The following is a 46,567-nucleotide window of genomic DNA, read 5'->3' on the forward strand; positions in this document are numbered from 1 at the left end:
GGGCGGCCCCTAAAACTCCCCCGACTCATCTGTATGTTCTTGAGGCCCGTCTACAAAAAAACAACTGCCGCCACCACCGGGGGGGCGCGCCCCCCGCCCCCGCCCCCCCCGACTGCACAAGTACTACGGGTTCAGCGCTCAGCCCTTGTCGGAGTTGAGAGCCTCCATCGCGCGCTCGGTCACATCGGTGACCTTGCCGAGCGCGGAGATGGTGACCACCAGGTTCTGGGCCCGGTAGTAGTCGATGATCGGCTCGGTCTGCGTGTGGTAGACCTCCAGCCGGGTGCGCACCGTGTCCTCGGTGTCGTCGTCACGCTGGAACAGCTCGCCGCCGCAGACGTCGCAGACGCCCTCGGTCTTCGGCGGGTTGTACGTCACGTGGAAGACGTGCGAGCCGTCGTTCCGGCAGATCCGGCGGCCGGCGATGCGCTTGACCACCTCGTCCTCGGGGACTTCCAGGTCCAGGACCGCGTCGAGCTTGGTGCCCTCGTCCTTCAGCATGGCGTCAAGAGCCTCGGCCTGACCCACGTTGCGCGGGAAGCCGTCCAGCAGGAAGCCGTTCTCGGCGTCCGGCTGGGACATGCGGTCCTTGGCCATCCCGATGGTGACCTCGTCCGGCACCAACTGACCTGCGTCCATGAAGGCGCGGGCCTGCTTGCCAAGGTCGGTGCCCTGGCTGATGTTGGCGCGGAAGAGATCGCCCGTGGAGATCTGCGGAATCGACAGGTTCTTGGCAAGGTACGCAGCCTGCGTTCCCTTGCCGGCACCGGGCGGCCCGACGAGGACGATTCGCATCAGCGGAGGAACCCTTCGTAATTGCGCTGCTGGAGCTGGCTCTCGATCTGCTTCACGGTCTCCAGCCCCACACCCACGATGATCAGGATGCTCGTCCCGCCGAACGGGAAGTTGGCGTTCGCACCACCGAAGCCTGCCAACGCCATCGTCGGCACAAGAGCGATCAGACCCAAGTACAGCGAGCCCGGCCAAGTGATCCTGTTGAGCACGTAGCTCAGATACTCGGCAGTAGGTCGACCAGCCCGGATACCCGGGATGAACCCACCATACTTCTTCATGTTGTCGGCGACTTCCTCGGGGTTGAACGAAATCGCCACATAGAAGAAGGCGAAGAAGACGATCAACAGGAAGTACGCCGTGATGTAGTACGGGTGGTCGCCCTTGACGAAGTTGTCCTTGATCCAGGTCGCCCAGCCCGCGGTCGAGTTGGAGAACTGGACGATCAGAGCGGGGATGTAGAGCAGCGAAGAAGCGAAGATGACGGGAATCACACCCGCCTGATTGACCTTCAGCGGAATGTACGTCGAGGTACCGCCGTACGACCTGCGGCCGATCATGCGCTTCGCGTACTGCACCGGGATACGGCGCTGGGCCTGCTCGACGAAGACGACGAGGCCCACCATCACGAAGCCGATCAGGATGACGGTGCCGAACTCGATCCAGCCGTCGGCCAGCTTGCCGCTGGTCTTGATGGCCCACAGGGCGCCGGGGAAGCTGGCGGCGATCGAGATGAACATCAGGATCGACATGCCGTTGCCGATGCCGCGGTCGGTGATGAGCTCACCGAGCCACATGACGGCCGCGGTGCCCGCGGTCATCGTGATGACCATCACGATGGTCGTGAAGATCGACTGGTTCGGCACGATCTGGTCGGCGACCGGGCAGCCGCTGAACAGTGCGCCACTGGTGGCGGTGGCCACCAGGCCGGTGCCCTGGAGGATGGCGAGCGCGACGGTCAGATAACGCGTGTACTGCGTGATCTTCGCCTGGCCGGACTGCCCCTCCTTCTTGAGCGCCTCTAGTCGGGGAATCACCACGGTCAGCAGCTGAAGAATGATGCTGGCCGTGATGTACGGCATGATGCCGAGCGCGAAGATCGTGATCTGCAGCAGTGCACCACCGCTGAACATGTTCACCAGGCCGAAGAGGCTGTTGTTGCCCTTGCTGGCCTGATCAACACAGGTCTGGACGTTCTCGTAGCTCACTCCCGGTACCGGGATGTGTGCCCCGAGCCGGTAGAGCACGATGATGCCGAGCGTGAAGAGCAGCTTCTTGCGCAGGTCGGGCGTCTTGAACGCCCGGGCGAACGCGGTGAGCACGGTGCCTCCTGCGACCCCCGCGCAATGCGTAGAGGTGACGGTCTTGAGGATCGACGAATACGTAAAAGTCAAAGTCCCCGGGGCGGGTGCCCAGAGGGGTACCACACAACAACGCACGCCACCTTACCGGCGACCATGCCCCCCTAGGAACGACCAACCGGGGATGCCCCATATGAGAGGCATCCCCGGTCGGATGTTCAGGCCATCGAGTTGTCTCAGACGAGCTCGGTGACGGTGCCGCCGGCGGCGGCAATCTTCTCCTTGGCGGAGCCGGAGACGGCGTCAACCGAAACCTGCAGTGCCACGGAGATCTCGCCCTGTCCGAGGACCTTGACGAGGTGGTTGTTGCGCACCGCACCCTTGGCGACCAGGTCGGCCACGGTGACCTCTCCACCCTCGGGGTAGAGCGTCGCGAGCTTGTCCAGGTTCACGACCTGGTACTCGGTGCGGAACGGGTTCTTGAAGCCCTTGAGCTTCGGGAGACGCATGTGGAGGGGCATCTGCCCACCCTCGAAGCGCTCCGGAACCTGGTAACGGGCCTTGGTGCCCTTGGTGCCACGACCGGCGGTCTTACCCTTGGACGCCTCACCACGACCCACACGGGTCTTGGCGGTCTTGGCGCCCGGGGCGGGCCGGAGGTCATGGGCCTTCAGCGGCTTGTTCTCCGCCATGTCAGTCGACCTCCTCGACCGTCACGAGGTGGCGGACGGTGTGCACCATTCCGCGGAACTCGGGGCGGTCCTCCTTGACAACCACGTCGTGCAGGCGCTTGAGCCCGAGCGAACGCAGGGTGTCGCGGTGGTTCTGCTTGCTGCCGATGTACGACTTCGTCTGCGTGATCTTGAGGCGAGCCATTACGCACCCGCTCCCGCACGCGCACGAAGCAGAGCCGCGGGGGCGACGTCCTCGAGCGGCAGACCGCGGCGGGCCGCGATCTCCTCGGGACGCTGCAGGCCCTTGAGGGCCTCCACGGTCGCGTGCACGATGTTGATCGCGTTGTCGGAGCCGAGCGACTTCGACAGGATGTCGTGAACGCCGGCGCACTCCAGAACGGCGCGCACCGGGCCACCGGCGATAACACCGGTACCGGGGGAAGCAGGCTTCAGCAGGACGACGCCCGCAGCCTTCTCGCCCTGGATCGGGTGAGGAATGGTGCCCTGGATGCGCGGAACCTTGAAGAAGTTCTTCTTGGCTTCCTCGACACCCTTGGCGATGGCCGCGGGAACTTCCTTGGCCTTGCCGTAACCGACACCGACGGTGCCGTCACCATCGCCCACCACGACCAGCGCGGTGAAGCTGAAGCGACGACCACCCTTCACAACCTTGGCGACGCGGTTGATCGCGACAACGCGCTCAACGTACGCGGTCTTCTCGGCGGCAGCTGCGCCGCCGTCACGGCCCTTCCGGTCCCGCCGCTCGCCGCCACCGGCACCGCTTCCGCGGCGCTGGGGTCCAGCCATTGGATTTACCTCTCTCTGTTACGTCCGCTGTGCGTAGGAACCGGGCTCAGAACTTCAGACCGGCTTCACGGGCGGCGTCAGCCAGAGCGGCAATCCGCCCGGCGTACTGGTTACCACCGCGGTCAAACACGACGGCCTCGACGCCTGCGGCCTTGGCGCGCTCAGCGACCAGGGCGCCGACCTGCTTGGCCTGGGTGCTCTTGTCGCCCTCGCCACCACGGATGGAAGCGTCCAGGGTCGACGCCGACGCGAGCGTGTGGCCCGCGATGTCGTCGATGACCTGAGCCACCATGTGGCGGTTGGACCGCGTCACGACCAAGCGCGGACGCTCCGGCGAACCGGAGATGTGCTTGCGGACGCGGATGTGGCGACGCTTGAGGGCGGCACGCTTGTAGGCGTCGCCCTTGGCGATCTTCACGCCGTATGCCATGGCTACTTACCAGCCTTTCCGACCTTGCGGCGGATGACCTCGCCGGCGTACTTGACGCCCTTGGCCTTGTACGGGTCAGGCTTCCGCAGCTTGCGGATCTTGGCCGCGGTCTCGCCGACCTTCTGCTTGTCGATGCCCTCGACGGAGAACTTCGTGGGGGACTCCACCTTGAAGGTGATGCCCTCCGGGGCCTCGATCAGGATCGGGTGGCTGTAGCCCAGGGCGAACTCCAGGTTGGAGCCCTTCGCCTGGACGCGGTAACCGACACCACTGATCTCGAGCGCCTTGGTGTATCCCTGGGTCACACCGGTGATCATGTTCGCCACCAGCGTGCGGGACAGGCCGTGAAGGGCCTTGTTCTGACGCTCGTCGTTCGGGCGGGTGACGCTGAGGAAGCCGTCCTCACCCTTGGTGACCTCGATCGGCGACGCGACGGTGTGCGTGAGGGTGCCCTTGGGCCCCTTCACCGCGACCGTGCGGCCATCGATGGTGACGTCCACACCGGCGGGAACCTGGATGGGGAGCTTGCCGATTCGCGACATGAGCTATTCCTCCGTTCCCGACTACCAGACGTAGGCGAGGACTTCCCCACCTACGCCCTTCTTGCTGGCCTGCTGGCCGGTCAGGAGACCGTGGGACGTGGAGATGATCGCCACGCCCAGGCCGCCGAGGACCTTCGGCAGGTTGGTGGACTTTGCGTATACACGCAGACCCGGCTTCGAGATTCGCTTGATGCCGGCGATCGAGCGCTCGCGGTTCGGGCCGAACTTCAGCTCGAGGACGAGGTTCTTGCCGACCTCGGCGTCCTCGACCTTCCAGCCGGTGATGAAGCCCTCCTGCTGGAGGATCTCCGCGATGTGCGACTTGATCTTGCTGTGCGGCATCACGACGGAGTCGTGGTACGCCGAGTTCGCGTTACGCAGACGCGTGAGCATGTCTGCGATGGGATCAGTCATGGTCATGAATTGGCCTTCGGCCTCTCTCGCCGGGGTTTCCTGTATGCGCCATCCCTCTCCCCACTCAGAGGCAGGACGGGTGCGGTGCGGGGACCTACGGCGTAGTAAGTCGGTCTTGGGCGGCAGGCGCCCAACCCCACAAGCCTACGGCATGTGAGGGTGGGCTCCTGCCGACCAGATGCTTACCGAGAGCTTCCGTCAATTCCCAACGCCCAGAGGGCGAAGGAGAATTACCAGGAGCTCTTGGTCACGCCCGGCAGCTCGCCACGGTGAGCCATCTCACGAAGGCACACGCGGCACAGGCCGAACTTGCGGTAGACGGAGTGGGGCCGGCCGCAGCGCTGGCAGCGGGTGTACCCGCGAACGCCGAACTTCGGCTTACGGGCGGCCTTAGCGATCAGAGCCTTCTTCGCCACGGTCAGTTCTCCTTGAACGGGAAGCCGAGGTGACGAAGGAGGGCACGACCCTCGTCGTCATTGGTCGCCGTGGTGACCACGGTGATGTCCATGCCCCGGACCCGGTCGATCTTGTCCTGGTCGATCTCGTGGAACATGACCTGCTCCGTGAGACCGAAGGTGTAGTTGCCACGGCCGTCGAACTGCTTCGGCGACAGACCACGGAAGTCACGGATACGCGGCAGCGCGAGCGACAGCGTACGGTCCAGGAACTCCCACATGCGGTCACCGCGGAGGGTGACGTGGCAGCCGATCGGCTGACCCTCGCGCAGCTTGAACTGCGCGATGGACTTGCGGGCCTTGGTGACGGCCGGCTTCTGACCGGTGATCGTGGTGAGGTCGCGCACGGCGCCGTCGATCAGCTTGGAGTCGCGGGCGGCGTCGCCCACACCCATGTTGACCACGATCTTGACCAGACCGGGGATCTGCATGACGTTCTCGTACGAGAACTCCTCACGCAGCTTGCCGGCGATTTCCTCGCGGTACTTCGTCTTCAGACGCGGAGTGGTGGTGGTAGCCATCAGATGTCCTCACCCGTCCGCTTGGCAACGCGGATCTTGTTGCCTTCGTCGTCGAAGCGGTAACCGACGCGCGTGACGACCTTGTTGCCGTCCTTCTCCACGACGAGCTGAACGTTGCTCACGTGGATGGGGGCCTCGGTCGTGACGATGCCACCGGTCTGCGAACCGCGAGCGGTCTGACCGGCCTTGGTGTGCTTCTTGACCCGGTTGACACCCTCGACGAGGACGCGGTCCTGAGCGGGGTAGGCCACGATGACCTTGCCCTGCTTGCCCTTGTCCTTACCGGTGATGACCTGAACCAGGTCGCCCTTCTTGATCTTCATGCTTACAGCACCTCCGGCGCGAGCGAGATGATCTTCATGAACTTCTTCTCGCGCAGTTCCCGGCCCACCGGGCCGAAGATGCGGGTGCCGCGGGGGTCACCGTCGTTCTTCAGAATGACGGCGGCGTTCTCGTCGAAGCGGATGTACGAGCCATCCTGACGGCGACGCTCCTTGACGGTGCGAACGATGACGGCCTTGACGACGTCACCCTTCTTCACGTTGCCACCGGGGATCGCGTCCTTGACGGTGGCGACGATGACGTCACCGATGCCCGCGTAGCGGCGACCCGAACCACCGAGAACACGGATGGTGAGGATTTCCTTCGCACCCGTGTTGTCGGCGACGCGAAGTCGCGACTCCTGCTGGATCACGTCTATCTCCTGATCGTCTGCCGGTTCCCGGCGGGGGCCGCTCCGTCACCGGAGCGGGCCCCCGCCGAGCCTGGCGGAACTTGCCTGAGGGGAATGCCCCTCAGGAATTACTTGGCCTTCTCGAGGATCTCGACGACGCGCCACCGCTTCGTGGCGGACAGCGGCCGGGTCTCCATCAGGAGGACGCGGTCGCCGACGCCGGCGGCGTTCTGCTCGTCGTGCGCCTTGAGCTTGTTCGTACGGCGGATGACCTTGCCGTACAGCGCGTGCTTGACACGGTCCTCGACAGCGACGACGACGGTCTTGTCCATCTTGTCGCTGACGACCAGACCCTCACGGGTCTTGCGGAAACCGCGGTCGGTGTTCGTCTCAGTCACAGTCTTCTCGCTCATCAGGCGCTCTCCACCGTCTCGATGCCCAGCTCGCGCTCGCGCATCAGGGTGTAGATCCGGGCGATGTCCTTACGGACGGACTTGAGCCGGCCGTGGTTCTCGAGCTGCCCGGTCGCCGCCTGGAAGCGGAGGTTGAACAGCTCTTCCTTGGCCTCGCGGAGCTTGTTGAGGAGCTCCTCGTTGCCCAGCTCGCGCAGCTCGGACGCCTTGGTACCGGCCGACATCACGACTCACCTGCCTCGCGCCGAACGATCCGGCACTTCATCGGAAGCTTGTGAGCAGCGCGGGTGAGCGCCTCACGAGCAATCTTCTCGTTCGGGTAGGACAGCTCGAACATCACCCGACCGGGCTTGACGTTCGCGATCCACCACTCGGGAGAACCCTTACCGGAACCCATGCGGGTCTCGGCAGGCTTCTTCGTCAGGGGGCGGTCCGGGTAGATGTTGATCCAGACCTTGCCGCCACGCTTGATGTGGCGGGTCATCGCGATACGAGCTGCCTCGATCTGGCGGTTCGTCACGTACGCCGGGGTCAGCGCCTGGATGCCGTACTCGCCGAACGCAACCTGCGTGCCACCCTTGGACATACCGCTGCGCTTCGGGTGGTGCTGCTTGCGGTGCTTGACCCTACGGGGGATCAGCATTTCGGTCAGGCCTCCGTTCCGGTGCTCTCGGCAGCCGGAGCGGCAGCGGCGGGAGCCTCGGCCTTGGGGGCCTCGGCAGCCGGAGCCGACTGCTGCTGCGGCTTGCGACCGCGGCCGCCACGCTCGCCACCGCGGCCACCACGGCCGGCCGGGCGGTCAGCGCCGCCACGGGCCGGGCGGTTGCCTGCGCGGGCAGCGGCGTTCTCGGCGCGGACCTCGGCGATGTTCTTGACGTCGCCCTTGTAGATCCAGACCTTCACGCCGATGCGGCCGAAGGTCGTCTTGGCCTCGAAGAAGCCGTAGTCGACGTTCGCGCGGAGCGTGTGCAGGGGCACACGGCCCTCGCGGTAGAACTCCGAGCGGGACATCTCGGCGCCGCCGAGGCGGCCACCGCACTGGATCTTGATGCCCTTGGCGCCGGCCTTCATCGAGCTCTGCATGCTCTTGCGCATGGCCCGACGGAAGGAGACGCGGGAGGAGAGCTGCTCGGCGACGGCCTGGGCCACCAGCTGAGCGTCCACCTCGGGGTTCTTGACCTCAAGGATGTTCAGCTGGACCTGCTTGCCGGTCAGCTTCTCCAGCTCGCCACGGATGCGGTCGGCCTCGGCGCCGCGGCGGCCGATGACGATGCCCGGGCGGGCGGTGTGGATGTCAACGCGGACGCGGTCGCGGGTGCGCTCGATCTCGACCTTCGAGATGCCGGCCCGCTCCATGCCCTTCGTCATCATGCGACGAATGGCGACGTCTTCCTTGACGTAGTCCTTGTACAGCTTGTCGGCGTACCAACGGGACTTGAAGTCCGTGGTAATGCCGAGCCGGAACCCGTGCGGGTTTACCTTCTGGCCCATTACCGGGTTCCTTCCTTGCTGCTGACGACCACGGTGATGTGGCTGGTCCGCTTACGGATCCGGTAGGCACGGCCCTGAGCACGCGGACGGAACCGCTTCAGGGTCGGGCCCTCGTCCACGTACGCCTCGCTGATGACCAGCGAAGAGGCGTCGGTGTGGTCGTAGTTGTGTGCAGCGTTGGCGATGGCGCTGTCCAGCACCTTGCCAACCGGCACGCTCGCGGCCTGCGGGGCGAAACGCAGGACCGCCTGAGCCTCCGTGGCATCCATGCCACGGATGAGGTCCACCACGCGGCGGGCCTTCATGGGCGTGACGCGGATGTACCGCGCCTGGGCCCTGGCTTCCATGGTTGTCCCTTCGGTGTAAGTCATAGTCAGTCACCCCGCGTTAGCGGCGCTTCGACTTCCGGTCGTCCTTGACGTGGCCGCGGAAGGTGCGAGTCGGCGAGAACTCGCCGAGCTTGTGGCCGACCATCGACTCGGTGACGAACACCGGGACGTGGATCTTGCCGTTGTGCACCGCGATGGTGTGACCCAGCATGGCCGGGACGATCATCGAGCGACGGGACCAGGTCTTGATGACGTTCTTGGTGCCTGCCTCGTTCTGTGCGTCCACCTTCTTGATGAGGTGGCCGTCGACGAAGGGCCCCTTCTTGAGACTGCGCGGCATCTAAACCCGCTCCTAGCGCTTCTTGTTCGTCTTGCGGCGGCGGACGATGTACTTGTTCGATGCCTTCTTCGGCGAACGAGTACGACCCTCCTTCTGACCCCACGGCGAGACCGGGTGGCGACCACCGGAGGTCTTGCCTTCACCACCACCGTGCGGGTGGTCAACCGGGTTCATCGCGACACCGCGGACGGTCGGGCGGACGCCCTTCCAGCGCATGCGGCCGGCCTTGCCCCAGTTGATGTTCGACTGCTCGGCGTTGCCGACCTCGCCGATGGTGGCGCGGCAGCGGGCGTCGACCAGGCGGATCTCACCCGACGGCATACGAAGGTGGGCCATGGTGCCCTCCTTCGCCAGCAGCTGCACGGAGGCACCCGCGGAGCGGGCGAACTTCGCGCCGCCGCCGGGCCGCAGCTCGATGGCGTGGATGGTCGTACCGACCGGGATGTTGCGCAGCGCCAGGTTGTTGCCGGGCTTGATGTCGGCGGCCGGGCCGTTCTCGACACGGTCGCCCTGCGTCAGGCCACGCGGCGCGATGATGTAGCGCTTCTCGCCGTCCGCGTAGTGCAGGAGCGCGATGCGCGCGGTGCGGTTGGGGTCGTACTCGATGTGCGCGACCTTGGCCGGCACGCCGTCCTTGTCGTGACGACGGAAGTCGATCACTCGGTAGGCGCGCTTGTGGCCACCGCCCTGGTGGCGAACGGTCACACGACCGGCGTTGTTACGGCCGCCCTTGCTGTGCAGGGGGCGGACCAGCGACTTCTCCGGCGTGGACCGCGTGATCTCGACAAAGTCGGCGACGCTGGAGCCACGACGGCCCGGGGTCGTCGGCTTGTACTTGCGGATACCCATTTCTCAGTCCTCGTCCGATTCCGGACGACTCGACCTCCGTCAGGAGGTCGGGCCGCCGAAGATGTCGATACGGTCGCCCTCGGCGAGGGTCACGATGGCGCGCTTCGTGTCGGCGCGCTTGCCGAAACCGGTGCGGGTGCGCTTGCGCTTGCCCTGCCGGTTGATCGTGTTGACCCCGGTGACCTTGACCGAGAAGACCGCTTCCACGGCCTGCTTGATCTGGGTCTTGTTGGAGCCGGGCGCGACGATGAACGTGTACTTGTTCTCGTCGAGCAGCGCGTAGCTCTTCTCGGAAACGACCGGCTTGACGAGAACGTCGCGCGGGTCCGAGTAGGTCTTGCTGGTAACGGTCGCCTCGCTCATCAGGCGTCGCTCCCTTCGGTCTCAGCGGTCTGGGGGCCAGACACGAAGGACTCGAGGGCGGCCTGGGTGAAGACCACGTCGTCAGAGACGATCACGTCGTACGTGTTCAGCTGGCCCGGCTCCAGGATGTGCACCTGGGGCAGGTTGCGGGCGGACAGCCACGCGGCCTCGTCGGCACGGTCGACGACCAGGAGCAGGTTCTTGCGCTCCGAGATCTTGCCGAACAGCGTCTTGGCGGCCTTCGTGGAGACAGCTCCGTCGACCACGCCGGTGACGACGTGGATGCGGGAGTGACGGGCCCGGTCGGAGAGGGCACCGCGCAGGGCGGCGGCCTTCATCTTCTTCGGGGTCCGCTGCGAGTAGTCACGCGGCTGCGGGCCGTGGACGACGCCACCGCCGGCGAACTGCGGCGCACGGGTCGAACCCTGGCGCGCGCGGCCGGTGCCCTTCTGGCGGTACGGCTTGCGGCCACCACCACGGACTTCGCCGCGGGTCTTGGTCTTGTGCGTGCCCTGACGGGCAGCTGCCAGCTGTGCGACGACGACCTGGTGGATCAGCGGAACGCTGGTCTTCGCGTCGAAGATCTCCGCGGGGAGCTCGACGGTACCGGCCTTGTCGCCTGCCGGCGAAAGGATGTCAATGGTGCTCATTACCTCAAGCCCCCTTGGCCGCGGTACGGACCAGGACGAGGCCGCCGTTCGGACCGGGGACTGCGCCCTTGATGAGGAGCAGACCCTTCTCCGCGTCAACCGCGTGGATGGTCAGGTTCTGGGTGGTGACACGCTCGTTGCCCATGCGACCCGCCATGCGCATGCCCTTGAAGACACGGCCGGGGGTGGCACAGCCACCGATGGAGCCGGGCATACGGTGCACACGGTGGGCACCGTGGGACGCCTTGCCACCCTTGAAGTTGTGACGCTTCATCACACCGGCGAAGCCCTTGCCCTTGCTCTTGCCCGTGACGTCAACCTTGACGCCGGACTCGAACACCTCGGCAGTGACCTCCTGGCCCAGCGTGTACTCGCTGGCGTCAGGGGTGCGGAGCTCCACCAGGTGGCGGCGCGGGGTCACGTCGGCCTTGGCGAAGTGGCCCTTGAGGGGCTTGTTCACCTTGCGGGGGTCGATCTCGCCGAAGGCGATCTGGACTGCCTCGTAGCCGTCGTTGTCGTTGGTGCGGACCTGGGTGACGACGCAGGGCCCGGCCTTGACGACGGTCACCGGGACGACCCGGTTGTTCTCGTCCCAGACCTGGGTCATGCCGAGCTTCTCGCCCAGGACGCCCTTAATGTTCTTAGCCATCTCGCGCGTCACCTCAGAGCTTGATCTCGATGTCGACGCCAGCCGGCAGGTCGAGACGCATCAGCGAGTCAACCGTCTTCGGCGTGGGGTCGAGGATGTCGATGAGGCGCTTGTGCGTGCGCATCTCGAAGTGCTCGCGCGAGTCCTTGTACTTGTGCGGCGACTTGATGACGCAGTACACGTTCTTCTCAGTGGGCAGCGGCACCGGGCCCGCGACCGACGCACCAGTGCGGGTCACCGTCTCGACGATCTTCTTCGCCGAGGAGTCGATGACCTCGTGGTCGTAGGCCTTGAGCCGGATGCGGATCTTCTGTCCCGCCATGGCTACTAGTAGTCCTGTCTCTCGCTAACGCTCTGGAACCCGGGAGTTCTAATGACTCCACCTCCGACCCACGCGGTCGGGCGTGTCGCATCCCCTCTACGCAGATCTCCCGAAGGATTTCCCAACCAAGGGGGTGCGGGCCCGAGGACCGCAGGACCGGGGGCGAAACACCCACCGGGTGCCTGGCCGGTGCCCCACTGACGCTTCCCGGAAGATTCCCGTACGTCCGACCCGCAAGGGGTCGACGAGTACTGTGGGACTCGCTTCCGGTCCTCCCGGCGGGAGGCGCGCAGCATTGACACTCAACCGAGCAACCTGGTCAGTGTGCCATACGGGGCCTGAGCCTGGCCAATCGGGCCGAGGATCTTACCCCGCGTGGTCGCTCGGTCAAACGCGGGCGCGCGGCGGGGGGCCGTGCCGGGCACCGCACATCTTAATTGGGTCGAGCGCGGCAGCCCCGCGCCCCTACAGTGACCGGCCGGGCAAACCGTCGTCACCAGGGGCATCGATCATGCGTACGCACTATCCGCGCACCGCCCATCTGCCCTGGTCCCCCGGGGCCACCTCGGACGACGTGCGGATCGCGGACCTCTCCGGGCTGACCGGCCGCGAGGTCGTCGTCACCGAGAAGCTGGACGGCGAGAACACCACGCTCTACGCCGACGGGCTCCACGCCCGCTCCCTGGACTCCGCGCATCACCCCTCGCGGGGCTGGGTGAAGGCGCTGCAGGGCCGGGTCGGGGCGCGGATCCCGGACGGGTGGCGGGTCTGCGGCGAGAACATGTTCGCGCGCCACTCCATCCCGTACGAGGACCTGGAGTCCTTCTTCTACGGCTTCTCCGTCTGGGACGGGGAGCACTGCCTGGACTGGGACCGGACCGTGGCGTTCCTGCGGGATCTCGGGATACCGGTGCCGACGGTGCTGTGGCGCGGAGTGTTCGACGCCCGCGCCGAGAAGGCGCTGCGGGCGCTGAAGCCGGACACCGGGCGTCAGGAGGGGTACGTCGTACGGCCCGCCGACGGGTTCGGTGCGGCGGACTTCCGGCGTCTGGTGGCCAAGTGGGTGCGGCCCGGACACGTACAGACCGATACGCACTGGATGCACGCCGCCGTCGTGGCGAACGGGCTCGGCCCGGCCGCCGCCCTGTGGGCCGTACGGTCCGGGGCCCCGGTCGACGCGGCGGCGCTGGCCGCCGCCACCGGGACGGACGCGGGGGACGCCGGGGCCGCCGCCGCGATGGGCGACGCCCTCGACGCGGCCGGCCGGACGGGCGAGGAGCGGCTGACCGGGGTGCTGGCCGCCCTGCTGCACCGGTCCCGGCGCGCCGGGCTCGCGCCCGCTCTGGCCCCGGCGCTGGGGATGCCGCTCGCCCGCCGTGTCGCGGACCTCGTCGGGCTGCACCCCGGGCTGCACCGCCCGTACCCGGACGAGGAGCGGCGCACCGGACTGGCCCGGATGTCGTTCGCCGCCGATCTGCCGCTGCTGCACACGCTGGCCGCCACGGTGGCGGACACCGCCGAGGCGCGCGAGCAGGTGGAGTGGTCGGCGCTGCACGCGGAGAGCGTGCGCGAACCCGCCGGGCTGCGCGAGGCGTTCGCGGATCTGGAGCCGGATGCCACCGCCCGCTGCCTGGCGCAGGCCCGTGAGGCGTACGCGGTGGGCCGGGTCACCACCGCCGAGGAGGCGGTCGCCGCGACCTGGCGCTGGCGGTCCGGGGACTTCCCGCGCCTGGTCCAGCTGGTCGGCCCGTCCGGCAGCGGCAAGAGCACCTTCGGGCGCGCCCTGCCCGGCGTCGACACGTATCTCTCGCTCGACGATCTGCGCTCCGCCCGGGGTTCGCGCGCCGGCCAGAAGGCCAACGGGGACGTGCTGCGCGAGGGGCTGGACCGGCTGGACGCCGCGCTCGCGACGGGCTCCACGGTCGTCTGGGACGCCACCTCGCTCAACGCCCACCAGCGCTCCCTGGTGCACTCGGTGGCCCGGCGCAGGGACGCGCTGCTCACCCACGCCGTGGCGCTGGTCGACGAGGCGGAGCTGATCCGCCGCAACGGGCGGCGCAGTCACCCCGTACCGCCCGGGGTACTGACCGCACAGCTGCACAGATTCGTGCCCCCGTACCCCGGCCAGGCGCACCGCACCTGGTACATCGGCGTGAGCGGAACCGTGGAGGACAGGGCGTAGGGCCCTCCGCCCGGATCGGGCCGGACCTGGGAGTGGGGTCCGGTGCCGTGGATCGCGGGGCGGAGGAGGGAGTCATGGCTGAGCCATGGCGGGTGACGACAACGCCGCGAGGCGCGGCACCGGGACACGCGAGCCCGGCATGATCCGGACGGAAGGCCCCTGAATGCGTACCAGCGAGGAGATCTACCACCGGGTCCGCTGGGACGCCCGGTTCGACCCGGCGCGCTTCGTGATGGGCGTGGCGCAGCGCGGGACCGTGCCCAAACGGGTGCCGCTGCCCCGTTTCACGCCCGGCGGGGACATCCCCTGGCACCGGGTGCTGTTCTTCGAGGCGGACGGCGAGGTGGTGTGGGACCGGTCCTCGGGCGTGGACCGGATCGACGCGACGGACGCCGGGCGGATACGCGCTCCGCGCCGGCTGCCGTCCCCGTACTTCATCTCCCGTACGCCGCACGCGTTCTCCGCGCCGGAGGCCGCCTGGACGCCGGTGCCCGAGGACGCGCCGGCGCCCGCGCCGGTCGCCCCGCTGACGCTGCTGACCTGGAACACCCTCTGGGACCGCTACGACAGCGACCGCATCGACACCGCCCGGCGCCGGCCGCTCCTGCTCGACGCGCTGCGGGCCGCGGACGCCGATGTGATCGCCCTCCAGGAGGCCGAACCGGCCCTGCTCACCCTGCTGTTGGCCGCGCCCTGGGTCCGCGCGGGCTACACGTTCTGGGCCGACCCGGCGGGCCGGGACGTCGCCGACTGCGGTCTGCTGCTGCTCAGCCGGGTGCCGGTGCACGAGGCGGGTCTGCATGCGCTCGGCCCCCACAAGGCGGTCGCGGCGGTCGTCGTGGACGGGCCGGACGGACCGCTCACGGTCGCGGCGACCCATCTCAGCAGCGACCACTCGGCCGACGGGGCCGCCCGGCGCGATGCCGAACTGGCCGATCTGGCAACGGGGCTGGCGGCGGTCGAGGGCGATGTGACGCTGCTCGGCGACTTCAACGACGGCGGGGACACCCCGCAGGACCGGCTGGGGATGGCGGACGCCTGGAGCCGGGTGCACGGCGCGGGCGACCGGACGCCCACCTTCGACCCGTCGGTCAATCCGCTGGCCGCGGTCTCGTCCCTGACCGGGCGGGTGTCCCGGCTGGACCGGGTGCTGGTCCGCCCGGCGCGGCTGCGGCCCGTCTCGGCGGTACTGCTGGGCGACGTGCCGACGGCGGACGGGCTGTACGTCTCGGACCACTTCGGGGTACGCGTGGAGCTGGCCGCCGGGTCGGCGGAAGAGGTCCGTACGGACGCCGCGGAGGAGGCGTGCGCGGCCGATGCCGTGCGCCGGGTGGCCGCCGCCCTGCCCGAAGGCCGTGTCCACGTGGCCGGCTCCCGGCGGATGGGCTGTGCGCTGCCCGGCGCGGACGTGGACCTGGTCGCGGCGCTGCCCGGCGAGGTGAATCCGCCGGGGGTACGGGAGCGGCTGGCCGCGGCCCTGCCGGACGCCGTGGACCTGCGCGAGGTGACCGGCGCCCGCGTACCGGGGCTGCGCTTCGCCCTCGGCGGCCTGAAGGTGGACCTGGTGACCGTGGCGACGGGAACGCTCGACCCGGGCCAGGCGGTGGCCGGGCGCGCCGGGCTGGGCGAGGCGGCGGCCACGGCGCTCAGCGCGGTGAGCGACGCGGACGCCGTGCTCGCGGCGGCGGACCCGCACCGGGCGGCGTTCGTGGGCCTCGCCCGAGAGGTGAAGGGCTGGGCACGGGCGCGCGGCCTGGACTCAGCGCCGTGCGGCGGACTGCCGGGCGTCGCCTGGTCGGTGCTCGCGGCCCGTACCGCCCACGAGTCCGGCGACCTGCCTCCCCTCCCCCTGCTCAGACACTTCTTCGCGACCTGGGCCACCTGGGACTGGGACCGCCCGGTCGGCCTCGGTGGGGGCGACGGCTCGGACGGAGCCGACAGCCTCGACGACACGGGCGGCTCCTGCGGAACTGGCGGCTCCGACGGGACCGGCAGGACCGGCAGGGCCAGCGGTCCCGGCAGCCTCGGTGGGACCAGCGGCTCGGAGGGAACCAGCGACCCCAGCAGCCCCAACCACCCCTGCGGAACTGGCGGCTCCGACGGGACCGGCAGGACCGGCAGGGCCAGCGGTCCCGGCAGCCTCGGCGGCGCCAGCAGCCTCGGTGGGACCAACGGCTCGGACGGGACCAGCGACCCCAGTCGCCCCAGCAGCCCCAACCACCCCTGCGGAACTGGCGGCTCCAGCGACACCAGCCACCCCGGTGACCCCAGCGGCCCCAGCAGCCTCCCCCTCACCGTCCTCACCCCCACCGCCCCCGTCCGCTCCTGCACCACGCAGGTCTCCCCGGCCGGCCGCGACCTGATCGCCGAGGAGCTGTTCCGCGCCTGGGAGATCCTGGAATCCGCCGACGACGCCGGCCCCGTACCGCACGCCCTGCTCCGCACCCCGCCGCCGCTGCGCCTGCGCCACGCCGCCTGGGCGATCGTCTCCGTGCGGCAGGGCGCCGACGAGGGCCGCTTCCGAGGCCGCCTCCTGGCCCTGCTCGCCGCCCTGGCGGACGCCGGTTCGCCGGACGCGCACGCCTGGCCCCGCCCGTGCGGCTCCGACACGACCCATGTCCAGTACGCCATCGGCCTGGGCCGCACCCCGCCCGACGAGATCCGGCTCGCCGAGATCGGCACGGAACTGCTGCGCGGCATCCCACAGGCGGCGCTGCGCCGGGCGGACCGCGCCGAGGCGCCGGACCTGCGGTGAGGGCGGCCGGAGGAGGCCCGCCCCACCCGGCCTGCGAGGATCCGCCCATGAACACGAGCACCACCACCTGGGCCCTGCGCCCGGCCCGCCCCGAGGACGTCGAGGCCCTGGCCGAACTCAGGGCCACCGCGATGCGCCCCGACCTGGAGCGGCTCGGGCGCTACGACGAGCACCGCGTACGCCAGCGGCTGCGGGACGGTTACGTACCCGAGCACACCTCGGTCGTGGTCGTGGACGGCGAGCTCGCCGGATCCGTCACCCTGCGCCCGGCCGACGACGGGCTGCGGCTGGAGAACTTCTACCTCTCCCCCGCCCTCCACGGGCGCGGCACAGGCACCGCGGTGCTCCGTTCGCTGCTCGCGCGGGCCGACGAGCAGGGCGCGACCGTGCGGCTGGACGTGCTCCAGGGCAGCGCCGCCCGCGCACTCTACGAACGGCACGGGTTCACCGAGGAACGGCAGGACCCGATCGATGTGTTCATGGTGCGTACACCCATGAGTTGAGCCGAGCGGGTCACACCCGTCGATACCCAGGCAACCCGCCTCCGGAAATCTCCGTCTATCCCCCCGCAGCAGCGGCTCGCCACCCGCCGCGACCTGCATGGATTCGGTACGCAGCACAGGGCCGCCCGGCCGCCCGCTGCGGGGGAAGTGGACGGAGCACGGTGTGACGGACAGACCCGCCCTGCGCGCAGCCCGCCCGGGAATGCCGCGGCGCACCCTGCTGGCGGCGGCCGGCGCGACCGGTCTGGCGGCCCTCACCGCCTGCACGGCGCCCTCGCCGCCCCGCCGCCGCGATCCGGCCGCCGACCCGACGCCCGGACTGCCGATCAGCACCTCGCACCCGGCCCTGATGATGCAGGTCCTCGCCCATCCGGACGACGACCTCTACTTCATGAACCCGGACACCCAGCAGGCGCTGGACGCCGGAACCCCGCTGGTCTGCGTCTATCTGACCGGCGGTGAGGCCACCGGCATCAACCGCATGCCGGGCCGCCCGCTGCCCGTGCCCGACAAGGCCGCGTACTCCTCCTCGCGCCACCAGGGGCTCCGCCAGGCGTACGCGACCCTGCTCGGCCTCGGCAGGTTCACCCCGTGGCGGAAGTCGGTCATCGAGCTGCACGGCGGTCACCGTGCCGAGCTCAACACCCTCGCCGACAGCGGCCGCCGGGTCGAGCTGATCTTCATCAACACCGCCATGCACACCACGTACGGGCGTCTCGGGCTGCCCAGTCTCTGGCAGGACCGGCGGCTGGTGCTGCCGACCGTCGTCGCCGACGGCTCCCCGCTCAGGAAGGCGGGTTCGTACACGTACGACGGGCTGATCGACGTCCTGGCCGGGCTGTTCGAGCGGTACCGGCCGAGCGCCCTGCACACCATGGACCCGGACCCCGACATCCAGCACAGCAGCGAGGCGGTCCGGCGCCGGGACAGCGAACAGCAGGGCTACTCCGACCACCCCGACCACACGGCCGCCGCGCTGTTCACCTGGGCGTCGCTGATCCGGTGGGTGGCCCGGGCCACCCAAGACGGGGGCAAGGTGCCGAGCTTCGCCACCACCGCGTTCCGGGCCTACTACAACCGGCACTGGCCGAAGAACCTGCCGCCCGCCGTGCTGGCCGAGAAGGCGTCGCACCTGGTGCCGTACGGCGGCTCCGCGGACTGGCGGTGCGGCAATCCGGCGGGCTGCGGGGACTACAACGTGGGCGGCAACCGGCCGCTGACCAACCGGAAGGGCTGGGTGCGCTCCACCCACTACCGCTATCCGGGCCCGCGCCCCGCCGTCGCCGCCGAACCGGACGGCCGGCTCGTCGCCTACGGAGTGCTGGGCCTGCGGGCGGTGCGGCGGCGCGAGAGCGCGCCGGGCAGCGGAGTGTGGGACGCGCCTGACGACCTCGGCGGCGGACCGCTCGCCCCGGTGCTCGGCAGCGCGACGCTGCCGGACGGCCGCCATCTGCTCTTCGGGCTGCGGTTCTCGGCGATCAGCGGGCACGGCGCGGACAACGAGCGCGAGATCGTCGCGCTGGAGCAGCGCTCCCCCGGCGGCCCCTTCCGCGCCTGGCAGGGGCTGGGGAACCCGGTGCACGACCACGACGGTGGGCGCCGGATCGGCGTCCCGGTCGCCGTCGCCGCGCCCGACGGGCGGGTGCACCTCTTCGTACGGAACGCGGAGAAGGGCGTCAGCACCCGGGTACGGGACACGACCGGCCGGTGGAGCGGGTGGCAGGACATGGGCGGCGGCGAGATCCAGGACGGGCTGAGTGCCGTGGTGGACTCCGAGGGGTGTGTCCATCTCTACGCGGCGGGCCGGTTCGCGGTGCACCACTGGACGCAGGACGCGCCCGGCGAGGCGCTGACCGCGCGCACCCAGATCACCGGGGTGCCGGTGCCCGGGGACGGACCGGCCGCGCTGCCGGGGACGGACGGCACCATCGAGCTGTTCTACCGGGCGGCGGCGAAGGCGGCCCTGACGACCGTACGGACCGGGGAGACGGCCGACGAGACCGGGATCGACGGATACGGGCGGCTGGTCGAGGGCCGGGCGGGCCTGGACGGGTACGGGCCGGTGGCCGCCGCCGGATCGCCTGGCGACCCGGTGCTGCTCGGCCGCACCGCCTCGGGCCTCCTCCAGCTCCGTACACCCGCAGGGCACTTCGTACGGCGGCGCGGGCAGGTGGCGCTGGACGGGCCGGCCCTGCACGTCGGGGAGGACGGACGGCCGACGGTGGTGGCGACGGGCCCGGACGCCCTGCCCTGGATCTGGCGCCCCTGAGCCGAGCGTCCGCCCCCGGGCACGAACTCGGGCGTCCGCCCCCGGGTTCGAACCCAGGCATGAAGCGCGTCCGGACATGAAGAAGGGCCCCGGTCCACCGCTCGCGCGGCGGGCCGGGGCCCTTCTCGGTGCTCTGTGCGGAGCAACCAGGTCAGACAGTCAGGTAATTACTTGACGATCTTGGTGACCTGGCCGGCGCCCACGGTCCGGCCACCCTCACGGATGGCGAACTTCAGGCCCTCCTCCATGGCGACCGGCTGGATCAGCGCGACGCTCATGACGGTGTTGTCGCCCGGCATGACCATCTCGGTGCCCTCGGGGAGGGTCACGACGCCGGTCACGTCCGTGGTACGGAAGTAGAACTGCGGGCGGTAGTTGTTGAAGAACGGGGTGTGACGGCCACCCTCGTCCTTCGACAGGATGTAGGCCTGGGCCTCGAACTCGGTGTGCGGCGTGACCGAACCGGGCTTGATGATGACCTGGCCGCGCTCGACGTCCTCGCGCTTGATGCCACGGAGGAGCAGACCGACGTTCTCACCGGCCTGGCCCTCGTCGAGCAGCTTGCGGAACATCTCGATGCCGGTGACCGTGGTGGTGGTCTTCTCGGTCTTGATACCGACGATGTCGACGGTCTCGTTGACCTTGAGGATACCGCGCTCGATACGACCGGTGACGACGGTGCCACGACCGGTGATCGTGAAGACGTCCTCGATCGGCATCAGGAACGGCTTGTCGACGTCACGCTCGGGCTGCGGGATGTTCTCGTCGACGGCCTTCATCAGGTCGAGGACGGTCTGGCCCCACTCCTTGTCGCCCTCGAGCGCCTTGAGCGCCGAGACCTTGACGACCGGCAGGTCGTCGCCCGGGAACTCGTACTCGGAGAGGAGCTCACGGACCTCGAGCTCGACGAGCTCCAGGATCTCCTCGTCGTCCACCATGTCGGCCTTGTTCAGGGCGACGACGATGTACGGAACGCCGACCTGGCGGGCCAGGAGCACGTGCTCCTTGGTCTGCGGCATCGGGCCGTCGGTGGCGGCGACCACGAGGATGGCGCCGTCCATCTGCGCGGCACCCGTGATCATGTTCTTGATGTAGTCCGCGTGACCCGGGCAGTCGACGTGCGCGTAGTGACGCGACTCCGTCTGGTACTCGACGTGCGCGATCGAGATCGTGATACCGCGCTGGCGCTCCTCGGGAGCCTTGTCGATCTGGTCGAAGGCCGAGGCCTCGTTCAGGTCCGGGTACGCGTCGTGCAGCACCTTGGTAATGGCGGCCGTGAGGGTCGTCTTACCGTGGTCAATGTGACCGATGGTGCCGATGTTGACGTGCGGCTTAGTCCGCTCGAACTTCGCCTTCGCCACTGGGTCCTCCTGTGGAGTGGTTCTGTACGCCTTGCTTCATCGGCGCCAGGTGATCTTTGCTGGGATGCCGGGGCCGGGGGCATTCACCGCATTGCTTGCGCTCTGCGACGAATGCCCCACCAGGCTCCGGTGACAAGCCTAAAGCGTGAGCTCGGGAGAGTTACTCGCCCTTGGCCTTCGCGATGATCTCCTCGGCGACGTTCCGCGGAACCTCGGCGTAGGAGTCGAACTGCATCGAGTAGCTTGCGCGACCCGAGGTCTTGCTGCGGAGGTCTCCGACGTAGCCGAACATCTCCGAGAGGGGCACGAGGCCCTTCACGACGCGAGCGCCGCTGCGCTCCTCCATGGCCTGGATCTGGCCACGGCGGGAGTTGATGTCACCGATGACATCGCCCATGTAGTCCTCGGGCGTGGTCACCTCGATGGCCATCATCGGCTCGAGGAGCACGGGGGACGCCTTGCGGGCACCCTCCTTGAACGCCTGCGAACCGGCGATCTTGAATGCCAGCTCGGAGGAGTCGACCTCGTGGTAGCCACCGTCGAGAAGGATGACGCGGACGCCGACCATCTCGTAACCGGCCAGGATGCCGAACTGCATGGCTTCCTGAGCACCCGCGTCCACCGAGGGGATGTACTCACGGGGGATGCGGCCACCGGTGACCTTGTTGACGAACTCGTACGAGGCCTCGCCGCCCTCGATGGGCTCGATCGCGATCTGCACCTTGGCGAACTGACCGGTACCACCGGTCTGCTTCTTGTGGGTGTAGTCGATGCGCTCGACGGCCTTGCGGATCGTCTCGCGGTACGCGACCTGGGGCTTGCCGACGTTCGCCTCGACGCGGAACTCGCGCTTCATGCGGTCGACGAGCACCTCGAGGTGAAGCTCGCCCATACCACCGATGATGGTCTGGCCGGTCTCCTCGTCGGAGTGCACCTGGAAGGACGGGTCCTCCTCGGAGAGGCGCTGGATGGCGACACCCAGCTTCTCCTGGTCACCCTTGGACTTGGGCTCGATGGCGACCTGAATGACCGGCGCCGGGAAGTCCATGGACTCCAGGATGACCGGGTTCTTGTCGTCACACAGCGTCTCACCGGTGGTGGTCTGCTTCAGGCCCATGACGGCGATGATGTCGCCGGCGCCCACCGACTCGATCTCCTCACGCTTGTTCGCGTGCATGCGGTAGATCTTGCCGATGCGCTCCTTCTTGCCCTTGACGGAGTTCAGCACCGAGGTGCCGGACTCCAGGCGGCCCGAGTAGACCCGGACGAAGGTGAGCTTGCCGAGGTGCGGGTCGCTCATGATCTTGAACGCGAGGGCCGCGAGCGGCTCGTCGTCGGACGGCTTGCGCTTGACGACCTCCTCCGGGTCCTTGACGCTGTGGCCCTCGATGGCCTCGACGTCCAGGGGGGAGGGGAGGTAGCGCACGACGGCGTCGAGCAGGGGCTGGACGCCCTTGTTCTTGAACGCGGTGCCGCAGAACACGGGGGTGACGGTCGTCTCGCCGCCCTTGCCCGAGTTGATGGTGATGCGACGGATGCCCTCGTAGAGCTGCTCCACGGAAGGCTCTTCGCCCTCCAGGTAGAGCTCCATGAGCGCCTCGTCGTTCTCCGCGGCGGCCTCAAGGAGCTTGCCGCGGTACTCCTCGGCCTTCTCCGCGAGCTCGGCGGGGATGTCGACGATGTCGTACGCCTCGCCCTTGGTCGCTTCGACGGGGTAGACGAACGCCTTCATCGTCACGAGGTCGACGACACCCGTGAAGTCGGCCTCGGCACCGATCGGGAGCTGCATGACGATCGGGGTCGCGCCGAGGCGGTCCGTGATCATCTGGACGCAGCGGAAGAAGTCGGCACCGGTGCGGTCGAGCTTGTTGACGAAGCAGATACGCGGCACGCCGTAGCGGTCCGCCTGACGCCAGACGGTCTCGGACTGCGGCTCGACGCCGGCGACACCGTCGAACACGGTGACCGCGCCGTCGAGGACGCGGAGCGAACGCTCCACCTCGACGGTGAAGTCGACGTGACCCGGGGTGTCGATGATGTTGATGGTGTGGTCAACATCATTGAGCGGCCAGTGGCAGGTCGTCGCGGCGGACGTGATCGTGATGCCGCGCTCCTGCTCCTGCTCCATCCAGTCCATCGTGGCAGCGCCGTCGTGGACTTCACCGATCTTGTACGAGACGCCGGTGTAGAACAGGATCCGCTCAGTGGTGGTCGTCTTGCCCGCGTCGATGTGGGCCATGATCCCGATGTTGCGGACCTTGGCCAGGTCAAGCGAAGTGGTGGCCATAAGGCTCAATCTTCTCTCGGTCTCGATGTGGGTAGCGACTACCAGCGGTAGTGCGCGAAGGCCTTGTTGGACTCGGCCATCTTGTGGGTGTCCTCGCGCTTCTTGACGGCAGCGCCAAGACCGTTGGAGGCGTCGAGCAGCTCGTTCATGAGGCGCTCGGTCATGGTCTTCTCACGGCGGGCGCGGGAGTAACCCACGAGCCAGCGCAGTGCGAGGGTGGAGGCGCGACCGGGCTTGACCTCGATCGGCACCTGGTAGGTGGCGCCACCGACACGGCGGGACTTGACCTCGAGCGAGGGCTTGACGTTCTCAAGCGCGCGCTTCAGCGTGATGACCGGGTCGTTGCCGGTCTTCTCGCGGAGGCCCTCCATGGCGCCGTACACGATCCGCTCGGCGGTGGAACGCTTGCCGTCCAGCAGGATCTTGTTGATCAGCGAGGTGACAAGAGGAGAGTTGTAGACCGGGTCGATGATGACCGGGCGCTTCGGGGCGGGGCCCTTACGAGGCATTCTTACTTCTCCTTCTTGGCGCCGTAGCGGCTGCGGGCCTGCTTGCGGTTCTTGACACCCTGGGTGTCGAGCGAGCCGCGGATGATCTTGTAACGAACACCCGGCAGGTCCTTCACACGGCCACCACGCACGAGCACGATGGAGTGCTCCTGCAGGTTGTGTCCCTCACCCGGGATGTAGGCCGTGACCTCGATACCGGAGGTCAGACGCACACGCGCGACCTTACGGAGGGCCGAGTTCGGCTTCTTCGGGGTGGTCGTGAACACACGCGTGCAGACGCCGCGGCGCTGGGGCGAACCCTCGAGCGCGGGCGTCTTGTTCTTCTCGACCTTGTCCTGCCGGCCCTTCCGGACCAGCTGCTGGATCGTAGGCACTACTTCTCCGGTTTCTGTGTGCCGTTCGTGAAACTAACCTGGAACGTCACCGACCCACGCGGTCGGGTGTGTCGAATACTGCAGGCTTCTGCCGCAAGGCAGAAGGAGCGCAGATTGCGGTAGCCACTGACGGACTCGCCATGCGGTTGAGGACACGCACACGAGCCCAGGCACACCCCAGGCACAAGGTCTGAGCGTACCTACCTCACGGACCTGGGTCAAAACAAATGCTGTCCGCCGCGACGCGCCGGACTTCCGCAGCTCACGGCCAACGGAATCGAGACAGCCGTCCACGGACGCGCGGCAGGAAAACAACCTTGTCGGTCCGGTAATACGCGTTCTCAGTACATTGAACCGCGCGGTGGACGATCGGGGGGGGGCGGGATGGCGGCGTACGTACCCGATGGCGAGGGGCTCGACGACCGGGTGCCCTTCCTGGCCCGGCTGGAGCGCGAGGACCGGGTGTCCCTGCTCGGACTGGGCCGCGAGCTGAGTTTCGCCTCCCGGGCCCCTCTGCTCAGGCAGGACGAGCCGTCCGCGTACGTTCTGCTGATCGTCAACGGCTGGACGAAGGTCACCACATCCGCGCCGAACGGTTACGAGGCGTTGCATGCGCTGCGCGGCCCCGGCGACATCGTGGGCGAATCGGCCGCGTTGACCGGCCGGCCACGCTCGGCGACGGTGACCGCGCTCTCCCCCGTGCGGGCCGTGGTCGTGGCGCACGAGAAGTTCCGCGCGTTCGTGGCGGGCTCCGCCAGGGTCTCGCTCACGCTCCTGGCGTTGACCGCCGACCGTACGCGCGCTGCGGACCGGCGCAGCCTGGAGTTCGCGGCGATGACAGTACGGGAGCGCTTCGCCGTTCTGCTGCTGGATCTGGCACACACCCACGGCTGCCGTACGGACGAAGGCATCGAACTCGACATACCGCTCAGCAAACAGGAACTGGCCGGGGCGGTCGGTGCCTCCAGGGAAATGGTCCAGCGGCTGCTGAAGGACCTGCGTGAACGGGGCATCGTGCTGACGGGGCGGCGGGCGATGGTGATCGTGCGGCCGGACGCGCTCCGCCGGATCGCGCGGGCGCAGGACTCCGCCCGACCGGTCGTCCGCCACGAAGCCCCGTTCTCTCCGTAGAGAGGCTCCGTGCGCTCCGCGGAGGGAACGCGGTCGCAGATGACTCTGTGCACACGGTCACACTCGAAGTGAGTCATCCGCCCTCACCACCACAGTCCCATCAGCCTCACGCTCGTGCCTTCGGCCCACGGAGACCCGAGCGAGAGGCACCCCATGAACGATCCCGTGAACAGCACGATCCTGCTGCTCGACATCGAGAAGTACAGCGAGCGGGACGATGTCGAGCAGGCGTATCTGCGCCGCATGCTCTACGACCTCACCGACCGGGCACTGCTCGCCGCCGGGATCGACGAGACCCGGCGCAGGCGGGCGGACCGCGGCGACTCCGTGATGGAGCTGATCGACGCCAACTGCTCGGTGATCGCCCTGCTGCGGGCGCTGCTGACCGAGGTGCCGGCCCAGTTGCGCAGCCAGAACCGGCGTGCCTCCGCCTCGGCTCAGATGCGGCTTCGTGGAGTGGTCGCTTCGGGGTACGTCGCCGTGGATGGGCTCGACGGATGGGTCGGCAGCGATCTGAACCACGCGTGCAGGCTGCTGGACGCGGAGTTGCTGAGGACGGCACTGCGGGAACGCCCGGACGACTTCGCGCTGTGCGTGTCCGATCCGGTCTATCGGGGCGTCGTGCGGCACAGCCACACCGGCGTACCGGCCGAGGAGTTCCGCTCCCTCACGGTGGACAGCAAGAACGGTCCGCTCGCCGCGTGGCTGCACGGCCCGCTTCCGAGTGAGCGTCCGCACCCCGCGAGCGGGAAGGCTGACGCCCCCTCGGCCTCCGGCATCGCCCCGGCCACGCCGCAGCAACCGGCCCGGGCCTTCGACTTCGGCGGTGCCACGGTCAACGGAGGTGTCTTCGGCGGGACCAACCACGGCATCGGCGGGGGCACCTTCTCCGGGGACATCCACCTCGGCGGCGGAGGCCGGGGGGAGAGCCGTTGAGCGCCGAGGAACAGCCGCACGGCTCCCAGCCCCCGGCGGGCGGGGATCAGTCCTCCGAGGCGCCGGACGGCCGCCAGGCCGACGGTGAGGCGGCCGAGGAGACCGACCAGCCGCAGCCCGCCTGGGCGGCCCGGCGGGACCTGGAGAACCACACCCCGCGGACCATCGGATTCGGGGACGGAGCCCAGGTCGGCGGGGGCGTCTTCGGCGGGACCAACCACGGCATCGGCGGCGGCACCTTCTACGGGGACATCCTGCTCGACAGGACCGAGATCATCTACCAGTTCGGCGCGTCCTCCTCACTCCACACCTCGGGCGAGATCTCGCAGTCCACCCTGGAGGAGCTGTCGGCGTGTTTCGTGCCCGCGTGCGCGGACTTCGAGGAGTTGGTCGACCGGCTGCGCGAGGAGCATGTCCTGGTGGTCTCGGGCCCGTACTTCGCGGGTCGGCGGACCGCCGCACTCATGCTGCTGCACCGGCTGAGCGCAGATCCGGTCCAGGCGATCGGCCGGGACACCACCCCCGGGCAGCTCACGGCCGGTCTCGGTGGCGGCGAGACGCGCGACGGCCGGCCCACCGGCCATGTCCTGTGCGATCTGATCACCGAGCCGGGCCGGCCACTGCGGGAGGCGGATCTGCTGGCCGCCCGCAAGGAGCTGAGCGAGGACGCGTATCTGGTGATCACCGTGGGGCCGACGGCCCTGCTGGAGGACGTAGCGGTGGTGAGCTGGCAGGCTCCCCCGCCGGGTGATGTCCTCGCCGCGCACCTGGGGGTGCTGGTGGGCGAGGGCCGCGTGTCGGAGCTGCTGGCCCTGCCCGCCGTGACCGCGTTCCTCGAACGCAGCCATCAGCCGCGCGAGGCCGCCGAGTTCGCCCGGCTCCTGGCGAGGTACGAGACCGGGGAGACCGATGCCGCGAAGCTCGGAGCCTTCTCCCTGGTCGCGTTGGAGAACCAGGTCCAGGAGTGGTTCGAGGACGACGGGACGGTACTGCACCTGCGGGACAAGGCGTTCCTCGTCGCCCTGGCCGCCTTCGACGAGGGCCCGTACGCCCTGACAGCGGAGCTGAGCGATCTGCTCTACGTCTTCCTCCACGAAATCGAGAGCGGGATGCGGTCCGCCACCGTCCCGGTCTTCGGCACACACATCGGCAAGCGGCTCCAGCTCGCCCGTGCCCGGCGGTTCGAGGCCGAGGAGCCCACCGAGTGGGGTCCGGTCCGACAGGTGAAGGCCGCCTACCTGGACGAGCGGGCCCCACTCGTTCTGCTGCGCGAGATATGGACCGGGCACCCCTCGGCACGGCCCGCACTCGTGCACTGGCTGCAGCGGCTGGCCGGGGATGGACGGCCGTTCGTACGGACCCGCGCCGCCTCCACCGTCGCCGTGCTCGCCCATACCGATCTGCCGTCCGCCATGGCACTGGTCATCGAGCCGTGGGCCTCCTCGCACCTCTACCGGCACCGCCTCGTCGCCGTCAACGCGCTCACGCTCACCCACGTGCTGGGCACTCCCAACGTGCCGCGCATCCTCGACGCCTGGTGCGAGAGCGACAAGTCGCCGCTGCGCTGGGTGGCCATCCGCGCCCATGGACTGATCGGGCCGGAACGCCCCTTCGAGACCCTGGCGGCGCTTCGCGCGGCAGCCCGGCACCAGGCAGGGCAGCCGGAGCCCGACGCGGATCTCTCGGGGCAACTGGCCGAGTCGGTGGAACTGTTGCTGCTGTCATCAGCGGGCGACGACGTGCTCGCGGGGCTGCTCAAGACGCTGCACGACGACCGTCCGGCGACCGAACTCGCACTCGGTGGCTTCATCAGCGCCTGCCGTCGGAGCGAGCAGGACGAACGCCACGGACAGCCGCGGGTTCTGTCCTGGTACGCACGGGCGTCGGAGGCACGGACACCGGCCGCCACCGCCATCGTCGAACTGTGGCGCACCGCTCTGGGAAGCCGCGGCCACACCCGGGACGCCCTGGACGTACTGCGCCGCTGGGTGCTGTCGGCGGAACACGACCCCGGCACGGAATGGGCGCTCGCCGCCCTGCTGCCCTCGCTCGCCACCACGTCGTCGGAGCACCGGCGGCTGAGCCATCTCCTGCGGACGATGCCCGGCGAGGACGGCACCGATCCACCGCCCGTGGCAGGCCGGCTACTGGCCGTCCTGCCTCATCCCTGACCTGCGATCCCACACACAGCAACAGGAGAGTGCCCATGCCCGAATTCCGCCGAGCACCCGACTGGGACCAACGGGCCGACCGCGCAACGCGGTTGACCGACCCGGTGGTCACGGTCCGGCAGCTGTCCCGGTTCGGATTCGCCCGCCGCCCGCTCACCCGCATCGACCACGCCCTGGTCTTCTCGGCCCCGGACGGCTCGTACGACACCTACCTCCCGCCGCTCCGCCCCACCCGGGCCGGAGCCGCCGCGAAGCGATACACCTCGGTGTACGAGGTCGACATGGGTGTCCATCCCGTGCGCGAGGTGATCGGCCTGCCGAGCGACGACGACGCCTTCGAGTTCGCAGTGGTCGTCGAGCTGTCGTGGCAGGTCGTCGATCCCGCGCTGTTCGTGGCGAGCCGGCACCGTGACGTACCACGGCTGCTGATCGGCGAACTGGAGCAGTCGGCCCGGTCCGTCACCCGCCGCTACCCCGCCTCCCGGAGCGCGGAGGCCGAAGAAGCACTGCTGAGGGAAGTGCGCGCACAGGGCGCACTCGGCACCCGGGCGGGACTCGCGGTGACCTGGACCGTACGGCTGAGCGGGGATCAGGGGGTCATCGACCATGTGCGGCGCATGAGGGCCATCGACCATGCGGCCACCGAGCAGGTCCACACCGAGCGACGCGGCCGGGAGCACGATGCCGCGATCGACCGGCGCGTCAGGGAGCAGGACGCGCTGCAGTGGGGCCGCGCGACCGAATTCGAGGAGCTTCAGCACGAGCTGAGGCTGCAACAGCAGAAGCGGCAGCACACGGAGGCGGTCGACCGGGCCCGCCGCCAGATGGAGCTGCAGCAGGTGAACGCGGAGAAGATCTCCTTCTACGAAAAGCACTTGGAACAGGGCGGGGTCCGGGCCTGGGCGCTGCACCTGGCCGACCATCCCGAAGACACCAAGACCGTGGTGGCCAGCCTGCGCCAGGACCAACTGCACATGATCAAGGCGCAGATGGAGCTGGCGGGCGAGCTGCTGAAGGGCGACAGCGCGGAGAACCACGAACTGGAGGCGCCGAAGAAGAGGGCCCTCCAGGCATTGATCGACGTACTGAACCAGCACCTTCCCGGGGTCACCGCGCAGAGCACGGCCGAAGGCCGGCTGACCGTGTCGATGCCGCAGGACGCGTCGAGAGCGGTACCGGAAGCGGTCGTCCGGGGCACGTCCCGGCCGGGCTTCGATCCGGCCGACGGCGTGCGGGAGCACCGGCTCGGCGGGACGCCCGTCCGCGGGGCGGATCCGGAGACGGCCGCTCCGTCGATTCCCTTCCAGGGCTGGCAGCCGCCGCCTGGCTATGGCAACTCGCCTCTGAGACCGGCGGGCGCCGCCACGCCGTCGGCCGGTGCGAAGGACGTGTGCGCGGACACGGCGGCGGAGGCCATCGGAACAGCTGACCGGGACGGGACGACCGACGTGGCCGAGGCTGCGAATCCGCCGAGCACATCGGACACGCCCCGGGCCACGGACGTGGCAGGAGCGCCGGGCCAGGAGGACCACGTCACATGACGGACGGATCACCGGTCCGGAACACCGATGCCGGGACGCGGCTCCTCCTCGATCTGCGGTCCGAGATCGCACGGGCCGACAGCAAGGCGTCCGTACTGGTCGCCGCGCTCGGCATGACCGCAGGCGTGATCAGCGGCTGGCTGGCGGGCAGCGAGTGGCGACCGAGCGCGCTCTCCGCCTCCGGCACGGCCCTGTGGTGGACAGGCACCGGCGGGCTGGCGACCGCGCTGCTCTCCATGCTGATGGCCGTACTCCCGCGCTACCGCGGCAGTACCTGGGTTCCCGGGGCCCCGCTCACCTACTTCGGGGACATCCGGCGCGCCGCCCGGCAGAACCAATTACCGGAAGCGCTCGACGCCACCGAGAGCGCCCGGACCACGGCACTCGTCACGGCCCTGACCGAAACCAGCCGGATCGCCGTCTGCAAACACCAGTGGATACGTGCGGGGGTTCTCGCCTACTCCATCGGCACCTTCCTGCTCCCCGCCTCGCTGCTCCTCGGCTGACACTCCTCCTGCCAAAGGATGATCATGACTCCACCGCCGGCTCACCCCCAGGACCCGGGCGACGGGCCCGTTCAGCCCCCGGGCCCACACCTGAACGCCGCGGCACCACACCCACCTGATGACTTGGTCTACGAGCACGGGCCGGGCCGACGTGTGTACTACACGGCGCGCCAGCGGAGTGTCGACATCACCGCACTCGGACAACTGGCGCTGGCCCTGCCCGCCTTCCTGACGAGCGCGCTCGTGGTGCTGCTCGTGAGCACGATCCTGGACGCCTGCCTCGGCTTGCCGTTCTGGATACCGGCCGTGCTCTGGCTTGCGTCCGGCGCCCTGGTCTTCCACCGGCCCACGGAGGATCTCCTCGCCCGCTACCTGCTCGGGCTCCGCCGCCCGATGCCCCAGGAGGCCGCCCGGCTGGAGCCGGTCTGGCGGGAGGTGACGGCCATCGCCGGGATCGACGGAGCGCCGTATCAGCTCTGGGTCGAGGAGAGCGACGACCTCAACGCGTACGCCGCCGCGGGCCACATCGTGGGGGTCACCCGGTTCGCACTGGAGCAGCTGCCGAGCGGCCAACTGGCCGCCGTACTCGCCCATGAACTGGGTCACCACACCGGCGGTCATGCGTGGTCGTCGCTGCTGAGCCAGTGGTACGGGCTGCCGGGCCGGGCTCTCCGGCGCGCCCTGGGCGCGATGGCCCGCTCCGTCGTCACGCCTGCCCGGTGTGCCGTCTACCTGGCCGTCGGCGTCCTGCTCCTTGCGATCGGCGGGCTCGCCTCCACCGCGGCCGCCTTTCTGTACGGGTTTCCGTTGCTTCTGGTGCTCCCGTATCTGTCGGCAGCGGTGGGACGCCGTGCCGAACTGCGGGCCGACCGCCACGCCGCCGCACTCGGATTCGCGCCGGAACTGGCCGAGGTGCTGGAGATGATGCACACGGGCGAGACCCGGGCGCGGCAGATGACGCTCGCCGCCGCGGAAGAGCGGGCGGAGCGCGCTTCGACACCTGCCCGGCTGCTCTCCGCCCACCCCGATTACCCGACCCGGCTGCACCACCTGCGGCACTACCTGTAGCCGCGCCCCGCCCCCGCACACCGGAAAACGCCGGAGGGCGGCCACCCCGTACGAAACGGGGTGACCGCCCTCCGGTCGGTCAAGCGACTCGCTTACTGGTTGTACGGACCGTAGTCGTAGTCCTCCAGCGGAACGGCCTGGCCGGAGCCCGTGCCGAACGGCGAGTAGTCGATGTCGTCGTAGCCGACGGCCGAGTACATCGCGGCCTTGGCCTCCTCGGTCGGCTCGACCCGGATGTTGCGGTAGCGGGACAGGCCCGTACCGGCCGGGATGAGCTTACCGATGATGACGTTCTCCTTGAGGCCGATGAGGCTGTCGGACTTGGCGTTGATCGCCGCATCCGTCAGGACTCGGGTCGTCTCCTGGAAGGAGGCGGCCGACAGCCAGGATTCCGTCGCCAGCGAGGCCTTGGTGATACCCATCAGCTGCGGACGGCCGGAGGCGGGGTGACCGCCCTCGGTGACCACACGACGGTTCTCGGTCTCGAACTTCGAGCGCTCGACGAGCTCGCCCGGCAGCAGCTCCGCGTCGCCGGACTCGATGATCGTCACCCGGCGCAGCATCTGCCGGATGATGATCTCGATGTGCTTGTCGTGGATCGACACACCCTGCGAGTTGTAGACCTTCTGGACCTCGCCGACCAGGTGGACCTGGACCGCGCGCTGACCGAGGATCCGCAGCACGTCGTGCGGGTTGGTGGCACCCACGGTGAGCTTCTGGCCCACCTCGACGTGGTCGCCCTCGCCCACCAGCAGACGGGCACGCTTCGAGATCGGGAAGGGGATCTCGTCGCTGCCGTCGTCCGGCGTGACCACGATCTTCTTGGTCTTCTCGGTCTCCTCGATCCGGACCCGGCCCGCGGACTCCGAGATCGGGGCGACACCCTTGGGCGTACGGGCTTCGAAGAGCTCGACGACACGGGGCAGACCCTGGGTGATGTCGTCACCGGCCACACCACCGGTGTGGAAGGTACGCATCGTCAGCTGGGTACCGGGCTCACCGATGGACTGGGCGGCGATGATGCCGACCGCCTCACCGATGTCGACCAGCTTGCCGGTGGCGAGCGAGCGCCCGTAGCAGAAGGCACAGGTGCCGACCGCGGACTCACAGGTCAGGACCGAGCGGGTCTTGACCTCCTCGACGCCGGCGCCCACCAGGGCGTCGATCAGGACGTCACCGAGGTCGACGTTGGCAGGCGCGATGACCTTGCCGTCGACGACGACGTCCTCGGCGAGCATGCGGGCGTAGACCGAGGTCTCGACGTCCTCCGTCTTGCGGAGCACACCGTCCGCACCCTTGACGGCGATCTTCAGCTTGAGGCCGCGGTCGGTGCCGCAGTCCTCCTCGCGAATGATCACGTCCTGCGAGACGTCCACCAGACGACGGGTCAGGTAACCCGAGTCGGCGGTACGCAGGGCGGTGTCCGCCAGACCCTTACGGGCACCGTGCGTGGAGATGAAGTACTCCAGAACGGTGAGGCCCTCACGGAAGGACGCCTTGATGGGACGCGGGATCGTCTCGTTCTTGGCGTTGGACACCAGACCACGCATACCGGCGATCTGACGCATCTGCATCATGTTTCCTCGGGCACCCGAGTCAACCATCATGAAGATGGGGTTCGTCTTGGGGAAGTTCGCGTTCATCGCCTCGGCAACCTCGTTGGTCGCCTTGGTCCAGATCGCGATGAGCTCCTGCGTGCGCTCGTCCTTGGTGATCAGACCGCGCTCGTACTGCTTCTGGACCTTCTCGTCCTGCGCCTCGTAGCCGGCGACGATCGCCTTCTTGGCCTCGGGGACCACGACGTCGGAGATGGCCACGGTGACACCGGAACGGGTCGCCCAGTGGAAGCCCGCCGCCTTCAGGTTGTCGAGCGTCGCCGCCACGATGACCTTGGGGTAGCGCTCGGCGAGGTCGTTGACGATCTCGGAGAGCTGCTTCTTGCCGACCGAGTAGTCGACGAACGGGTAGTCCTCGGGCAGCAGCTCGTTGAAGAGCGCGCGGCCCAGGGACGTACGCAGCCGGAACGTGTCGCCCTGCTGGTACTCCTGCTCGCCTTCCTCGGCGACCGGCGGCACCCAGCCGCGCGGCGGGATGGTGCCCACCGGGAAGCGGATGTCGACCTTCGCCTGGAGCGACAGCTCGCGGGCGTCGAAGGCCATGATCGCCTCGGCCGTGGAGCCGAAGGAACGGCCCTGGCCGATGACCTTGCGCTCCTCCTCGTCCGTGGTGAGGAAGAACAGGCCCAGCACCATGTCCTGGGTCGGCATGGTGACGGGACGACCGTCGGCCGGCTTCAGGATGTTGTTCGAGGACAGCATCAGGATGCGGGCCTCGGCCTGCGCCTCCGCGGAGAGCGGCAGGTGGACGGCCATCTGGTCACCGTCGAAGTCCGCGTTGAACGCGGTGCAGACGAGCGGGTGGATCTGGATGGCCTTGCCCTCGACCAGCTGAGGCTCGAAGGCCTGGATGCCGAGTCGGTGCAGGGTGGGTGCACGGTTCAGCAGCACCGGGTGCTCGGCGATGACCTCTTCGAGGACGTCGTACACCACGGTGCGGCCACGCTCGACCATGCGCTTGGCCGACTTGATGTTCTGCGCGTGGTTCAGGTCGACCAGGCGCTTCATCACGAACGGCTTGAAGAGCTCCAGCGCCATGGCCTTCGGCAGACCGCACTGGTGCAGCTTGAGCTGCGGGCCGACGACGATCACGGAACGCGCGGAGTAGTCCACACGCTTACCGAGAAGGTTCTGACGGAATCGACCCTGCTTGCCCTTCAGCATGTCGCTGAGGGACTTGAGCGGGCGGTTGCCGGGACCGGTGACCGGGCGACCGCGGCGGCCGTTGTCGAACAGCGCGTCGACGGCCTCCTGCAGCATCCGCTTCTCGTTGTTCACGATGATCTCGGGGGCACCGAGGTCAAGGAGACGCTTGAGGCGGTTGTTGCGGTTGATCACACGGCGGTACAGGTCGTTCAGGTCGGAGGTCGCGAAGCGGCCACCGTCCAGCTGCACCATCGGACGCAGGTCCGGCGGGATGACCGGCACGCAGTCGAGCACCATGCCCTTGGGCTTGTTGCTGGTCTGCAGGAACGCGGAGACGACCTTGAGGCGCTTGAGCGCACGGGTCTTCTTCTGGCCCTTGCCGGTACGGATGATCTCGCGGAGGCGCTCGGCCTCCTCGTCGAGGTCGAAGGACTCCAGGCGCTTCTGCAGGGCGGCGGCGCCCATGCAGCCGTCGAAGTACGTGCCGAAGCGGTCACGCAGCTCGCGGTAGAGCAGCTCGTCGCCCTCCAGGTCCTGGACCTTGAGGTTCTTGAAGCGGCTCCACACCTCGTCGAGACGGTCGATCTCGCGCTGCGCACGGTCGCGCAGCTGCTTCATCTCGCGCTCGGCACCTTCGCGCACCTTGCGGCGCACGTCGGCCTTGGCGCCCTCGGCCTCCAGCTCGGCCAGGTCGGTTTCGAGCTTCTTGGCGCGGGCTTCCAGGTCGGCGTCGCGGCGGTTCTCGATCTGCTGACGCTCGACGGAGACGTGCGCCTCCAGCGACGGCAGGTCGCGCGTACGGCGCTCCTCGTCCACGAACGTGATCATGTACGCGGCGAAGTAGATGACCTTCTCAAGGTCCTTCGGCGCGAGGTCGAGGAGGTAGCCCAGGCGCGACGGGACGCCCTTGAAGTACCAGATGTGGGTGACGGGAGCGGCAAGCTCGATGTGACCCATGCGCTCACGGCGCACCTTGGCGCGCGTGACCTCGACGCCACAGCGCTCACAGATGATGCCCTTGAAGCGGACACGCTTGTACTTGCCGCAGTAGCACTCCCAGTCCCGGGTCGGACCGAAGATCTTCTCGCAGAAGAGTCCGTCCTTTTCGGGCTTGAGCGTGCGGTAGTTGATGGTCTCCGGCTTCTTCACTTCGCCGTGGGACCAGGTCCGGATGTCGTCCGCGGTGGCAAGGCCGATCCGCAGCTCGTCGAAGAAGTTGACGTCGAGCACTTGTCGTCAATCCCTCTTTCGGGGGTTCGAGCCCCCTCGCGTCAGGCGAGAAATCGGGGCACTTCAGCAATGGTCTGAACGGGTCCGGGGAGAGCCGGCCGGATCACTGGGATCCGGCCGGCCAACCCGTCAGACCTCTTCGACGCTGCTCGGCTCGCGCCGGGACAGGTCGATACCGAGCTCCTCCGCCGCGCGGAAGACGTCCTCGTCCGTGTCGCGCATCTCGATGGACATGCCGTCCGAGGACAGCACCTCCACGTTGAGGCAGAGCGACTGCATTTCCTTGATGAGCACCTTGAAGGACTCGGGGATGCCGGGCTCGGGGATGTTCTCGCCCTTGACGATGGCCTCGTAGACCTTCACGCGGCCGGTCACGTCGTCGGACTTGATCGTCAGGAGCTCCTGGAGGGCGTATGCGGCGCCGTAAGCCTCAAGGGCCCACACCTCCATCTCACCGAATCGCTGACCACCGAACTGAGCCTTACCACCCAGCGGCTGCTGGGTGATCATGGAGTACGGACCCGTCGAACGAGCGTGCAGCTTGTCGTCGACGAGGTGGTGCAGCTTGAGGATGTACATGTAGCCGACCGAGACCGGGTCCGGGAACGGCTCGCCGGAGCGGCCGTCGAACAGCTTGGCCTTGCCGGAGGGCTGCACCAGGCGGTCACCGTCGCGGTTCGGGATCGTGGCCTCGAAGAGACCGGAGATCTCGTCCTCGCGCGCACCGTCGAAGACGGGGGTGGCGACGTTGGTGCCGGGGGCGACCTGGTCGGCGCCGATGGCCTGCAGGCGCTTGGCCCACTCGTCACCGAGGCCGGAGACGTCCCAGCCGCGGCTGGCGAGCCAGCCGAGGTGGATCTCCAGGACCTGTCCCGGGTTCATTCGGGACGGGACACCCAGCGGGTTGAGGATGATGTCGACCGGGGTGCCGTCCTCCAGGAACGGCATGTCCTCGATCGGCAGGATCTTCGAGATGACGCCCTTGTTGCCGTGACGGCCGGCGAGCTTGTCACCGTCGGTGATCTTGCGCTTCTGCGCGACGTAGACGCGGACCAGCTGGTTCACGCCCGGCGGCAGCTCGTCGCCCTCTTCGCGGTCGAAGACGCGGACGCCGATGACCTTGCCGATCTCACCGTGCGGCACCTTCAGCGAGGTGTCGCGCACCTCGCGCGCCTTCTCGCCGAAGATCGCGCGGAGCAGGCGCTCCTCGGGGGTCAGCTCGGTCTCACCCTTGGGCGTGACCTTGCCGACGAGGATGTCGCCGGCGACGACCTCGGCACCGATACGGATGATGCCGCGCTCGTCGAGGTCGGCGAGGACCTCCTCGGAGACGTTCGGGATGTCCCGGGTGATCTCCTCCGGGCCGAGCTTGGTGTCACGGGCGTCGACCTCGTGCTCCTCGATGTGGATCGAGGAGAGGACGTCGTCCTGCACGAGGCGCTGCGACAGAATGATCGCGTCCTCGTAGTTGTGACCCTCCCACGGCATGAACGCCACGAGCAGGTTCTTGCCGAGGGCCATCTCACCGTTCTCGGTGGCCGGACCGTCGGCGAGGACCTGGTCGGCGACGACCCGGTCGCCCTCGGAGACGACAACCTTCTGGTTGACCGAGGTGCCCTGGTTGGAGCGCATGAACTTGGCGATGCGGTACGTGGTGTACGTGCCGTCGTCGTTGGTCACGGTGATGTAGTCCGCGGAGACCTCCTGGACCACACCGTCCTTCTCGGCCTTGAGCACGTCACCGGCGTCGGTGGCGCAGCGGTACTCCATGCCGGTGCCGACGAGCGGGGCCTCCGACTTAATCAGCGGCACCGCCTGACGCATCATGTTCGCGCCCATGAGGGCACGGTTGGCGTCGTCGTGCTCCAGGAAGGGGATCATCGCGGTCGCGACGGACACCATCTGGCGCGGCGAGACGTCCATGTAGTCGACGTCCGTGCCGGGCACGTAGTCGACCTCGCCGCCACGGCGGCGGACCAGCACGCGGGACTCGGCGAACCGGAGCTCGTCGGTCAGCGGCGCGTTGGCCTGCGCGATGACGAAGCGGTCCTCCTCGTCGGCGGTCAGGTAGTCGACCTCGTCGGTGACCTGATCGTCGACGACCTTGCGGTACGGCGTCTCGATGAAGCCGAACGCGTTGATCCGGCCGTAGGAGGCCAGCGAGCCGATCAGACCGATGTTCGGGCCTTCGGGCGTCTCGATCGGGCACATGCGGCCGTAGTGCGACGGGTGCACGTCACGGACTTCGAAGCCGGCCCGCTCACGGGAGAGACCACCCGGGCCGAGGGCGTTGAGACGACGCTTGTGCGTCAGGCCCGACAGCGGGTTGTTCTGGTCCATGAACTGGGACAGCTGGCTGGTGCCGAAGAACTCCTTGATGGAGGCGACGACCGGCCGGATGTTGATCAGGGTCTGCGGCGTGATCGCCTCGACGTCCTGAGTGGTCATGCGCTCGCGCACGACGCGCTCCATACGGGCGAGACCCGTACGGACCTGGTTCTGGATCAGCTCACCGACGTTACGGATACGACGGTTGCCGAAGTGGTCGATGTCATCGGTCTCGACCATGATCGAGCGACCGGACTCGCCGACCGTCTCGGTCTCACCGGCGTGCAGCTTGACCAGGTACTTGATCGTCGCGATGACGTCGTCGCTGGTGAGCACACCGGCGTCGAGCGGCTCGTCGGCGCCGAGCTTCTTGTTCACCTTGTAGCGGCCGACCTTCGCGAGGTCGTAGCGCTTCGGGTTGAAGTAGAGGTTCTCGAGCAGCGTCTGAGCGGCCTCACGGGTGGGCGGCTCGCCCGGACGCAGCTTGCGGTAGATGTCGAGCAGCGCGTCGTCCTGGCCCTGGGTGTGGTCCTTCTCCAGGGTGGCGCGCATCGACTCGTACTCGCCGAACTCCTCCAGGATCTGCTCGGTCGTCCAACCGAGAGCCTTCAGGAGAACGGTGACGGACTGCTTGCGCTTGCGGTCGATGCGGACACCGACCATGTCGCGCTTGTCGATCTCCATCTCCAGCCAGGCACCCCGGGACGGGATGATCTTGGCGGAGAAGATGTCCTTGTCGGACGTCTTGTCGATGGAGGAGTCGAAGTAGACACCCGGCGAGCGGACCAGCTGCGACACGACGACACGCTCGGTGCCGTTGATGACGAAGGTGCCCTTGTTGGTCATGAGCGGGAAGTCGCCCATGAAGACCGTCTGGGACTTGATCTCGCCGGTCTCGTTGTTGGTGAACTCGGCGGTGACGAAGAGCGGGGCGGCGAACGTGAAGTCGCGCTCCTTGCACTCGTCGATCGAGTTCTTCGGGGGCTCGAAGCGGTGGTCGCGGAAAGTCAGCGACATCGACCCGGAGAAGTCCTCGATCGGCGAGATCTCCTCGAAGATCTCTTCAAGGCCGGACTTGGTCGGGACGTTCTGTCCACTGTCCAGAGCAGCCTCGACGCGAGCCTTCCATGCGGCATTGCCGAGGAGCCAGTCAAAGCTCTCGGTCTGCAGCGCGAGGAGGTTCGGAACCTCGAGGGGCTCCTTGATCTTTGCAAAGGAGATGCGCAGCGGGGCGGTGCTGGCACCGTTGTTCGTATTCGCGGTCGAGGCGTTGCGCGAGGCGGCCAAGAGGGGGTCCTTCCGAGGGCTCGGACTCACTACGCGCGTACCGGTCCCAAGCCGGACACGATGACAGTCGGTTCCTGATTCGACCGAATAAGGCCAGGTCAGAGACGATCAGTCATCGGTGCTCAAGCGAGGGCATGCCCCTGGTGACGGGCAGGAGGCAGCTAACAGGCAGCGCAAAGGGTCAGTGTAGCCAAACGGCACACTGATGTCCAGTCGGGGTTCTCAGAGACCCACGTTGCTCTCAACAGCTGTTCTCAACACCTATGGCTAGCCCTTGCGCGTGGTGCACTCTTCTTTACTGCCCGCTTCGCCCACGATCCATGCCTCGGATTCGGATCGATGTGACGACGCGTCCTGAGAATTGCGCGCCGCGTGCGGTTCGTCAAGGCCCCCCTGCGGGGACAACGCCCCGAGGTCCTCACCCGACCGCCTCCCGGCGCCGGTCGGCCGCTCCTGAGAGGCAACGGCGAAGATCACCATACTCGTCGCCGCCGGAAGAGCAAGGCAGCCGCCTCGGGTACGCCGAAGGGCGACCACCCGGATGGGTGATCGCCCTTCGCGTTTTGACGTCCGTGCCGTGCGGCACAGGCAGTCAGAAGGAGTCAGCAGACTCCCTGAGTCACTTGACCTCGACGGAAGCGCCGGCGGCCTTGAGGGACTCGGCAGCCTTCTCGGCGGCCTCCTTGGCGACCTTCTCGAGGACCGGCTTCGGGGTGCCGTCGACGAGGTCCTTGGCCTCCTTCAGGCCCAGCGAGGTCAGCTCACGCACGACCTTGATGACCTGGATCTTCTTCTCGCCGGCGCCGGTGAGGATGACGTCGAACTCGTCCTTCTCCTCGACGGCCTCGGTAACGGCGCCCGGGCCGGCCGGACCGGCGACGGCGACGGCCGCGGCGGCGGTGACGTCGAACTTCTCCTCGAAGGCCTTCACGAACTCGGAGAGCTCGATGAGGGTCATCTCTTCGAACTGCGCGAGCAGGTCGTCCTGGGACAGCTTCGCCATGATGGCGTCCTTCCACTAATTCGGCAGGTGCCGGATGTACATGTAGGCGGGCGTACGTTCGGCCCGCTGCGACCGTCTCCCTAGTGGGCGACGATCATTGCGCGAGCCGAGTTACTCGGCACCGCCCTGCTCTTCGAGCTTGACGCGAAGCGCCTCCGCGGTGCGGACGAACTTCGACGGCAGCGCCTGGAAGAGCGAAGCAGCCTGAGACTGCTTGCCCTTGAAGGCACCGGCCAGCTTGCTGAGCAGAACCTCGCGGGACTCGAGGTCCGCAAGCTTCTTGATCTCATCGGCGGACAGCGCCTTACCGTCAAGGACACCGCCCTTGATGATCAGGTTCGGGTTCTCCTTGGCGAAGTCACGAAGACCCTTCGCCGACTCCACCGGGTCACCGGTGATGAAGGCAACCGCCGTCGGACCAGTGAACTGGTCGTCCAGCGAAGTGATCCCGGCCTCGTTGGCCGCAATCTTGGTCAGCGTGTTCTTCACCACGGCGTACTGGGCGTTCTCACCGAGCGAACGACGCAGCGTCTTGAGCTGCGCCACGGTGAGACCCCGGTACTCGGTCAGCACAGCGGCGTTCGAGCTGCGGAACTGGTCCGCGAGCTCGGCTACCGCGGCAGCCTTGTCGGGCCTTGCCATGAGCGTCGGCCTCCTTCCGGGTGATGAGGACCGCTCAGAAGGGGCCGGGAAAGACGAAACGCCCCGGCGCAGGCGCCAGGGCGTAGCTCGACCGAAAGAATCCGGGAGCTTTCCACAGTCACCTGCGCAGGTCGCCCGTACTCAACGGATCCTTCGGTTGCTGCTCCCTCTTGCGAGAGCACAGCAACGACCAGCGGTCTTTGGCTTCTGTAGGAGAGTACGCGACCGGGGTCGCGCCGAGCAAATCCGTCCCGTTCAGTGCTGCGGGAGAGGTTCAGGACGCGCCCGCGCCCGCACCCTGCTGCTGCTTCAGGAGCTCGGCGAAGTCGACCGTGTCCGAGGCCGGCGGCTGCTCGACGGAGACCTTCGACCCGTAGTCGCTGTAGTACACGGTGGAGTTGAGCTCGCCGGTCTTCATCTGGCCGCGCTCGGTCTTCTTGACCAGGAGGTCGTTGTCGTCGACCCAGATGTCGACCGTCTCCGTGGTGATGCCGGCGTCGCTCAGCTGCTTCTTCAGCTGCTCCAGCTGGTCGGCGTCGAGCTCGGAGTTCTTCGCGGTCAGAGCGGCGACGTCGACGGTGCCGGAGTAGTGCGTGGCGGAGACGCCCCGCACGTCCTCCTTGCCGACCTTCTTCACGTCGCCCGAGGCCAGCAGCGACTTCACACCCTGGTCGGGGGTGGTGTTCTGCATCTGCTGCTTCATCGCCTCGCCGGAGGCGCCCGCCATCTTGGCGAGGTCGGCGTAGCTGTAGCTGATCCAGTGCTTGCCGCCGGTCTGCTTCGCGAAGCCGTCGCCCATGTTGACGACGTAGCCGTCCTTGAAGTACCGGGCCTGCATCGTGCCGGTACCGCCGGACTGCTTCATGGCGTCCGCCATGCTGCCGCCGGTGTACGTGATCTCCATGGTGCCGGTGAGACCGTCGGTCCAGTCGATGGTGCCGGTCTGCTTCATGGACATGGTGGTGCCCATCTGAGTGGTGCCCTCGACCTTCGCCGAGTTCTCCCCACCGGTCTTCTTCTGCACATCGAGCAGCGCGGCTATCGGGTCGGCCTTGACGACGCCGCTGCCCTGCTTGTCGCTCTTGCCGCTGTCCGATCCGCTGCAGGCCGCGACCGACGTCAGCGCCGCTGCCGCCGCCACCGACAGACACACGCGTCGCACGGTACTGGTCCTCATGTCAGCTTCCACCCCTCGTTCGGCTCTGTCGGGGCCTCACGCTAACGCACGGGTCCGACAGTGCCTCCGGCGATACGGATACAAGGACGGGCCCCGCACCTCGAAAGGTTGCGGGGCCCGTCAATGTCACACGTGACGCGGCTTGCTGCCGAGCGCTGGGGCTCAGACGGCGGCCGGGTCCTCCTCGACGAGGAGGTTACGGGTGCGGTTGGCGTCCAGCGGGATGCCGGGGCCCATCGTGGTGGCCAGGGTGGCCTTCTTGATGTAGCGGCCCTTGGCGGCGGACGGCTTCAGACGGAGGATCTCCTCCAGCGCCGCTGCGTAGTTCTCCACCAGCTTGGTGTCGTCGAACGACGTCTTGCCGATGATGAAGTGCAGGTTCGAGTGCTTGTCGACGCGGAACTCGATCTTGCCGCCCTTGATGTCGTTGACAGCCTTCACGACATCGGGGGTGACGGTGCCGGTCTTCGGGTTCGGCATCAGACCACGCGGACCGAGCACGCGGCCGAGGCGGCCGACCTTGCCCATGAGGTCCGGAGTGGCGACGACGGCGTCGAAGTCCAGACGGCCCTTCGCCACCTCGTCGATGAGCTCGTCGGCGCCGACGATGTCGGCTCCAGCGGCTTCCGCGGCCGCAGCACGGTCACCGGTCGCGAAGACCAGGACCCGGGCGGTCTTGCCGGTGCCGTGCGGGAGGTTCACGGTGCCACGGACCATCTGGTCGGCCTTGCGCGGGTCGACACCCAGGCAGAACGCGACCTCGACGGTGCCGTCGAACTTCGTGGAGGCGGTGTCCTTGGCGAGACGGACGGCCTCGAGCGGTGCGTAGTTGCGCGACCGGTCGACCTTGGCGTCCGCAGCGCGGAGGTTCTTGCTGCGCTTCACTTCTACTCCTGTTGGTTTCAGGGTGTGGAGTCGTGGTGCGGGCCAGCGCTTGGCCCTACCACTGAGGGTGTGAGGGGCTGAATCAGCCTTCGACCGTGATGCCCATGGAACGGGCGGTGCCAGCGATGATCTTCGACGCGGCGTCGAGGTCGTTGGCGTTCAGGTCGGGGAGCTTCGTCGTGGCGATCTCACGGACCTGGGCAGCCGTCAGCTTGGCGACCTTGGTCTTGTGCGGCTCGCCGGAGCCCTTCTCCACGCCCGCGGCCTTGAGGATCAGCTTCGCGGCCGGCGGAGTCTTGGTCACGAAGGTGAAGGAGCGGTCCTCGTAGACCGTGATCTCCACCGGCACGACCATGCCACGCTGCGACTCGGTCGCGGCGTTGTAGGCCTTGCAGAACTCCATGATGTTGACGCCGTGCTGGCCGAGCGCGGGGCCGACCGGCGGGGCCGGGTTGGCCGCACCGGCGTTGATCTGGAGCTTGATCAGCCCCGTGACCTTCTTCTTCTTGGGAGGCATTGCTCTCTCCGGGTCCTAGTGAGAGTGTTTCGCCGCCTTCCGGTCATCCGGATGGAGGCATACCGCACAACGATAACGGGTATAGCTGCGCGACCAAAAACCAAGCAGGTCAGACGGGCTTTGCAGCCGGTCTGACCTGCTCGGTAGGCATGTGTCCAGAGACTGGCGGGAAACCGCTAGTTCTTCTGGATCTGGTCGAAGCTGAGCTCGACCGGGGTCTCGCGGCCGAAGATCTCGACAAGACCCTTGACCTTCTTCGAGTCGGCGTTGATCTCGTTGATCGTCGCCTGCAGCGTCGCGAACGGGCCGTCGGTGACGGTGACCGAGTCGCCGACCTCGAAGTCGAGCACCTGGACCTCGACCTTGCGGGCCGGAGCCGGCTTGCCCTCGGCCTCGGCGGCCTCGCGGGCGGCCTTCTCCTCGGCCTCCGGGGCGAGCATCTTGACGATCTCGTCCAGGGTCAGCGGGTAGGGGTCGTAGGCGTTGCCCACGAAGCCGGTGACGCCGGGGGTGTTGCGGACGACGCCCCAGGACTCGTTCGTCAGGTCCATACGCACCAGGACGTAGCCCGGGAGCTTGTTCTGGCGGACGTTCTTGCGCTCGCCGTTCTTGATCTGGACGATCTCTTCCTCGGGCACTTCGGCCTGGTAGATGAAGTCCTCGACGTTGAGCGAGACGGCGCGCTGCTCCAGGTTGGCCTTCACGCGCTTCTCGTAACCGGCGTACGTGTGGATGACGTACCACTCGCCGGGAAGGCCGCGCAGCTCGTCGCGCAGGGCGGTGACGGCGTCGACGGGCTCGGCCGGCTCGGCCTCTTCCTCGTCGTCCTCGTCGCTCTCGGACTCGGCCTCCGCGGCCTCTTCCTCGTCCTCGGCGTGCATGGCGGCCTGCTCGGCGGGCTCACCTGCGGCGGCGTCGGCAGCTTCGGCCTGGTCCGGCTCCTCGGCGTCCGCCGCCTCGACGATGTCGAGCTCGTCCTCGGCGGACTCGAAGGCGCCCGCCGTCGGCTCGACGGCGTCGTTCAGGTTCGGGTCAGACACGGTGGCTGCTTCTTCCTGGATACAAATGGGTGGAACATGCGAAAGGGGCGCCCATGAGGCGCCCTCCGCGGGATCAGCCGAAGACGTACTTGATGACCCGCTGGAATCCGAAGTCAATCACGGTAACCAGACCGATCATGACGACGACGAAGACAATCACCACAGTGGTGTATGTCGTCAGCTGACTGCGAGTCGGCCAGACGACCTTGCGCAACTCGGCGACGATCTGGCGGTAGAACAGCGCGAGGCGGCCCAGAGGGCCCTTCTTTCCGCGCTTGCCGCCCTTCCGGGTCTTCTTCTTCGACTCGGGTACTTCATCCTCGGCATCAGGCATGTCGATGGAGCCCACGGCGTCCGTCACGCTTCTCACCTGATTCCGGGTCGTGGCCGTGCCGCGCCCGGTGGAGCCGCACGGCGGTGCATTGAAGTACGTACATGCGCACACATCCTGGCGAAGGAGTGTGTAGCAGGGCCGGAGGGACTTGAACCCCCAACCGCTGGTTTTGGAGACCAGTGCTCTACCAATTGAGCTACGACCCTTTGTGGTTTCCACCAACCTACCGCATCTCCCCGGATGTCCCGGGTGCAGGAACGGTGCGGCTGGTGAAGGCCAACGACAGGTGAGTGTACGTGCTCAGCGGCCCGGCGTCGAACAGATAGCTCCCGACCGCTCCTGGTCGCATGTTGTCCGCATGCTGTCCGGGTCGTGTCCGGTCCCTGAAACCGCTGTGCCGACAGGGATCACGGTCTGGAACCATGGGGTCCATGAGCGCTGCAACTTCCCCCTCCGAGCGCCGGGTCTCCGCCCGCATCGGTGCGATCTCCGAGTCCGCCACCCTCGCCGTGGACGCCAAGGCCAAGGCCCTCAAGGCCGCCGGCCGTCCGGTGATCGGCTTCGGTGCCGGTGAGCCCGACTTCCCGACCCCCGGCTACATCGTCGACGCCGCTGTCGAGGCCTGCCGCAACCCGAAGTACCACCGCTACACCCCGGCAGGAGGGCTCCCGGAGCTCAAGGCCGCCATCGCGGAGAAGACGCTGCGCGACTCCGGCTACGAGGTCGACGCCTCGCAGATCCTGGTGACCAACGGCGGGAAGCAGGCCATCTACGAGGCGTTCGCCGCGATCCTCGACCCGGGCGACGAGGTCATCGTCCCCGCCCCGTACTGGACCACCTACCCCGAGTCGATCCGGCTGGCCGGCGGTGTCCCGGTGGAGGTCGTGGCCGACGAGACCACCGGATACCGGGTCTCCGTCGAGCAGCTGGAGGCGGCGCGCACCGAGCGCACCAAGGTCGTCCTGTTCGTCTCGCCCTCGAACCCGACCGGTGCCGTGTACAGCGAGGCCGACGCCGAGGCGATCGGCCACTGGGCCGTCGAGCACGGCCTGTGGGTGCTGACCGACGAGATCTACGAGCACCTGGTCTACGGGGACGCGAAGTTCACCTCGCTGCCCGCGATCGTGCCCGAGCTGCGTGACAAGTGCATCGTGGTCAACGGCGTCGCCAAGACGTACGCGATGACCGGCTGGCGGGTGGGCTGGATCGTCGGCCCGAAGGACGTCGTCAAGGCCGCGACCAACCTCCAGTCGCACGCCACGTCCAACGTCTCCAACGTTGCCCAGGTCGCCGCGCTGGCCGCCGTCTCCGGGAGCCTGGACGCGGTCGCCGAGATGCGTTCCGCCTTCGACCGGCGCCGGCGGACCATCGTCCGGATGCTCAACGAGATCGACGGGGTGCTGTGCCCGGAGCCCGAGGGCGCCTTCTACGCGTACCCCTCGGTGAAGGAGCTGCTCGGCAAGGAGATCCGCGGCAAGCGCCCGGCCACCTCGGTCGAGCTGGCGGCGCTGATCCTGGACGAGGCCGAGGTCGCGGTCGTACCGGGCGAGGCCTTCGGCACTCCGGGCTACCTGCGCCTCTCGTACGCCTTGGGCGACGACGACCTCGTAGAGGGCGTCTCGCGGCTCCAGAAGCTGCTGGGCGAGGCCAAGGCCTAGTACGTCCCGCGTTCCCGCGCGAGCGACCCCCCGGCCCCGGGCGCGGGGGGGGGGGGGCGGTCGGGGGTGTCCTCGATTGGGGTAAAGGGGAAACCC

Annotated in this window: 47 protein-coding genes and 1 tRNA gene; 11 read left to right on the top strand and 37 right to left on the bottom strand. The window is 68.2% G+C overall.

The window, feature by feature from the left end; all coding sequences use genetic code 11:
• Positions 1 to 138: 138 nt before the first annotated feature.
• The 23 genes from ACFVH0_RS22000 to rpsJ form a co-directional block, all read right to left on the bottom strand.
• A complete protein-coding gene (locus ACFVH0_RS22000; protein WP_385822510.1) occupies positions 139 to 795 on the bottom strand; it encodes an adenylate kinase in 657 nt (218 codons plus the stop codon).
• Positions 795 to 2,114 (bottom strand): preprotein translocase subunit SecY, encoded by a 1,320-nt coding sequence (secY, locus tag ACFVH0_RS22005; RefSeq protein ID WP_093540755.1) that lies wholly within the window; start codon positions 2,112 to 2,114, stop codon positions 795 to 797. Before secY ends, ACFVH0_RS22000 begins: the two co-directional genes overlap by 1 nt.
• Positions 2,115 to 2,329: 215 nt before the next feature.
• Positions 2,330 to 2,785: a 50S ribosomal protein L15 gene (rplO, locus tag ACFVH0_RS22010; RefSeq protein ID WP_018550610.1), complete on the bottom strand. Its 456-nt coding sequence runs from the start codon at positions 2,783 to 2,785 to the stop codon at positions 2,330 to 2,332.
• 1 nt (position 2,786) lies between these two features.
• Positions 2,787 to 2,969 (bottom strand): 50S ribosomal protein L30, encoded by a 183-nt coding sequence (rpmD, locus tag ACFVH0_RS22015; RefSeq protein ID WP_018550611.1) that lies wholly within the window; start codon positions 2,967 to 2,969, stop codon positions 2,787 to 2,789.
• Positions 2,969 to 3,574 carry a 30S ribosomal protein S5 gene (gene rpsE / locus ACFVH0_RS22020; protein ID WP_072485533.1) on the bottom strand — a complete coding sequence of 202 codons (606 nt, stop codon included), beginning with the start codon at positions 3,572 to 3,574 and terminating at the stop codon, positions 2,969 to 2,971. Before rpsE ends, rpmD begins: the two co-directional genes overlap by 1 nt.
• A gap of 46 nt (positions 3,575 to 3,620) precedes the next feature.
• Entirely contained in the window at positions 3,621 to 4,004 is a 384-nt protein-coding gene (gene rplR, locus ACFVH0_RS22025) for a 50S ribosomal protein L18 (RefSeq protein WP_072485534.1), read from the bottom strand.
• A 2-nt stretch (positions 4,005 to 4,006) separates the two neighbouring features.
• Positions 4,007 to 4,546 (bottom strand): 50S ribosomal protein L6, encoded by a 540-nt coding sequence (gene rplF, locus ACFVH0_RS22030; RefSeq protein ID WP_266747962.1) that lies wholly within the window; start codon positions 4,544 to 4,546, stop codon positions 4,007 to 4,009.
• A gap of 21 nt (positions 4,547 to 4,567) precedes the next feature.
• The gene (gene rpsH, locus ACFVH0_RS22035) at positions 4,568 to 4,966 is read right to left on the bottom strand and encodes a 30S ribosomal protein S8 (protein WP_037688013.1); all 399 of its coding nucleotides are present in this window, start codon (positions 4,964 to 4,966) and stop codon (positions 4,568 to 4,570) included.
• Positions 4,967 to 5,190: 224 nt separating this feature from the next.
• Positions 5,191 to 5,376, bottom strand: a complete 186-nt coding sequence (locus tag ACFVH0_RS22040; RefSeq protein ID WP_003948630.1) for a type Z 30S ribosomal protein S14 — start codon at positions 5,374 to 5,376, stop codon at positions 5,191 to 5,193.
• Positions 5,377 to 5,378: 2 nt separating this feature from the next.
• Positions 5,379 to 5,936, bottom strand: a complete 558-nt coding sequence (rplE, locus tag ACFVH0_RS22045; RefSeq protein WP_189544134.1) for a 50S ribosomal protein L5 — start codon at positions 5,934 to 5,936, stop codon at positions 5,379 to 5,381.
• On the bottom strand, positions 5,936 to 6,259 hold the full coding sequence (rplX, locus tag ACFVH0_RS22050) for a 50S ribosomal protein L24 (protein ID WP_003966949.1): 324 nt from the start codon (positions 6,257 to 6,259) through the stop codon (positions 5,936 to 5,938). Before rplX ends, rplE begins: the two co-directional genes overlap by 1 nt.
• 2 nt (positions 6,260 to 6,261) lie before the next feature.
• The gene (gene rplN / locus ACFVH0_RS22055) at positions 6,262 to 6,630 is read right to left on the bottom strand and encodes a 50S ribosomal protein L14 (RefSeq protein ID WP_003966950.1); all 369 of its coding nucleotides are present in this window, start codon (positions 6,628 to 6,630) and stop codon (positions 6,262 to 6,264) included.
• A 107-nt stretch (positions 6,631 to 6,737) separates the two neighbouring features.
• A complete protein-coding gene (gene rpsQ, locus ACFVH0_RS22060) occupies positions 6,738 to 7,022 on the bottom strand; it encodes a 30S ribosomal protein S17 (RefSeq protein ID WP_030977953.1) in 285 nt (94 codons plus the stop codon).
• Positions 7,022 to 7,246 carry a 50S ribosomal protein L29 gene (rpmC, locus tag ACFVH0_RS22065; RefSeq protein ID WP_015035581.1) on the bottom strand — a complete coding sequence of 75 codons (225 nt, stop codon included), beginning with the start codon at positions 7,244 to 7,246 and terminating at the stop codon, positions 7,022 to 7,024. The genes rpsQ and rpmC overlap by 1 nt, the downstream gene beginning before the upstream one ends.
• Complete coding sequence (gene rplP, locus ACFVH0_RS22070) at positions 7,246 to 7,665, bottom strand: 50S ribosomal protein L16 (RefSeq protein WP_014047785.1); 420 nt, start codon at positions 7,663 to 7,665, stop codon at positions 7,246 to 7,248. Before rplP ends, rpmC begins: the two co-directional genes overlap by 1 nt.
• A gap of 5 nt (positions 7,666 to 7,670) precedes the next feature.
• The gene (gene rpsC / locus ACFVH0_RS22075) at positions 7,671 to 8,513 is read right to left on the bottom strand and encodes a 30S ribosomal protein S3 (RefSeq protein WP_093540760.1); all 843 of its coding nucleotides are present in this window, start codon (positions 8,511 to 8,513) and stop codon (positions 7,671 to 7,673) included.
• Positions 8,513 to 8,860: a 50S ribosomal protein L22 gene (gene rplV / locus ACFVH0_RS22080; RefSeq protein WP_004571827.1), complete on the bottom strand. Its 348-nt coding sequence runs from the start codon at positions 8,858 to 8,860 to the stop codon at positions 8,513 to 8,515. Before rplV ends, rpsC begins: the two co-directional genes overlap by 1 nt.
• Before the next feature lie 40 nt (positions 8,861 to 8,900).
• Positions 8,901 to 9,182: a 30S ribosomal protein S19 gene (gene rpsS, locus ACFVH0_RS22085; protein ID WP_283853425.1), complete on the bottom strand. Its 282-nt coding sequence runs from the start codon at positions 9,180 to 9,182 to the stop codon at positions 8,901 to 8,903.
• Between the two features lie 12 nt (positions 9,183 to 9,194).
• Positions 9,195 to 10,031, bottom strand: a complete 837-nt coding sequence (gene rplB, locus ACFVH0_RS22090; RefSeq protein ID WP_124716938.1) for a 50S ribosomal protein L2 — start codon at positions 10,029 to 10,031, stop codon at positions 9,195 to 9,197.
• Between the two features lie 39 nt (positions 10,032 to 10,070).
• A complete protein-coding gene (gene rplW / locus ACFVH0_RS22095; RefSeq protein WP_003966958.1) occupies positions 10,071 to 10,394 on the bottom strand; it encodes a 50S ribosomal protein L23 in 324 nt (107 codons plus the stop codon).
• Complete coding sequence (gene rplD, locus ACFVH0_RS22100; protein ID WP_072485541.1) at positions 10,394 to 11,044, bottom strand: 50S ribosomal protein L4; 651 nt, start codon at positions 11,042 to 11,044, stop codon at positions 10,394 to 10,396. Before rplD ends, rplW begins: the two co-directional genes overlap by 1 nt.
• Before the next feature lie 4 nt (positions 11,045 to 11,048).
• Positions 11,049 to 11,693: a 50S ribosomal protein L3 gene (gene rplC / locus ACFVH0_RS22105; RefSeq protein ID WP_072485542.1), complete on the bottom strand. Its 645-nt coding sequence runs from the start codon at positions 11,691 to 11,693 to the stop codon at positions 11,049 to 11,051.
• A 13-nt stretch (positions 11,694 to 11,706) separates the two neighbouring features.
• On the bottom strand, positions 11,707 to 12,015 hold the full coding sequence (rpsJ, locus tag ACFVH0_RS22110) for a 30S ribosomal protein S10 (protein WP_003948644.1): 309 nt from the start codon (positions 12,013 to 12,015) through the stop codon (positions 11,707 to 11,709).
• Positions 12,016 to 12,526: 511 nt separating this feature from the next.
• On the opposite strand from rpsJ, the gene ACFVH0_RS22115 reads away from it, so the two are divergent.
• The 4 genes from ACFVH0_RS22115 (at position 12,527) to ACFVH0_RS22130 (ending at position 19,724) form a co-directional block, all read left to right on the top strand.
• Positions 12,527 to 14,197: an RNA ligase family protein gene (locus ACFVH0_RS22115; protein WP_385822514.1), complete on the top strand. Its 1,671-nt coding sequence runs from the start codon at positions 12,527 to 12,529 to the stop codon at positions 14,195 to 14,197.
• Between the two features lie 163 nt (positions 14,198 to 14,360).
• Positions 14,361 to 16,952 carry a poly(A) polymerase gene (locus ACFVH0_RS22120; protein ID WP_385822516.1) on the top strand — a complete coding sequence of 864 codons (2,592 nt, stop codon included), beginning with the start codon at positions 14,361 to 14,363 and terminating at the stop codon, positions 16,950 to 16,952.
• Between the two features lie 47 nt (positions 16,953 to 16,999).
• On the top strand, positions 17,000 to 17,455 hold the full coding sequence (locus ACFVH0_RS22125; RefSeq protein ID WP_385822518.1) for a GNAT family N-acetyltransferase: 456 nt from the start codon (positions 17,000 to 17,002) through the stop codon (positions 17,453 to 17,455).
• 202 nt (positions 17,456 to 17,657) lie between these two features.
• Positions 17,658 to 19,724 (top strand): PIG-L family deacetylase, encoded by a 2,067-nt coding sequence (locus tag ACFVH0_RS22130; RefSeq protein ID WP_385822549.1) that lies wholly within the window; start codon positions 17,658 to 17,660, stop codon positions 19,722 to 19,724.
• Positions 19,725 to 19,891: 167 nt separating this feature from the next.
• Here the strand turns inward: ACFVH0_RS22130 and tuf are convergent, their stop codons facing one another.
• The 4 genes from tuf to rpsL all read right to left on the bottom strand — a co-directional run bounded on the left by tuf (position 19,892) and on the right by rpsL (position 24,255).
• Positions 19,892 to 21,085 (bottom strand): elongation factor Tu, encoded by a 1,194-nt coding sequence (gene tuf / locus ACFVH0_RS22135; protein ID WP_383722828.1) that lies wholly within the window; start codon positions 21,083 to 21,085, stop codon positions 19,892 to 19,894.
• 160 nt (positions 21,086 to 21,245) lie between these two features.
• Positions 21,246 to 23,372 carry an elongation factor G gene (gene fusA, locus ACFVH0_RS22140; RefSeq protein WP_329922561.1) on the bottom strand — a complete coding sequence of 709 codons (2,127 nt, stop codon included), beginning with the start codon at positions 23,370 to 23,372 and terminating at the stop codon, positions 21,246 to 21,248.
• 38 nt (positions 23,373 to 23,410) lie between these two features.
• Positions 23,411 to 23,881, bottom strand: a complete 471-nt coding sequence (gene rpsG, locus ACFVH0_RS22145) for a 30S ribosomal protein S7 (RefSeq protein WP_072485550.1) — start codon at positions 23,879 to 23,881, stop codon at positions 23,411 to 23,413.
• 2 nt (positions 23,882 to 23,883) lie between these two features.
• Entirely contained in the window at positions 23,884 to 24,255 is a 372-nt protein-coding gene (rpsL, locus tag ACFVH0_RS22150; protein ID WP_003948652.1) for a 30S ribosomal protein S12, read from the bottom strand.
• A 384-nt stretch (positions 24,256 to 24,639) separates the two neighbouring features.
• Between rpsL and ACFVH0_RS22155 the strand changes: the two genes are divergently transcribed.
• The 6 genes from ACFVH0_RS22155 to ACFVH0_RS22180 all read left to right on the top strand — a co-directional run bounded on the left by ACFVH0_RS22155 (position 24,640) and on the right by ACFVH0_RS22180 (position 31,608).
• The gene (locus ACFVH0_RS22155) at positions 24,640 to 25,386 is read left to right on the top strand and encodes a Crp/Fnr family transcriptional regulator (RefSeq protein WP_385822522.1); all 747 of its coding nucleotides are present in this window, start codon (positions 24,640 to 24,642) and stop codon (positions 25,384 to 25,386) included.
• 153 nt (positions 25,387 to 25,539) lie between these two features.
• The gene (locus tag ACFVH0_RS22160) at positions 25,540 to 26,322 is read left to right on the top strand and encodes a hypothetical protein (protein WP_385822524.1); all 783 of its coding nucleotides are present in this window, start codon (positions 25,540 to 25,542) and stop codon (positions 26,320 to 26,322) included.
• Positions 26,319 to 28,493: a hypothetical protein gene (locus ACFVH0_RS22165; RefSeq protein WP_385822526.1), complete on the top strand. Its 2,175-nt coding sequence runs from the start codon at positions 26,319 to 26,321 to the stop codon at positions 28,491 to 28,493. Before ACFVH0_RS22160 ends, ACFVH0_RS22165 begins: the two co-directional genes overlap by 4 nt.
• Positions 28,494 to 28,528: 35 nt before the next feature.
• The gene (locus tag ACFVH0_RS22170) at positions 28,529 to 30,034 is read left to right on the top strand and encodes a hypothetical protein (RefSeq protein WP_385822528.1); all 1,506 of its coding nucleotides are present in this window, start codon (positions 28,529 to 28,531) and stop codon (positions 30,032 to 30,034) included.
• Positions 30,031 to 30,540: a Pycsar system effector family protein gene (locus ACFVH0_RS22175; RefSeq protein ID WP_385822529.1), complete on the top strand. Its 510-nt coding sequence runs from the start codon at positions 30,031 to 30,033 to the stop codon at positions 30,538 to 30,540. The genes ACFVH0_RS22170 and ACFVH0_RS22175 overlap by 4 nt, the downstream gene beginning before the upstream one ends.
• Before the next feature lie 123 nt (positions 30,541 to 30,663).
• Complete coding sequence (locus ACFVH0_RS22180) at positions 30,664 to 31,608, top strand: M48 family metalloprotease (protein WP_385822531.1); 945 nt, start codon at positions 30,664 to 30,666, stop codon at positions 31,606 to 31,608.
• Positions 31,609 to 31,700: 92 nt separating this feature from the next.
• Here ACFVH0_RS22180 and ACFVH0_RS22185 read toward each other — a convergent pair whose 3' ends face one another.
• From ACFVH0_RS22185 to ACFVH0_RS22230, 10 genes are all read right to left on the bottom strand, one after another.
• Complete coding sequence (locus ACFVH0_RS22185) at positions 31,701 to 35,600, bottom strand: DNA-directed RNA polymerase subunit beta' (protein WP_385822532.1); 3,900 nt, start codon at positions 35,598 to 35,600, stop codon at positions 31,701 to 31,703.
• Between the two features lie 129 nt (positions 35,601 to 35,729).
• Positions 35,730 to 39,215, bottom strand: coding sequence for a DNA-directed RNA polymerase subunit beta (gene rpoB / locus ACFVH0_RS22190; protein WP_385822534.1), 3,486 nt, complete (start codon positions 39,213 to 39,215; stop codon positions 35,730 to 35,732).
• 619 nt (positions 39,216 to 39,834) lie between these two features.
• Positions 39,835 to 40,218, bottom strand: a complete 384-nt coding sequence (rplL, locus tag ACFVH0_RS22195) for a 50S ribosomal protein L7/L12 (protein WP_385822535.1) — start codon at positions 40,216 to 40,218, stop codon at positions 39,835 to 39,837.
• A gap of 111 nt (positions 40,219 to 40,329) precedes the next feature.
• Positions 40,330 to 40,860 (bottom strand): 50S ribosomal protein L10, encoded by a 531-nt coding sequence (rplJ, locus tag ACFVH0_RS22200; protein ID WP_093540771.1) that lies wholly within the window; start codon positions 40,858 to 40,860, stop codon positions 40,330 to 40,332.
• 274 nt (positions 40,861 to 41,134) lie between these two features.
• Positions 41,135 to 42,037 carry a hypothetical protein gene (locus ACFVH0_RS22205; RefSeq protein WP_385822537.1) on the bottom strand — a complete coding sequence of 301 codons (903 nt, stop codon included), beginning with the start codon at positions 42,035 to 42,037 and terminating at the stop codon, positions 41,135 to 41,137.
• Positions 42,038 to 42,199: 162 nt separating this feature from the next.
• Positions 42,200 to 42,922, bottom strand: a complete 723-nt coding sequence (gene rplA / locus ACFVH0_RS22210) for a 50S ribosomal protein L1 (RefSeq protein WP_093540773.1) — start codon at positions 42,920 to 42,922, stop codon at positions 42,200 to 42,202.
• 82 nt (positions 42,923 to 43,004) lie between these two features.
• Positions 43,005 to 43,439, bottom strand: coding sequence for a 50S ribosomal protein L11 (gene rplK, locus ACFVH0_RS22215; RefSeq protein WP_006126872.1), 435 nt, complete (start codon positions 43,437 to 43,439; stop codon positions 43,005 to 43,007).
• A gap of 176 nt (positions 43,440 to 43,615) precedes the next feature.
• Complete coding sequence (gene nusG / locus ACFVH0_RS22220) at positions 43,616 to 44,479, bottom strand: transcription termination/antitermination protein NusG (protein WP_385822539.1); 864 nt, start codon at positions 44,477 to 44,479, stop codon at positions 43,616 to 43,618.
• Between the two features lie 73 nt (positions 44,480 to 44,552).
• Positions 44,553 to 44,840, bottom strand: a complete 288-nt coding sequence (gene secE / locus ACFVH0_RS22225; RefSeq protein WP_093540775.1) for a preprotein translocase subunit SecE — start codon at positions 44,838 to 44,840, stop codon at positions 44,553 to 44,555.
• A gap of 106 nt (positions 44,841 to 44,946) precedes the next feature.
• Positions 44,947 to 45,019: transfer RNA gene (locus ACFVH0_RS22230), tRNA-Trp, on the bottom strand.
• Between the two features lie 225 nt (positions 45,020 to 45,244).
• Between ACFVH0_RS22230 and ACFVH0_RS22235 the strand changes: the two genes are divergently transcribed.
• The gene (locus ACFVH0_RS22235; RefSeq protein ID WP_385822541.1) at positions 45,245 to 46,471 is read left to right on the top strand and encodes a pyridoxal phosphate-dependent aminotransferase; all 1,227 of its coding nucleotides are present in this window, start codon (positions 45,245 to 45,247) and stop codon (positions 46,469 to 46,471) included.
• The last annotated feature ends 96 nt before the right edge of the window (positions 46,472 to 46,567 follow it).

Origin of the sequence: Streptomyces sp. NPDC127117 (genome assembly GCF_042677325.1) — a bacterium.
In the GTDB taxonomy this organism is placed as follows: Bacteria; Actinomycetota; Actinomycetes; order Streptomycetales; family Streptomycetaceae; genus Streptomyces.

Bases quoted from the DNA above. Each gene is read 5' to 3' on its own strand.
- rplW (WP_003966958.1), bottom strand. From the start codon at position 10,394: ATGAGCGAGGCGACCGTTACCAGCAAGACCTACTCGGACCCGCGCGAC.
- rplP (WP_014047785.1), bottom strand. From the start codon at position 7,665: ATGCTGATCCCCCGTAGGGTCAAGCACCGCAAGCAGCACCACCCGAAG.
- rpsS (WP_283853425.1), bottom strand. From the start codon at position 9,182: ATGCCGCGCAGTCTCAAGAAGGGGCCCTTCGTCGACGGCCACCTCATC.
- rplJ (WP_093540771.1), bottom strand. From the start codon at position 40,860: ATGGCAAGGCCCGACAAGGCTGCCGCGGTAGCCGAGCTCGCGGACCAG.
- ACFVH0_RS22170 (WP_385822528.1), top strand. From the start codon at position 28,529: ATGCCCGAATTCCGCCGAGCACCCGACTGGGACCAACGGGCCGACCGC.
- rplE (WP_189544134.1), bottom strand. From the start codon at position 5,936: ATGGCTACCACCACCACTCCGCGTCTGAAGACGAAGTACCGCGAGGAA.
- ACFVH0_RS22160 (WP_385822524.1), top strand. From the start codon at position 25,540: ATGAACGATCCCGTGAACAGCACGATCCTGCTGCTCGACATCGAGAAG.
- ACFVH0_RS22235 (WP_385822541.1), top strand. From the start codon at position 45,245: ATGAGCGCTGCAACTTCCCCCTCCGAGCGCCGGGTCTCCGCCCGCATC.
- ACFVH0_RS22115 (WP_385822514.1), top strand. From the start codon at position 12,527: ATGCGTACGCACTATCCGCGCACCGCCCATCTGCCCTGGTCCCCCGGG.
- rpsQ (WP_030977953.1), bottom strand. From the start codon at position 7,022: ATGAGCGAGAAGACTGTGACTGAGACGAACACCGACCGCGGTTTCCGC.
- rplO (WP_018550610.1), bottom strand. From the start codon at position 2,785: ATGGCGGAGAACAAGCCGCTGAAGGCCCATGACCTCCGGCCCGCCCCG.
- rpsE (WP_072485533.1), bottom strand. From the start codon at position 3,574: ATGGCTGGACCCCAGCGCCGCGGAAGCGGTGCCGGTGGCGGCGAGCGG.
- rplC (WP_072485542.1), bottom strand. From the start codon at position 11,693: ATGGCTAAGAACATTAAGGGCGTCCTGGGCGAGAAGCTCGGCATGACC.
- ACFVH0_RS22175 (WP_385822529.1), top strand. From the start codon at position 30,031: ATGACGGACGGATCACCGGTCCGGAACACCGATGCCGGGACGCGGCTC.
- ACFVH0_RS22205 (WP_385822537.1), bottom strand. From the start codon at position 42,037: ATGAGGACCAGTACCGTGCGACGCGTGTGTCTGTCGGTGGCGGCGGCA.
- rpsJ (WP_003948644.1), bottom strand. From the start codon at position 12,015: ATGGCGGGACAGAAGATCCGCATCCGGCTCAAGGCCTACGACCACGAG.
- ACFVH0_RS22120 (WP_385822516.1), top strand. From the start codon at position 14,361: ATGCGTACCAGCGAGGAGATCTACCACCGGGTCCGCTGGGACGCCCGG.
- rplV (WP_004571827.1), bottom strand. From the start codon at position 8,860: ATGGAAGCCAGGGCCCAGGCGCGGTACATCCGCGTCACGCCCATGAAG.
- ACFVH0_RS22125 (WP_385822518.1), top strand. From the start codon at position 17,000: ATGAACACGAGCACCACCACCTGGGCCCTGCGCCCGGCCCGCCCCGAG.
- rpsC (WP_093540760.1), bottom strand. From the start codon at position 8,513: ATGGGCCAGAAGGTAAACCCGCACGGGTTCCGGCTCGGCATTACCACG.
- rpsH (WP_037688013.1), bottom strand. From the start codon at position 4,966: ATGACCATGACTGATCCCATCGCAGACATGCTCACGCGTCTGCGTAAC.
- ACFVH0_RS22130 (WP_385822549.1), top strand. From the start codon at position 17,658: ATGCCGCGGCGCACCCTGCTGGCGGCGGCCGGCGCGACCGGTCTGGCG.
- fusA (WP_329922561.1), bottom strand. From the start codon at position 23,372: ATGGCCACCACTTCGCTTGACCTGGCCAAGGTCCGCAACATCGGGATC.
- rplR (WP_072485534.1), bottom strand. From the start codon at position 4,004: ATGGCATACGGCGTGAAGATCGCCAAGGGCGACGCCTACAAGCGTGCC.
- rpsG (WP_072485550.1), bottom strand. From the start codon at position 23,881: ATGCCTCGTAAGGGCCCCGCCCCGAAGCGCCCGGTCATCATCGACCCG.
- rplX (WP_003966949.1), bottom strand. From the start codon at position 6,259: ATGAAGATCAAGAAGGGCGACCTGGTTCAGGTCATCACCGGTAAGGAC.
- rpmC (WP_015035581.1), bottom strand. From the start codon at position 7,246: ATGTCGGCCGGTACCAAGGCGTCCGAGCTGCGCGAGCTGGGCAACGAG.
- rplB (WP_124716938.1), bottom strand. From the start codon at position 10,031: ATGGGTATCCGCAAGTACAAGCCGACGACCCCGGGCCGTCGTGGCTCC.
- rplL (WP_385822535.1), bottom strand. From the start codon at position 40,218: ATGGCGAAGCTGTCCCAGGACGACCTGCTCGCGCAGTTCGAAGAGATG.
- ACFVH0_RS22000 (WP_385822510.1), bottom strand. From the start codon at position 795: ATGCGAATCGTCCTCGTCGGGCCGCCCGGTGCCGGCAAGGGAACGCAG.
- ACFVH0_RS22155 (WP_385822522.1), top strand. From the start codon at position 24,640: ATGGCGGCGTACGTACCCGATGGCGAGGGGCTCGACGACCGGGTGCCC.
- rplK (WP_006126872.1), bottom strand. From the start codon at position 43,439: ATGCCTCCCAAGAAGAAGAAGGTCACGGGGCTGATCAAGCTCCAGATC.
- rplD (WP_072485541.1), bottom strand. From the start codon at position 11,044: ATGAGCACCATTGACATCCTTTCGCCGGCAGGCGACAAGGCCGGTACC.
- rpmD (WP_018550611.1), bottom strand. From the start codon at position 2,969: ATGGCTCGCCTCAAGATCACGCAGACGAAGTCGTACATCGGCAGCAAG.
- rplF (WP_266747962.1), bottom strand. From the start codon at position 4,546: ATGTCGCGAATCGGCAAGCTCCCCATCCAGGTTCCCGCCGGTGTGGAC.